Consider the following 55,639-nt stretch of genomic DNA (forward strand, 5'->3'; position numbering starts at 1 on the left):
CCGCGGTCGCGGTGACCGTCGCGCTGAGCAGGCCGGCCAGGACGAGCGCCGCCGTGAGCCGGCGAGTGGCAGAGCCGGCGGTGGAGGTCGGGGCACCGGCGCGCGGTGCCGTACGGGAGTTCCTGCCTGGTGTGTCGAACCCTCGATTTCCCATGCCTCGACGCTAGGCATTCGGCGAGCGGGCGAACATCCGGACAGCGGGGAGGGCGGGATCCGGGCACGCCCGGGCCGAACCCGGGGGCATACCCGATGGACGCGCGGGTCGAAGTGTGCTCGGGCCGGGCCCGGCCGCCCGCGACGACACACGCCGGTGTCGGAAACGTCCCCCCGCGCCCGGTCCGGCGCTGCTGGAATGGAAGCGGACACCGCGCTGCGCGGTGGCGGAGCCCGAGCACCGCCGTCCGGCACACGAGGGAGCGACCCATGACGACCCGACACCCGCCCCGGCGGACCACGTCCACCGCGCGCACCGGCCGGGCGCCCGGGGCCTGGCCCGTACTCGGGCACCTCCCGCACCTGCTGCACGCCCCGCTGCGCTTCCTGGGCTCGCTGCCCGCGCACGGTGAACTGGTCGAGATCCGGCTCGGCCCACGCCCCGCGTTCGTGTTGTGCCATCCCGAACTCGCCCGGCAGGTAATGAGCGACGGCCGCACCTTCGACCGGGTCGGGCCGCTGTACGAGGGTTCGCGCGCGGCCCTGGGCAACGGTCTGGCCACCTGCCCGCACGCCGACCACCGGCGGCAACGCATGCTGATGCAACCCGCGTTCCGGTCCGAACACCTGCCCGGCTACGCCGACGCGATGCGGCGGGAGATCGGCGTGGCGCTGGAGCACTGGCGACCGGGCCGGGTGCTCGACATGGTCGACGAGATGTTCGCGCTCACCACGACCGTGGCGGTCCGCACCCTGTTCGGCGGCGGCATCACCGATCGCGACATCGCCGAACTGCGGGACAGCCTGGACACCTTCCTCAAGGGCGTCTACCTGCGCGCGCTGCTGCCCGCCGTCGACATCCTGCCCACCCCGGGCGCCCGGCGCTACACCCGGGGCCTGGCCACATGGCGGACCCACGTAACGCGGATCGTCGGCGAGCGCCGTGCGGACGACGCCGACGGCGGGGATCTGCTGGGTCGTCTGATCGCCGCCCGGGACGAGGCGGGCGGAGCGCTCACCGAGCGGGAACTGCACGATCAGGTCGCGGTGTTGATCCTGGCCGGCGCCGAGACCACGTCGTCCGCACTGTCCTGGGCGCTGCATCTGGTCGCCGCGCATCCCGAGGCGGAGGCGGCGCTGCACGCCGAGGTCGACGCCGTCCTCGACGGGCGCGTGGCCGGTCCCGACGACCTGCCCCGACTGGAGTGGACCGGCCGGGTGATCCGCGAAGTGCTGCGGCTGTACCCACCGGCCTGGGTGCTCCCGCGCACCAGCACGCGCGAGATCGAGGTGGCCGGCCGCCGGCTGCGCGCCGGCAGCACGCTCGTGTTCAGCCCGTACATCCTGCATCGTCTCCGGGAGTTCCACCCCGAGCCGGAGCGCTTTTGCCCGGAACGCGACCAGGCCGACGGCTTCGCCTCGGGGGCCTGGTCGCGCGCTTCCTTCGTGCCCTTCGGTACGGGTCCGCACAAGTGCATCGGCGACACGTTCGCGTTGACCGAGGCCACGCTCGCGCTGGCCTCCATCGCGGGCCGCTGGCGCCTGCGCCCGGCCTCGGGTACCCCGGTCCGGGCCACCCCGCGCAGCGTGTTGACCCCCAGCGCCCTCCCGATGCATCTGATCCGCCGCTGAGCCGCACCGCCCGACTCCCGTAGCCGGCAGGGTCGTTCGTTCAACCGTGGGCGGCCACGCACTCCCCCACGGCATCGAACAGCAGCGTCCAGTTGGCCGGCACGCGCCGTACCGCGAAGGTCAACTGGAAGCGGACCACCGCCCACTCGTCGGGGTGCGCGCCGGCGCCGTGGGCACGCACCACCTCGAGGGCGTGGTCGAGGCACTCGACCGGGTCGTCCTCGTCGAACCCCAGTCGCGCGTAGGCCCGACGCACGTGGTCCGGCATGGACAGCGACTCGTCCCACCCGGCCACCGCGTCGAGCAGGTAGAGCAGGTGACTTCCCGGAGCGGGGAGTTCGCCACGCAGTCGAGCCGTGTCGAATTCCCGGTCCGCGTCCTGCGCCACCAGGTCCGAACCCTGAACGGCCCAGGCGACCAGGTCCATCCAGTAGGCCGGTTCGTGCAGGCCGTCGGTCTGCCGGATGTGTTCGCTCGCGAACACCGCCATCGCGTCCGGGTCGTCGATCAACGGCGAGACGACCATGTCGCTCGTGCCGTCGAAGCCGAAGTAGTGGCGCCGCCCGTCGAGGACGAGCGACTCGATGCCGGCCACATGGCCGGTTCGTCCGGGCAGCGGGTCGAAGCGCCTGGCGGGATCGGGGTTCATGTCGACGACGGTAGCGACGATCACCGACGCCGCCGCCCCCGACCCGCGCCACCGCGGCCCCGCGACCCGGCGTGCGCGGCCGGTCGACGCACGCGGCTCGGCCGCCGGCCGCCTCGCTCACGCCTCGCGTCGGTGCAGGTCCCCCAGTACCGCCAAGTCGGCCTCGGTCAGCCGCAGCGCGCCGGCGGCCACGTTGGCGACCAGGTGGTCCGGGTTGCCGGTGCCGGGTATGGCCAGCATGTGCGGCCCCTGGTGCAGCGTCCAGGCGATCCGGACCTGCGCCGCGCTCACCCCGTGCGCTCGCGCCACCTCCAGCACCTCGGCCGCCTCGGTGTTGACTGCTCCGACCTGGCGCCCGGTACCGGCGATGGCGTAGAACGGTACGAACGCGATGCCCTGTTCACCGCAGGTGCGGACGAACTCGCCCTGGTCGGCCCGCATTCCGATGCCGTACGGGTTCTGTACACACACCACCGGCGCGATCGCGCGTGCCTCGGCCAGTTGCTCGGGGTGGATGTTGGAAACGCCCAGGTGTCGGATCAGACCGGCCGCACGCAGGTCGGCCAGTGCGCCGAAGCGCTCCGCGATCGAGTCGGTGCCCAGGACACGCAGGTTCACCACGTCGAGGTGATCACGGCCGAGTTGGCGCAGGTTCTCCTCGACCTGGCCGCGCAGTTGCGCCGGCGTCCTCGCGTGCGGCGCCCAGTGACCCGCCGCGTCCCGGCCGGGTCCGACCTTGGTGGTGATCACCAGGTCGTCCGGGTAGGGGGCGAGCGCCCGGTTGATCAGTTCGTTGGCGGAGCGCAGCGGCGAGAAGTAGAAGGCGGCGGTGTCGATGTGGTTCACCCCGAGTTCGACGGCGCGGCGGAGCACGCCGATCGCCCGCTCCCGATCGCTGGGCACCGCGTCGGCCGCGAGCGCCTCGCCGTCCTGCGTCAGGCGCATCGCGCCGAATCCGATCCGGTTGATCGTCAGGTCGCCGAGCGTCCAGGTGCCCGATTCCGTCGCGGTGATCGTCTGTGTGGTCATGGCGGCATGATCCTCGGGGGCTAGGCTGATCACCATCGATTAAGGTATATCCGAATCCTCAGGGGTGGAGATGTCGGCGAAGCTGGCGTTCTCGGCGGGTGATCTGGCCCGGATGCGGTTCGCCGTCTCGCCGATGTGGGAGGTCGGCCCCAGCTTCCGGCTGCTGTGCTCCGGCGCCGCCCACGCGATCCACCGGCCCTGGATCGAGCAGGTCCGCCCTCGCGTGGCGGCCGCCGGGCTGGACCGGGGCCGACTCGCCGAGCTGATCCCGCCGTCGGGCTACGTGCCCGACTTCCTCAACCCGGCGCCCACCGGGCCGACCTCCACCCTGGCGGCGGAACTGGCCGAGATCGTGGCCACTCCCGTCGCCTCGGTACGCCGCGACCTGGATCGGCTGCGCCACGAGCGCGGCGGGCTGGGCCCCAGGACCGAGGCCCTGTACGCCGATCCGCGTGCCCGGCTGGCCCGGGTCGCGGAGGAGATCGAGACCTATTGGGAGTTGGCGCTCGCGCCCTACTGGGCGCGGATCCGGGCGGTACTCGACGCCGATGTCTTCCACCGGGCCCGGCAGGTCGCCGAACGCGGGGCCGGTCGGCTCCTCAACGAGCTGCACCCGTCGGTCAGTTGGGACGACGACACGTTGCGGCTGGGTCGGCGGGAGCGGGCGCTGTCCCGGCGCACGGCGGGCGCGGGACTGCTGCTGATCCCGTCGGTGTTCACCGGACCGGACCCGTTCACCCGGGTCACCCCGCCCGAGCCACCGCAACTGGCCTATCCGGCCCGGGGCATCGGCGGGTTGTGGACCCCGCGTCCGGTCACCGGCACCGAGGCCCTGGCCGCCGTCCTGGGCCGCTCGCGCACCCTGTTGCTGAGCGAACTGGACACTCCGGCCTCGACCACCGAACTGGCCCGGCGAACCGGGCTCTCCGCGGCGGCGGTGTCCCAGCAGTTGACCGCGCTGCGCGACGCGGGCCTGGTCACCGCGCACCGGGCCGGCCGCGTGGTCCTGTACGCCCGCACGACGATCGCCGAATCCTTCCTGACCGCCACGTCCCGGTGACCGACCGGGGCGGGCGTCCACTCGGGCGCCCTCGGTCAGCGTTCGGCTTCGTCGTCCGCGTCGCCGCGCGGCCAGACCGCGATCGCGATCAGGACCGCGGCCCACACGCCCAGCGGCACGATCGGCCAGTAGCCGATCAGCTCCCCCTTGAGCACGCAGCGTGTTCCCCACACACCGGTGAGGATCACCGCGCCGCCCAGCCAGTAGCGCCACTCCTGAAGCCACTCGCGCAGGTCCCGGCGATCCCGCTCGGCCCGCGTGGTCGCGACCGTGGCCGCGCGTGGCCGCGCGGCGGGCAGGTCCGCGGTGAGTTCCGCGAGTTCACCGAGCACGGAGGCGGCCGCGGCGCGCGTCGCGCGCTCGTCGTACTCGCTCCGGTCCAGTCGACCCTCGGCGTAGCCGGCGGCGAGCCGGGCCAGTGTGGTGTCGCGATCGTGATCGGACGCGCGCATGGCGTGATCGAGTCGAGCATCCACGACAATCTCCTTCCGGGCGGACACCGAGTCTTTAGAATACAGTCGTATCCAAAACTTGTCAGGGGGGATCGATGCCCAAGATCGTGGACCGCGACGCGCAACGGCGGGCGATCGGGGCCGCGCTGCTGGAATTGGTGTCCCGCAACGGCCTCGACGAGGTCAGTGTGCGCACGGTGGCCGCCGCCGCCGGGCGCTCCGCCGGCGCGGTCCAGAAGTACTTCCGCACCAAGGACGAAATGCTGGGCTTCGCCGCCGAGTTGGCCGGCGAGGCGGTGGAGCGGCGGTGGGCCGAGGTGGATCCCACCGGGCCGCCGCATGAGGTGTTGCGCCGCCTGGTGCTGACCACCCTCCCGCTGGACGCCGCCCGGCGCGCCGAGGCGACCGTGCGCTTCGCCTTCGTCACCCGCGCCGTCCACCACCCCGGTCTGGCCGCGACCCAGCGTGAGATCGACACCGACATCCGCGCGGCGCTGGCCGACTGGCTCGGTTCCGCCGCGCTGCCCGCGCACGGCCGGGACGCGTGCGAACGCATCGCCGACGCGATCATCGCGTTGTCCGACGGCCTGGCCATGCGCATGCTCTACACGCCGGACGCGGAGGCCGAATTGCTCCCCGCCCTGGACAACGCCCTGCGCGCCCTGCTCGGCGACCACTGATCGCCGACCCCGCCCGCAGGGTGACCGGCACCACCGGAATCGTGCGCCCGAAGGGTGGCCGAATCCCGGATTTTGTGCGCCGAGTGCCGCGTGCGAGAGTGGTTCACGGAGCCCGAACCGGCTCCCGGACGAGGCACGCCGTACCCGGTTGAGACAAGACGGTGTCAGGGAGCGTGCCTGTCATGGCTTGGATCGTCCTGATCATCTCCGGTGTCCTGGAAGCCGTCTGGGCGACGGCACTCGGCAAGTCCGCCGGATTCAGCAAACTCTTCCCGACCATGGTGTTCGGCATCGGCCTGACCGCGAGCATGGCGGGCCTGGCGTACGCCCTGCGCGAGCTGCCGGTCGGCACCGGCTACGCGGTGTGGGTGGGCATCGGCGCGGTGTTGACCGTCACCTACGCGATGCTCTTCGACGGCGAGGCGTTCTCCGTCGTCAAGGTCCTGCTGCTGGCCGGCATCGTCGGCTGCGTGATCGGCCTGAAGGTCCTGCACTAGGCCCTGTCCGGCATCGGTGGGTCGGGCCTCGCCCACGCGAGGCCCCACCCACCGGCCCGGTGTCCCGGTCAGTCGATCCGCAACTCACCCATCGCGCTCCACCCGTTCGCGTCCGGGATCACCGTGCTCACGATCTCCGGCGTGTGCCGGATCAGCGGACGGATCTGCTCCAGGGCCGCCTTGAAGTGGTCGGAGTTCACGTGCGCCGCGGCAGCGTCGTCACGGAACGCCTCGACCAACACGTACGTGTTGGGGTCCTCGACGCTGCGCGACCACTCGAACCACAGGTTGCCCGGCTCGCCCCGGGTGGCCCGGGTGAACGCCTCGACGTGCTGCGGCCACTCGTCGGCGTGTTCGGGCTTCACCGGAAACTTCACCACGATGAAAATCATTGGGTAACTCTAGGTCATCGCGCCTGCGCACAGGGGCGTACACCACCACCCCGGCGGCGACCCGCGGAACGCGTCGCGAACGGCCGACCCATTCGGCCGCACCGACCCGCGCGGGCGTACCGGCGCTCACCGGTCGACCGCCGGCACCGACACCGGGACCGCGACGAGCCGGCCGGTGCGCGGACCCTCCGTCGCGTCGGCCATGCCGTGCCATTCGGTGGCGACGACGAACAGCGTCCTCCCGTCGGGACCGCCGAGAGCGCACGAGAAGCAACCCCGGTCCAGTTCGACCGTCCGCAGCACCTCGCCCCCTTCCCGAACCCGCACACACCGCTCGTTGGGCACGTCCGCGTACCAGACCGCGCCCTCGGCATCGACGCAGATCCCGTCCGGAACGCCGTCGCCGAGGTCTGCCCACACCCGGCGATTCGACAACCCGCCGTCGACCGCGATGTCGAACGCGGTGAGGCGGTTGCCGTACGACTCGGCGACGATCAGCGTCGAGCCGTCCGGGGTCACCGCCATGCCGTTGGGAAAGGCGACGTCGTCGGCCACCCGCCGGACCGATCCGTCCGTGGCGATCACCGCGATGAACCCCGGCCGGAACGCCTGCCCCGCCGACAGGTCGAACCCGATCCCGTTGACGTACGCGTTGCCCCGTCCGTCCACCACGATCTCGTTGAAACCGTCCCCGACCGCGCCCAGATCGGCGTACTCCAGCAACGACCCGTCCGCCTCGAGGGTCACCACGCGTGCCTCGCTGGACGAGACGATCAGCAGCCGCCCGTCCGGCAGCCGATCGATGCACATCGGCATCGACGGAAACGGCACCCGCACCACCACCTCGCCCACACCGTCGGGCGCGACCGCGAGCACCTCCTGGGCACCCCAGTCGGAGAACCACAACCGGCCCTCGAACCACCGCGCCGACTCACCGAAAGCAATGTTCTCCCACAGGACGGTCCACTCGGACATGCGTCACGACTCCTAGGTCGACCCGAGGCGGGCCGCCGTCGGTGTCGACGGCGGATACCCGCTCTCCCGGGGTAGACCCCGACACACCCGAGAACTCATCGCCGAGCAAGCGCCCCGCGCGTCGTACCCGAAGCCACCTCCGGGAAGGCCGCCGAGGACCGTCGAAGAGCCTGCCGCCGCGACCGCGCGGGGGCGGATCGGCGAACGCCGCCGCGTACCGACCGCCCGAGGAACCGATTGTCCCGGCATGGAGAGCACGGCGGAAATCCGCCGCTCGCCGACATCGACGAATCCCGGGACCGATGACGCGCGACCGACGTCCCGGCAGTCCCGGCACAATGCCCGGCCGCAGCGCCCTTCCGGGCCGGCCGGGAGGACGAGGTCGTCAGGCCAGGCGCTTGGCGAAGATGTACTCGGTGCTGCCCGGCGGGTAGTCCGGCACCGTGCCGACGAGTTCGTAGCCCTGTTTCCGGTAGAACTCCGGCGCCTGGAACTCCCAGGTCTCCAACCGCACATGCCGGCAGTCGCGCTCGGTCAGCGCGATCTTCTCGGCCCGGGCCAGCAGTTCCCCGCCGAGGCCGGTGCCGCGCCGGGTGGAATCGACCCACAGGAGGTCCACGTGCAGCCAGTAGGCCCACGTGTATCCGGCCAAACCGCCGATGATCGTGCCGTCGTCGTCGAGGGCGAACAGGTGCAATGCCACCTCGTCCTCGGCATCGGTCCCCTGGAGCCTCGCCAAGTGCGGCGACGCCGCGACATTGGTGTCGCCGAGCTGCTGCCCGAGCCAGGCTCGGCGTTCCGCGTCCACATTCGCTTCGAACTGCACCACGCACTCACCTTAGCCGGACGCGCGGCCCACGACGACAGTGCGCCGTCCGACGGCGTCGCGAGTGCGGGTCCGACGGCGTCGCGTGCGCACGACACAGCAACACGCCCACCCCGCCCGGCACATGGCCGCCGGTCGGGGGCCTCGCACGGAACCGCCGACCGAACGCACCCTCAGCGGCCGTCCACCGCGTACCAGACCGCCGTGTCGCCCGGCAGGATCCCGCCCCCGGGCAACGCGCCGCCGGCCGGCAACACCGCGCCGTACTCGGGCAGCCGGACCGGCTCCGCGCCCGAATTCACCGCGCACACCAGCGCGTCGCCGCGCCCGAACACCAACGTGCCCTCGGGCGAATCGAGCCTGCCGAACGGGTGCGGCGGATCCTCGAACAGCTCCCGGTGGTGCGTCCCAGTGGTGTCCGAAAACAGCTCGTTGGACCCGGTCAGCGTCTCGCTCGGATTCAGCGACGCGGGACGGCGGCGTCGAGGGTGGCCGCGTCGTGCGCGCCACCTCGGCGTTGCGGTCCTGCGCCATCCAGGCCGAAGTCGCGCGGGTAGCGGGCAACCACCGAATCGGGTCCGTCGTACAACCGCGCGCGCAGTTCGGCGGACGCGTGGTCGAACCTGGGCAGTGTGTCGACACGGCGGAACGACGCGTATCGGCCCCGGTTCTCGGCGTCGAAGTAGTAGAAGCCCGCCTCGGCGGAGTCCGGTTCGGCCCGGCCCTGGCGGAACCACTCGCTCGGCGTGGTCTCGGCCGCGCGCGAGGCCGGCCGGCGGGTCCCGCACGACGTCTCGGTGGTGGGTTACGACGACTCCTACCTCGCGGCGCACAGCGACCCGCCGCTGACCACCGTGCAACAGCCCATCGAGCAGATGTCCACCGCGATCGCGACCGCGATGTGGCAACGGCTCCAGGGCTACCACACCCCGCACGTCGACCACCGCTTCGCGCCCCGTCCGGTCGCGCGCGACTCCACGGCCGCCGCCCCGCCGCACCGGGACTGACCCCCGAGCGCGAGCACCGACGTACTACACGATCCGCCGCGGCCGGGCTTCCAGGCCCGGCCGCGGCGGATCGCGCGTCAGGAGCCCCGCACCCGGCCCAGCGTGTGGAGCATGTATCGATCCCGGTCGTAGGGATCGGGCCCGGTCCGGGCCCGGATCGGGATCGGATGGCCGGTGAAGGCGCGATATCCCTCGAACTCACTGACCAGGACGCCCTCCCCCCGGCTCGACTCGGGCAGCCGCCGGGTGACCCCGTGCAGCTCGGCGGCCGGGATCGTGCCCCGTACCAGGCAGCGGTCGCCCCGCGTGGACTGCTCCTCGGGCACCGCCCGCGCACCCGCCGGCAGCGCCGAGACCGCCCCGACGCTCGTCACGGGTGCCTCCAGCTCGAACCGGTGCGTCGGTTCGAACACCCGCGTGCCCGCGCGTTTGAGCGCGTCGCCGACGACCAGCGGTGTGACGTTCCGGAAGTCGCCCGCCGCACTGAGCGGGCTCGCGAACCCGGTCCGGGTCAGCGTCACCGCGCAGTCCAACACCTCCCAGCCCCGGATGCCCTGAGTCCCGTCCGCTGCTCCGTTGCAGGTTCCGTCGCGGATTCCGTTGCAGATTTCGTTGTGGATTCCGTTGCGACTCGCGTTGCAGCTCGCGTTGCAGGAGTCGTCCACCGCTCACCCGCGAGGCGGCCTCCGGTCCCCGGAAAAGCCCAGGAGGGTCGCCGAACAGGCCGCCGGCGGGAGCTCGCCACGGCGGCCGTCCCCGAGGTCTGCGCACCGGCCGGCACCGACCACGTCCCGCGCACGCTGTGCGCGCTCGCCACCCTCGACCACGTCGGCTCGCGAACCGGCCCGGCCCGAACGGAATTCACCGCCACGGAGAACATCGACCCGGACGGCCGCCCCGGCCTCCGCTTCACCCAAGGCCCGCACCCCGAACCCGCGCGCGGAACCCGCGCCCGGAACCCGCGCCCGAACCACGATCCGGCCCGGAGGCCGGGCGCTCACCCCGTGGCCCGCTCCCCGATCACGATCCGCGCGATCAACTCGCGGCGACTGGTCACCCCGGCCTTGGTGAACACGGCCTTCAGATGGTCCTGGACGGTGTACGGCGTCATCGCCAGGGCACGGGCGATCTCCTTGGTGTCGCAGCCGCGAACGGCCAGCAGCGCCACCTCCTGCTCGCGACCGGTCAACCCGTAGGCGGCCAGATACAGCGGCATCGTCTCGGCCGGCGAAGCCGGCGAGGCCACGACTCCGACGTGGCCGTCGGCGAGGCCGTCCAGGAGCGAGGCGTGCAGCACGAACCAGCGTCCGTCACGGGTGCGCACCCGGACCTTGGCCGACGAGACGGGCACCCCGGACGCGGCCAACCGAGCGTGCTCGGAGACCACCGCGAACGCGGTCGGCACCGAGAGCGCGCCGACCGCGTCGTCGGCGAGCTCGGCGAGCAGGCACTGCGCCCGCTCGTCGGCGGCCACCAGACCGTTCCCGGGCCCGAGCACGACCATCGCGGGCGCCTGATCGCCCGACGCCGCCGGCGCGGCGACCCGGTGGCACGCGCGCAGCGCGTTGCCGATGTGCCGGGCCGCGACGTCCGCCAGATCCCGCTGCCGGCCCAGGTACGGACCACGATCCGCCGCCCGCATGAACGCCGCACAGCCCCACATGCCGCCCCGCGTGTCGAAGACGGTGCGCATCTCGTCCCCGAAGCCGGCCGGTGCGATCTGTTCCCGGAATCGAAGGCTGCGCTCGGGCCGGCCCCGGGTCGCCCGGTCCAACGTCTCGGCCCGAAGCCCGCTGTGCCGGATCTTGGGAAAGGTGCTCACGTCGTCGTGCCAGACCTCCAACCGCACCGCGGCGTGGAAGCCCTCCAGGCTCAGATCGTCACTCAGCACCGAGGTGACCAATCCGGTCGCCGGGTCCGCGGTATGCCAACACACCGCGTCGAACTCCAGTACGTCGCGCAGCAGTTCGTCGGACCGGCGAAAGATCGCGTCGGCCTCCAGGCCCGCCCCGGCCAGTTCACGCAGGCCCTCGATCGCCCGCCGCGCACTCACGCCACGTGATGCCATGGCGCGAACGTAACACGCAGGCAACGACCGCGTCCGCAGAGCGACCGTCGGGGCGGACGCCGGGGGTCGACACGCGGTCTCCCGCAAACCTCCCAGGGATCTGGGATATCGCCGTACCGATGACGATCGCGAGGATGTCCACACGTGTTCCGCGACACCGTGTCCGGTTCGGAACGGACCGCGCGCTCCCCCCGGGACGCCGAGCCGCCCTGTGGATCCCCGCCCCGGACCGGGATCCGCAGGGCCTTCGTCGTACGGCGACACCCGGCCGCGCCCGTGTCCCCGACCGCGGCATCGCCCGATCACACTCGCCGCCACCCGCGACCCCCTGAGGCGATCCTCGAGCGCCACGCGACCCGCGCGGCGGCCTGGCCCACCCATGCCCGGTCGGTCGGTCGACCCCGGCCACCGGAACGAGGAGTCGGAGGTCCCCCATCACTCGCGAGCACACCACCCCCCGCGTCGGGTGCGCATCCGCACGGTCGACACGACCGCGCTGCCGATCTTCCTCACCATGCTCGACCGCGCGGCGGCCTGGCCGGCCGCCTCCGGTCGCGAGGGCCAATGGGGCACCGAACCGTGGTCCACCCGTCCCGAGGCCGTGCGACGCGTGGACAAGGTCCTGCGCCACGGCCACGCCCGACTGGCCGAGATCGACGGTGAACCGGCCGGCGGCTGCGTCGCCTCCGACACACCCTCCGAGTACATCCCGGCGGCCGACGAACCCGAGTGGTTCGTCAACCTCCCGGTCACCGACCGGCGCTTCTCCGGAGCGGGCGTCGGCGCCGCGCTGATCGAGGACGTACGCCGTGAGGCGACCCGTCGCGCCGTCGACCTGATCCGGGTCGACTGCTACGCAGGCGGCGACGCTGCGCTCGTCGAGCAGTACAAGGCGCTCGGCTTCACTCCTCTCTCGCAGTTCGAGGTCGACCGCCCCGGATAGCCCCCCTGGTCCGGCCGGTTGCTCGGGCTGTGCCTGAACTCCCGGCAGCCGTAACGCTCCACGATCGCGACTCGCGATCCGCGACCGCGACCGCGAACACACCCTGAGCGCGGGGGACGACCTCCGGCCGGACTCCCCCGCGCCCGACTCGACCGTCCGCCCGACCGCGTGCCCGCCACTCGCGCAACCGGGCGCCCCGCCGCTCGCACGGCCGCCCGTGCGGCCGCTTGCGTAACCACCGATCGACGCTGCGCGACCCGTGGGCAAGTACCGGTAACCACGCGGAAGTTACTCACGAGTATGCCGTGACTTGTCACGCGATCACGCCTAGAACTTGTTCCCACTCCGTCCCAGAGTGAGGAACGTCACATGAGCGATTCCGCCATGCGCAGCAACAGTTCCAAGGGTTTCTCGCGCCGCACTTTCGTCACTGGAACCGGTTCCATCCTCGGCGTCGCGGCCCTCGCCGGCCGCGCCGGCGCGGCCCAGTCGACGGCGGCTGCCTCCGCCGCCTCGATCCCCTCCGGGGCACGCGTCCCGGCCCTGGTGATCGGCACCGGGTACGGCGGCTGTGTCGCCGCACTGCGTCTGGCCCAGGCAGGCGTCGACGTGCACATGATCGAGATGGGAATGTCCTGGGACACCCCCGGCCCGGACGGCAAGATCTTCGCCAACACCACCTCCCCCGACGCCCGTTCCTTCTGGCTCCGCACCAAGACCAAGCAACCGCTGAGCAACTTCCTCGGCTTCCCGATCGACCGGGACATCCCCAGGTACACCGGCATCCTGGACGCCGAGGAGTTCGCCGGCATCACCGTCTACCAGGGCCGAGGCGTCGGCGGCGGTTCGCTGGTCAACGGCGGCATGGCGGTGACCCCCAAGCGGGAGAACTTCGGCGCCATCCTGCCCTCGGTGAACGCCGACGAGATGTACAACACCTACTACCCGCGCGCCAACGCCGGTCTGGGCGTGGCCACCATCGACCCGGCCTGGTTCGACACCACCGCCTGCTACCAGTACGCCCGGGTCGGCCGCAAACACGCCCAGCGCTCCGGCTTCCCGTTCGTGTTCGTGCCCACCGTGTACGACTGGGACTACATGAAGCAGGAGGCCGCCGGCGTCGTCCCCAAGTCCGCGCTGGCCGGTGAGATCCTCTACGGCAACAACTACGGCAAGAAGTCCCTGCAGAAGACCTACCTCGCCCGGATCCGGGACACCGGCCGGGTCACCATCTCCTCACTGCACAAGGTCACTTCGGTCTCCCCGGCGGCCGGCGGCGGCTACACCGTGGTGATCGACCGGATCGACACCGGCGGTGCCACCACGGTCACCAAGACCGTCGTCGCCGACAAGGTCTTCTTCGCCGCGGGCAGCGTCGGCACCAGCAAGCTGCTGGTCCGGCTCAAGGCCACCGGAGCACTGCCCGCCCTGAACGGCGAGATCGGCCAGGGTTGGGGCGACAACGGCAACGTCATGTGCGGCCGGGCCAACCACCTGTGGGATCCCACCGGTTCCCTCCAGTCCTCCATCCCCACCGGCGGCATCGACAACTGGAACGCCGGCGGCGCGTTCGCCGAGGTGGCCCCGCTGCCCACCGGCATCGAGACCTACGCCTCGTTCTACCTGTCGATCACCAAGAACCCGAACCGCGCCCGGTTCTCCTGGAACGCGGCGACGGGCAAGGTCGACCTGAACTGGCAGTCCTCCTGGAAACAGCCGTCCATCGACATGGCCAAGACCATCTTCGACAAGATCAACGCGAAGGAGGGGACGATCTACCGGACCGACCTCTTCGGCACGTACAAGATCTGGGGCGACCACCTCACCTACCACCCACTCGGCGGCGCGGTGTTGACCAAGGCCACCGACAACTACGGTCGCCTGCACGGCTATTCCGGGCTGTACGTGATCGACGGCGCGCTGATCCCCGGCAACACCAGCGTCAACCCGTTCGTCACCATCACCGCCCTCGCCGAACGCAACATCGAGAAGATCATCGCCACCGACCTGTGACGCCGGCCTGACCGCGCGCCCCGGTGAGCCCTCACCCCCCGGTGCGAGCACACTCCCGGGGCCGTCCGGAGCACTCCGGCCGGCCCCGGACCACACACCGCGCGGCCGACGTCGCGGCGCCCCGCGGCACGCGGCATCATGTGCGCGTGATCACCATTCATCTGAAGTACGAGATCGACGCCGACAAACTGGCGGACTTCGAGGAGTACGGCCGGCGCTGGGTCGGCCTGGTCAACCGCTTCGGCGGCACCCACCACGGCTACTTCCTGCCGAGCGAAGGCGACAGCGACATCGCCTACGCGCTCTTCTCCTTCCCCGGCTTCGCCGCCTACGAGCGGTACCGCGTCGACAGCGCGACCGACCCCGAGTGCCAGGACGCGATCCGACTCGCCCGCGAGACCGGTTGCATCAAGCGCTACGAACGCCGCTTCCTGCGCCCGCTCGACGCCGGCTCCTGACCCGGCGATCGCGGCGTCGACCGACCACCGTCGGGAAGCTCCCGTGCCACACCGGGCCGGCCCCGCGACGAGATGCGGCGTCACGCCGGGGACCGACGGCGCCCGATCTCAGCACCGGTGGGACATCGCCTCTCAGTGCCGGTGGGACATCGTCGACTCGGAGACCAGCAACCGCAGCAACTCGTCCCGTCCCCCGCGCCGGAAGGCCTCCCGCTGCCGATCGGCCGCGGTCCCCTCCCGCATCAGCCGGTGCACCAGCGCGTCGACCTGACGGGCGTCCCCGGTATCCGCCAAAGCCGGGGTGACGTACTCGATCAACCGACCGACCAGCTCACCGGCCTTGAGGCGGTGCGGCGTGTACGGGTCGACCAGCACGTCGGTCAGACCGTGCCGCGCGGCGTACCACTGCGCCGCCGCGACGAGCTCGGGGGCGGGTCGAGGCGACGGCTGCCCGGCCGTCGCCTCCCGCAGCACGGTGGTCACCAGAGCCCGGACGATGCCGGCGAGCATCACCGCGTCGTCCACCCTGAGCTGCACGTCCATCGCCCGGACCTCGACCGTGGGATAGCGGTCGGAGAGCCGGATCTGCCAGTAGACCCGGGCCCGGTCGCGCAGCACGCCCGCGTTCAGCAGGTCGTCGATCCTGGCGTCGTAGTCGTTCGCGTCGACGAAGGCGGGCGGGACCCCACTGACCGACCAGCGGCCGAAGACGATCGTGCGCCAACTCGCGAAGCCGGTGTCGCCCCCCTCCCACAGCGGAGAGTTCGCGGACATCGCCACCAGCAGCGGCAGCCACGGGCGCAGCCGATTGAGCACGGTCACGCCGGCGTCCCGATCGGGGACCGCGACATGGACGTGCATCCCGTTGATGAACATCTCGTCGACCAGGCGCGGGGCGTCCGAATGCAGCGACCGGTAGCGGATCCGGTCGGTGACCTCGGCCGGGGGGCCGGGGCCGAAGGGCGAGGACCCGGACGCGACCAGGACGCATCCCGCCTGTTCGGCCGCGGCGGCCACCGAGTGACGCAGCCGCAGCAGGTGGCCGCCGACCTCGTCGAGCGTCTCGCACACCGGTGTGGCGACCTCGACCTGCATCTGCAACAACTCGGGCTGGATCTCGCCGCCGGCCACCGCCGGTTGCAGGTCCGCCGCCGCCCGAACCGTCTCGGCCATCGGCACCGGCAGGCCGTCGACGGGATCCACGAGCAGGTACTCCTCCTCGACGCCGAGCGTGATCACGGCCGCCCCCCGACCACGACGGGCACGGCTCCGCGAGCGAGCGCGCGGCGTACGGGGGCCACCCGTTGCCCCGAGGTCGAGCACACCATCGTGGACTCCTTCCAACCGTGACCACCGACGACGCCCCGCCGCCCCCGTCGGCCGAGCGGCGTCCACCCGACGCCCATCCGCCGCGTCCCCGCCTCGACGCGTGGATCCGCGACTCGCACGCCAAGGGCGCCGCAGGCGCGGCGCCCTTGGTCGGACTCGTGACTCAGACCGGCGTCCCCTCGTCGGCACAGTCGTCGGAGAGTTTCGCGACGGGGTTTATGGTCCGCTCGACCTCGCTCATGCACGGGCCGCAGAACGTCTCCCGTCGCCGGGCGCCGTCCACATCCCGGCTGGGGGGCAACGTCACCCCGCACATCGCGACGTCCTCGCTCTCCATCGCGTGCCACACCACGCTTTGTGCGTCCTGGACCGCTCTCATCACGTGCATGTCCGCTCCCGTGTCGTGAGATCCATCGACCTCACCATGTAATCCGCTGTGGGCTCGGCCCGCACGCCCAGCGCTTCCCGGACGGCGGGTGATCCGGGGCTCCGGGCACCCGATCAGGCACAATCCCGGTCGACGGCTTGGGCCGCGCGGGTGAACGCCACCCCCGGTCTCACGCCCGGCTCACCCTCGGTGACGCGCGACACGTATCGACGCGGCACGGCGTGGCCGAGAGCGAGGACCTGCGGCTGATCTCGGTGGGTGACCCGGCGGCGTACCGGGAGGCGATCGAGGTGGGGTCGACTCTCGGGCCAGACACACCCCGGCCGGGCGCGGCGCCTCCGCGTCCCGGCCGGAGCTCCCACTCCCCGCCGGGTCCCGGTTCGCGCGCTCGAAGCGGACCGGTCGGGCTGCGTCGGGGGCGTCGGTGTCGGGGCCCACGCGATCGTTGAGCGTGGGTCAACGAAGGCGCGGCGGATCGACGTTGATCGGGAGGGTGCGCCGGTGGAGAGTTGAGGACGTCGGCGGCGCGGCCCGGTCGGGATCGGTGACTGGCCCGCCCCCACCCCATTCGAGCATCGGAGCAGCATGCCCTCCCCCACCCACCGTCGCGACGGCCTCGAAGTACGCCTGGCGAGTCGTCCCGTGGGCGAACCCCGGGCGGAGGACTTCGAGTTCGCCCGGATCGAGGTTCGCGAGCGGGAAGCCGGCGAGGTCCTCGTGCGCAACACCTGGATGTCGGTGGATCCGTTCACCCGCGAATGGATGCACGCCGACGCGTACGTGCCGCCGTTCGTCATCGGCGAGCCGCTCGCCGGCGGCGCCGTCGGCGAAGTGGTCGCCTCGCGCGCGGAGGGCCTCCCGGTCGGCACGACCGTGTCGCACTTCGCCGGATGGCGCGAGTACGCCGTGCTGGGCGCCGACGCGGTCGCCGCGGTGGACACCGCGCTCGCCCCGGTCGAGACGCACCTGGGTGCGCTGGGCAGTACCGGCCTGACCGCCTACGCGACGCTGACCCGGGTACTGCCCGTGCAACCCGGCGACGTGGTCTACGTTTCGGCCGCCGCCGGCGCCACCGGCAGCGTCGCGGGACAACCGGCCCGCCGACTGGGCGCGGCCACGGTGACCGGCTCGACCGAGGGGGCGGAGAAGACCCGACTCCTCACCGAGGAGTTCGGCTTCGACGTCGGCATCGACCACACCCGGGGCCGACTGCGCGAGGACCTCGCCCGGGCCGCCCCCGACGGCGTCGACCTGACCGTGGAACTCGTCGGCGGCGCGCACCTGGAGGCCGCCATCGACGCCGCCCGGGTCGGCGGCCGGATCGCCGTGGTCGGAGCGATCTCCGGGTACAACGCCACCGGACCACTGCCCGGACCCACCAACATCTTCGCCACCGCCACCAAGGAGCTCACCCTGCGCGGCATGGCCGTCACCTCGTACTTCGGGCTCGCCGAGGAATGGACGAAGTTGGCCGCGCCCCTCCTGGCCGACGGTACCCTGCGCACCCGGCACACCGTGCTCCCCGGCCTGCGGCGGGCCCCGGAGGCGCTGATCGCACTGCTGCGCGGCGAGAACATCGGCAAGATGCTGGTACGGCTGGAGCACTGACGCCGGCACGGTCGCGCGCCGACCCGCGACGGCCCGGAGCGTGCCCGCGATCCCCGCCGGGCGATCGCGGACACGCCCTGACGACCGCCCGCCGAGCCCACCTGAGATCATGCTCGGGCCCTGCACGACGATCTGGACGAGGATCCGTGGAACGCTACGAAATCGAGGCCTTTCTCACCCTCGTCGAGGAATTGCACTTCGGCCGTGCCGCCGAGCGGCTGCGCATCTCCACCGGCCGGATGAGTCAGACCATCGCGAAGCTGGAACGCGGAATCGGCGCCCGGCTGTTCGAGCGCACCAGCCGCCGGGTCGCGCTCACCCCGATCGGCTGCCGGTTCCACGACGACCTGCGGCCCGGCCACGAGCAGATCGAGCGGGCCGTGGGGAAGGCGATCATGGCCGCCCGGGGCTTCGACGGCCCGCTGCACGTCGGCTTCCTGGGCGCCGCCGGGGGCCAATTCCTGTTGGAGGTGATCCGTGCCTTCCGCGCCGAGCACCCGACCTCCGAGGTGGACCTCCAGGAGTTCCAGATGAACACCTCGATCGCCGGGCTGCGCGCGCACAACTCCGATCTGGTGCTGGTCACCCGCCCGTTCGCCGATCCCGATCTGGTGATCGGACCCACCCTGTGGGCCGAGACCCGCTACCTGGCGCTCCCGTGCGAGCATCCGTTGGCCTCCCGCGCCGAGATCGGGCAGGAGGATCTGGCCGATGTCACGCTGCTGCGCATGCCGGCCAACTGCCCGTCCTCGGTCGCCGAGGACCGGGTCCCCTCCCGCACCCCCGCCGGCCGGCCGATCGCCCACGGCCGGCCCGCCACCACCTTCCTGGAGGCACTCGCCCTGGTGGGTGCCGGCGAGGGCGCGTTCACCGTGGGCGACCAGGTGAACCGCTTCTACGTCCGTCCCGACGTCAGCTACGTCCGGATCGCCGACGCCCCGCCGATCGAATGGGGGCTGATCTGGCGCAAGGCCCACGAGACGGAACGGGTGCGCGCGTTCAACGACCGGGCCGTCGCGCTGAGCCGCACCCGTACCGCGTCATGACCCGGCGTCCCGCACTCCCCGCTGCTGCGCCGCCCACTGCCCGGTGATCGGGACGTCCAGCACCGCTTTGCCCCGGACTTGGCGGGACAACAGCGCGTCGGCGGCGAGTTCGGCCTGCTGCCACGGGCCCCGCCAGCCGATCTGCGGCCTCAGTCGACCCGATTCCAGCAACCCGAGCAGCACCGCGAGGTCGTCCGCGAAGGGGGTCGCGACGTTGAAGTTCTCCAGTCGGCCGCGCGCGGAGTTGGTACCGGCCACCTCGAAGTCGATGGTGGTCGGCTGCCGGGCCGCCCGGCCGATCGCCTGCACCACCCCGTCCGCCTCCAGCCGGTAGAACGCCTCGGCCAGTTGCGGCCCGCCGACGTTGTCGAGCACGCCGTACACGGGAGTCGACAACGCGCCGGGTCCGGGCACGATCTCGGCGGCGCCCAACTCCCGCAGTCCTTCGGCCCGTTCGGGCGAACCGACCGAGGCGATCACGTGCGCGCCGGCGAGCGCGGCCAATTGTACGGCGAACCGGCCGACGCCGCCGGAGGCGCCGGTGACCAGGACTCGGCGGCCGAGCACGGAGCCCAGTCGGCGGACGGCCTGGAGAGCGGTGACGCCGGCGACCGGAAGGGCGGCGGCGACGCCCAGGTCGACCGCCTCGGGGACGACGGCCAGGTTCGTGGTGTCGGCGGCGCGCAGTTCGGCCCACGCGCCGTCCCAGCCGAAGGTGACCACGCGGGTGCCCACCTCGGGTCCCGAGCCGTCGGCCGCGGCGCGCGCGACGATCCCGGCGGCGTCCCAGCCGGGGACGTGTCCGGTCGGTTCGCCGCTCGGCCGATAGGCGATCTCACCGAAGTTGAGCGAGAAGGCGGCGACCGCGACCAGTACCTGGTGCTCTCGCGGGCGCGGGTCCGGCGCGTCGGCCGCGTGCAGGCCCTGCGGGCCGTGGATGAGTGCTCGCATGTGTGCTTCCCGTGTGCTTCCCGGTCGGTCCCCGGCGCGCGGGGAGCGCGCGCCGGGGACGGGGTGGACGCCGATCACCGGTGGGTGTCGGCGAGGTGCGGTCGGTTGCCCGCGGCGACGGCCGGGGAGATCACCCCCGCGTCATTCGCGCGGTTGCGCGTCATCGGTGCCATCACCAGTCGATGGGGCAGTTCCAGTTTGCCGACGGTGAGGGGTTCGAAGAATCCGGGCATGAGGACGCTCCTGTGCGGAAAGACACCCCCGTCGCGGTCGTGACGGAGGCACCCCTCAACCCTCGTCGGCCGGCGCGAACCGAACAACGCCGGATCCGACAAGGAACGGCGCGTCGCGCTAAACGATCCGCGCCCGGTCAGGGGCGCGCACGCGCTCCGGGCATCGGGCCCTCGCGTTTGAGCGTCTCGACGATCGGCGTGGTCTCCACGCTCGTGATGCCCTCGACCGAGCCCAGCGATTCCGCGATGAAGTCGTACAGGTCCGCCGTGTCGCGACACAGCACGCTCGCCAGGAAGTTCGCGCGTCCGGTCGCGGCGGCCCCGAACACCACCCGGGGGTCGGCCGCGACGACCTCGGCGACGGCGTCGAGGGCGGACGGGCGCACATTCATCCACAGGAACGCGCACAGGCCGTAGCCCAGGTTCGCCGCGTCCGTCTCCACCTCGAAGAACAGCACGCCCGTGCCGCGCAGCAGTTCCACCCGCCGGCGCACCGCCGACTCCGAGGTTCCGCAGGCTCGGGCGAGTTCCGCGTACGAGGTGCGGCCGTCCCGGGCCAGTGCCGCGAACAGTTCGCGGTCGCCGTCCACCCACGCGGGCACCGGCGTGTCCCACGACGGCTGCGGAGCGGCCCGGGTCAACGCGTCGACCTGGGCCGGGGTGAGGCCGATGTTCTGCCCCTGCCACGTCGTCGGCCCACCGACGACCACGCGCAGCAGGCAGTACATCTCCAACCCGATCACCCCGGCCGCGCGGCCCAGTTGCCGGGACAGTTCGCCCCCCGGGGCCTCGGGCCCCTTCGCTCGGGTCACGCACATCACCTCGGTGCCGGCCGCCAGCACTTGCAACCAGGACACGTCCGGTCGCCGGCCCAGACCCTGGGCCACCGCGTCCACCGCGTCCGGCACGCACCGCACCCGCAGGACCCACGACGTCTGACCGGTGCGTCGGGTATCGGTGATCGGTACCACCCGGATCGCGCCGCTCGCGCGCATGCGGCGATAGTGCCGCAGCACGGTCGCGTCGGAGACGCCCAGCACTTCGGCGATCCGCGCGAAGGGTGCACGACCGTCGATGTCGAGCGCGTGCAGGATGGCCAGGTCGACGGCGTCGAATTCGATGGATCCCATCACCCGAAGCCTAGCAATGATGGGAATCCGCCGTATCGAAGCTTCACACTCGACCGGGTCACGCGAATACGCGACTGTTTCCGTCAGCGGCGCCGAGCGGACGACGGCCCGCGCCGCCCGCGTCTCGCCCGACCCCGTCCGGTCGGGATCCGACGCGACCCTCAGCAAAGCCATGCAGCCCATCCGACCCATCGGGTCGCCTCGGCTCGTTCCGCCAAGGAGTCATCGTGCGCAAATGGGGACCGCTCGTCGCGGTCTGTCTCGGATCGTTCATGCTGCTCGTCGACGTCACCATCGTCATCGTCGCCCTGCCGGACATGGGCGCCGACCTGGGTTCCTCGTACACCGACCTGCAGTGGGTGTTGGACGCCTACTCCCTCGCCCTGGCCGCGCTCATGCTCGGCGCCGGGTCGCTCGCCGACCGGGTCGGCCGACGGCGGGTCTTCGTCCTCGGCACGATGTTGTTCACCGCCGCGTCGCTGCTGTGCGCGCTGTCCTTGGACACGGCGACGCTGATCGCGGCGCGGGCACTGCAGGGCGTCGGCGGCGCGGCGATGTTCGCCACCACGATCGCCCTGCTCGGGCACGCCTACCAGGGCCGCGACCGAGGCGTCGCGTTCGGCGTGTGGGGATCGATCAGCGGGGCCGCCGCCGCGATGGGGCCCATTCTGGGCGGCCTGCTGACGCAACATCTCGGCTGGGAGGCGATCTTCCTGATCAACGTGCCCATCGGGGTGGCGACCGCGCTGATGGCCTGGCGGGTGCTCGGCGAGTCGCACGGGAACCGCTCGGCGCGACTGGACCCGATCGGCATGCTCACCTTCACCCTCGGCGCGGCACTGCTCACCTACGGGTTCGTCCGCGCGGGCGGAGCCGGCTGGACCGAGGGCGGGACCCTCGCCGTGTTCGCCGGCGCCGCGCTCGCGTTCGTGGTCTTCGTGGTGACCGAGGTCCGGGTCGCCGAGCCGATGATCGACCTGGCGCTGTTCCGCCGCGCGTCGTTCGGCGCGATCATGGCCGCCGGCCTGCTGATCCAGTTCGCCGCGTTCTCCGGTTTCCCGCAGATGTCGGTGTGGCTCCAGTCGGTGCTCGGGTACGGCCCGGTGGAGGCCGGACTGGCACTGTTGCCGCTGGCCGCGACCTCGTTCGTGGTGTCCGCGCTGGCGGGCCGGTTCCTGCTCGGGGTGGCGCCCACATGGTCGATCGGGATCGGCGCGGTGTTCATCGGCGTCGGCAGCCTCGCGCTGACCCTGGTCGACGCCGGATCGGGCTGGGCGGCTCTGACTCCCGGCCTGGTGCTGGGCGGGGTCGGAGTGGGCCTGGTCATGCCGCAGTTGGCCGGCGCGGCGCTGGCCGCCGTCCCGCCCGCGCGCGCCGGGATGGCCGGCGGCGCGCTGAACACCTTCCGACAGTTGGGCTTCGCGCTCGGCATCGCCGTGGTGGGTGTGCTCTTCCGCGACGGCGCGGCCCACACGCTGCGCGAGGCCGGGTCGGTCGACGGCGACCCGCACGCCACCGCCGAGGCGCTCGGCGGCGGCCGGGCCCAGGAGATCGCGGCGGCGGCGCCCGCGGACTCCCGGGATGTCGTACTGGGCACCCTGCGCGAGGCGTTCGCGGCGGGAATGGACCGCACGTTCGTGCTCTGCGGGGTACTCGGGATCGCGGCGGGCGCACTGGTCCTGCTGACCGGTCGGGCCGCACCCGCCACCGCGGCCGCGCCCCCGGACCGGCGGCCGGCACCCGACTCCGAGACCGCACCCGCATCCGCGTCGCGGTGACGTCACACCGGCACGCGCCGCCCGGGAAGTGCCCCGGGCGGCGCGTGTTCGCGGCCGTCCGCGGGCGTCAGGCGTGGGCCATTTCGACCACCTTGGCGGTGGGCGCGTTGCGCTTGACCGAGTCGATCCCGTTCATGCACGCCGCGCGGGTCTCGTAAGCCTCACCGACGGCGATGATCTGCCCGTTCCCGGCCTTCAGCCTGAACCGGAACTTGCCTGCCTTGTCGGTGTACATCTCGAACTTGGCGGCCATCACACACACCTCCGTGATCGCGTCGCCCCTATCATGGTCTCGCTCCGCGCGCCCGCCGGCATCCGCACCAGCCCGTCGAGGCCCCGGGTCGTGGCAGCCGCCTCGGGCGGTCGCGGGTCCTCGATCGGGAGTGTCATCTCGGGGTCACGGTGCGTTGCCCAGCGCCTGGCGCAGCGGCAGCGCGCCGGTGGCGATGTGGATTCCGCGCGAGACGATCCGCGCGTTGGTCGAGTCGAGCATGGACAGTCGGGACAGCGGCGCGGGCCCGTCGTCGTGCAGCGAACAGCACAGGAGCAGCATCGTGCGCAACGCCCCCGGCGGGAACTGCGCGTCGGAGGCGGTGACCACCTCGCGCAGCGTCCGCCAGCGCACCGCCGCGTAGCGGCCGTCGTCGGACCAGTCCAGGCATACCGCGTACAACTCGGGGCGGCGCACGAACGAGCCTTCCTCGGTGAGGATGTACGTGGTCGCCTGGTCCGCGTGGCTGCCCTCGGCCGCGCGGTAGAGCGCGGCCTCGATCACTTCCGAGGACATCGCCGGGACGGAGGCCCCGTCGGTGTGGCGGGTGGGGCGCGCCGTGACCCGGTCGCCGCGGTGCTTGGCGTCGTTCCGGTTGCGCCGGCTGCTCGGGCGACGATCGGTGCTCATGAGACAACCCTTCGGGCCGGGTCCGGTGCCCACGTGTGGGCGGGGGCGAGCAGGTGCGCGGGTTCCACCTTGAACAGTTGGGCCAAACGCTCCACATCGTTGAGGTCGAAGGGGAGTTCACCGGTGAAGCGACGCCACGCCCAGGACCGGCCGTGTCCCAGTGCCTCGCCGATCGCACCGTCCGTGTAGCCGTCGCGCCGTGCGAGCATCCGCACGTTGCGCACCACGATCATCCGGATCGGTTCGTTCGAATCCGAGTCCCGGGTGGATATCGGCTCCGCCGTTCTCGTCCCACGCACCCCAGGCGCAACATCTCTCATCTCCGCAGAGTAGATCGCCACTTGCGGGAGCGGTAGAGCACAAGGAGGACAATCATCCCTCTGTGCGGGAAAGTTGCCGCGTCACACGAACGCGTCGAACCTCGGAACCGGGTCCGGTACGGGCTTGCGGATCTTCAGGGGTGGGTCCGGTACGGGCTTGCGGATCTTCAGGGGTGGGTCCGGAACGGGCTTGCGGGTCTTCGGGAGCCGGTGGGGAGCCCGCCTGCGGGTCTTCGGAACCGGGTGCGGACCCGGTCGAAGGGTCGTCGGGGCCCGGCGCGGAACCGGCCTGCGGGTCTATGGCCGCACCTCCGTGTCCGCCAGCGGGTCGGACCAGATGTCCAGGGGCACGAAACCGGTGGCGTGCCCGTTCGGGCCGACCACGCGGCCCATCTGCTTGATCACCTGGATGGTGACCGCGCTGTCCACCACCTCGACCCGGGGGAAACGCCCGGACCACTCGGCCTCCAGGGTCGGTACGTCCGCCGCCCGGCGCAACCACACCACGACGACCAGGTTGGCGGTGCCGGTGACCACGGCGCACATGCGCACGTCGGCCGACGCGGTCAACCGGGCGGCGGTCTCGTCCAGTTCGGCTGCCGGCACCCGCAGCCACCAGGTCGCGCAGACCGGCCAGCCGGTGAGCGAGCGGGCCACCTCACCCCGGAATCCGGCCTGCCCGCCGGCGGTCAGCCGGGCCAGCCGGCGGGCCACCGTGACGCCGCTGGTGCCCAGTCGGCGGGCCAGTTCCGCGGTACCCAGTCGCCCGTCGGGGCCCAGTTCGAGCAGCAACGCCCGGTCCGCGTCGTCCAGTGCCCGGGTGGGCCGGCTCGACATGCGCGGCGGGCCGCTCAGCAGGTCGCGCTGCTCGCGGTCCAGAGCGCGCAGCCGCCACGCGCCCGAGTCCTTGTACAGGCGCAGCGGGAGCTGGACCCGGATGCCGGTGATGCCCGGGACGGACGGCAGCCGGATCCGCAGGTATTGCGCCAGCGCGTCGGCGTCGGCCGCGGCGGCGGTGATCAACAGGTCGCGGTTGCCGGTGAGGTACTCGACGTTGAGGGCGTGTCGATGCCGGGCCAGGCGCGCGGAGACCTCCGGGATCCGGCCCGGAGCCACCCGGATCTCGACCAGCGCGACGCTCGTGCCGCCGAGTACCCCGGGACCGCCGCCCGGGTGGCAGGTGATCCACGCGGCGCCGCTGCGCTCCAGGCGGCGCCAACGGCGGGCCAGGGTAACCGGGTCGACGCCGAGCACCGGTCCCAGCTCGGTCCAGGTCGCGCGCGGCGACAGTTGCAGCGCGTGGACGAGCGCGAGGTCGAGTTCGTCCAGCGCTTCCGGGCCGAGCGCCGCTTTCGATTCCTGCATCAGCCGGGCCTCTCGGGATCACTTTCGGCATCCACGATGCCGGCACGCGTACGGCGGCAACCCTGGTGGGGGTCCGTGGCGGTGCCATGGACGGCCCACGACTGCAGCGAGGACGTACGGTGAAACCGCTCCGACGGCACGACGGCACCCTGTTCCGGGACCTGAACCACAACGGCACGATGGAGCCGTACGAGAACCCGGGCCTGCCGATCGAGGAGCGGGTCGCCGACCTGCTGGCCCGGATGACGTTGGCCGAGAAGGCCGCGCTGATGTGCCACGGGCGGATCGCCGGCAGGCGGGCGGACGCCTTCCCGACCGACTGCGAGGCACTCACCGGGCTCGGCGTCAGCCACTTCCTGGTGATGTCCGCCCCGACCGCCCCGGTGATGGCGCGGTGGAACAACCACCTCCAGGATCTGGCCGCCGGCACCCGGTTGGGCATCCCGGTCACGTTGTCCTCGGACCCCCGGCACGGGTTCGGCGACAACCCGGCGGCGGCGCACACCGGTGGCGGGTTCTCGCGCGGGCCGGAGCCGATCGGTCTGGCCGCCACGAACGATCCCGGGCTGGTTCGCGAGTTCGCCGCCGCCGCGGCGCGCGAGCTGCGCGCGGTGGGCATCCGGGTCGCGGTGCATCCGATGGCCGACCTGGCCACCGAGCCGCGCTGGGCGCGGATCGCGGGCACCTTCGGCGAGGACGCGGAGAGGGTGTCACGGATGCTGGCCGCGTACATCGGCGGCATGCAGGGCGCGGCCCTGGGCGCCGAGAGCGTGGCGTGCATGGTCAAGCACTTTCCCGGCGGCGGCCCGGTGGCCGGCGGCGAGGACCCGCACTTCGCGTACGGCCGGCTCCAGGTCTATCCGGGTGGCCGATTCGAGCACCACCTGCGGCCGTTCGAGGCCGCGCTCGCGGCGGGCGTCGCCCAGGTGATGCCGGCGTACGGGATCCCGGTCGGCGTCGGGCTCGCCGAGGTCGGCTCGGGCTTCAACCGGGACGTGATCGCCGGGCTGCTGCGCGGCCGGTACGGCTTCGACGGCGTGGTGTGCACCGACTTCAATCTGTTGCGGGGTATGCCGATTCCCGGTGTCGGCGACTTGCCCGCGCGCAACTGGGGGGTGGAGCACCTGCCGCTCGCCGAGCAGGTGCGGCTGCTCCTGGACGCGGACGTGGACCAGTTCGGCGGCGAGATCCGGCCCGGGTTGATCGTCGACGCGGTGCGCTCCGGTGCGGTCGCCGAGGCCCGGATCGACGCGTCGGCCCGGCGGATCCTGCGCGACAAGTTCCGCCTGGGCCTGTTCGAGGACCCCTACGTCGACCCGGACGCGGCGGAGGAACTGGTCGGCCGGCCGCGGACCCGTGCGCTGGGTCGTCGCGCGCAGCGGCGCTCCCTGGTCCGGTTGCACGGCGAGGTGCCGGCGCACGGCCCGGACCGCAAGGTGTACGTGGAGAACATCGATCCGGAGTCGGCATCGCGCTACGGCACGGTCGTGGACCGGCCGGCGGACGCGGACCTCGCGGTGCTGCGCCTGAACGCCCCGTACGAGCCGCGCGAGGGACTGCTGGAGCGGTACTTCCACGCCGGTTCGCTGGAGTTCCCGGCGCCGGAGTCGGCCCGCCTGCGCGAGTTGGCCGCGCTCGTCCCGCTCGCCGTCTGCGTGTTCCTGGACCGGCCCGCCGTGCTCACCGAACTCGCGGACGTGGCATCCGTGTTGCTCGCCGATTTCGGCGCGGACGACGACCTGGTGTTGGATGCGGTGTTCGGCCGCGCCCCGGTCGACGGGCGGTTGCCGTTCGACCTGCCGTCGTCGATGCGCGCGGTCGAGGAGTCCCGCGAGGACGTGCCCTTCGACACCCGCGACCCCCTGTTCCGCTGCGGCCACCCGGGGCCGCCGCCGGCCGGGACGAGCGAGCCGAGCACGGGCCCGGTGCGCTGACCCTGCCGCATGCCGCTCCGGCTGTCGCTTCGGTGTTCACGACCGGGCCGATTCCGCCCACGCCGAGGTCAGTCGGTCCACGATGCGGTGCAGCACGTCGTCCGCGAAGCCGAACGGGACGCGCAGGCACCGTGCTGCGCCGTTCGACGGAGGTGCCCGAGGAGGGTCGCGGGCCCGCGCGGTCGTTGCGGCGGGTCTTCCTGGACGGCGTGCTCGTGAACGTGCCGAATCCCAAGGTCGTGCTCTTCTTCCTCGCGTTCCTTCCGCAGTTCGTGCCCTCGGGGGCGTCGCCGACCCGGGCCAGGGTGTGGATGGTGGGCCTGGGTGCGAGCGTGTCCGCGATCGGCCTGCTCGTCGGGCTCGGCTACACGTTCGCCGCGGACGCCGCCCGGCACCTGGTGGGCGGCGGGCGTCCCGGGCGGGACCGGGCCAGGTACCTGGTGGGCGGCGTCTACCTCGCGCTGGGACTGTTGGTCGCGCGGTGACCGGGGCGCCGTTCAGCGCGGGCGCCGACCCTCGCCGGTCGCGGGTGGCGGTGCGTTGCTCGGTGGTTGGTTGTCCACGGGCGAACCCCGGCGCCCGCCCGGCGCGATGCCGGGCGGGGTATCGGGCGAGGTATCGGGCGGCGCGGTGCGGGGCGGGACACTGGGCGGCGCGGTGCCGCCGTGCGGGACACTGGGCGGCACGGTCGAGACGGCACTCGGGTTCGGCGCGGGCACGCCCGCCGGGGACTCCGGCGTCGAGGCGGGCGCGGTCGTGGTCGGCCCGCCGGTCTCCGGCGCGGGCCCGGCCGGCGGTACGGTCACCGGGCGCGGGGCGTCCGGGGCGGAGATCGCGCCGGTCACCGCCCACCCGGCCGCGGCCAGCGCGAACACCGCCACCGGCACCGCCAGTCGGAGCGGGACGCGCCGCGTCCGCGCCGGTGCGATCGGCAATGGCACCTCGCGCGGGCGCACCGTCGCGGGGGTCACCGCGTCGGCGCGTCGGCCCAGCCAGTCGCGCAGTTCGGCCTCCAGGGCCGTGTGCTCGGGCGTCCCCGACCGCAGGGGTTCACCGCCGTGTCGAGTCACGCCTCGTCCTCCATCAGCAGCCGGTGCAGTGCGGTCAGCCCGCGACTCGCGGTGGATTTCACGGTGCCGGACGGTATGCCCAGCGTGCCGGCGATCTCGCTTTCGCTGAGGTTCTCCCAGTAGCGCAGCACCAGCACCTCGCGTTGCCGTCGGGTCAGCCGTCCCAGCGCGTGGCGCAGTCGCCGGTCGCGTTCGGCGCGCAGCGCGTCGTCCTCGGGCGAGGCCACCGGCGGCGGCACCGGCGGTATCCAGGCCCGCGCGGTCCGCCGTCGACGCAGCACCGACCGGGCGCCGTTGACCACGCAGCGCCGCAGGTAGGCGGGTGGGTCGTCGAGTTCGCCCAGGCGCGCGCCGTGCCGACGGAAGGCCGCCGTGAAGGCCTCCTGTACGACGTCCTCCGCGGTCTCCTGGTCGTCCACCAGCAGCGTGGCCAGGCGCACCAGGCGCATCCGGTGCGCGTGGTAGAGCTGCGTCATGGTCGGCGGCGGCTCGCCGGCCTCCCGGGTCCGCCGGCGGAACAGGCCGAAGGCACGCCGGCGGGGCGCCGCGTCCGGGTTGGGCGGCGTCCGGGGGGCCGGGATCGGGTCGCGGTGGACCCGGACGTGGGATTCCTGGATGGCCGTGAACTCCTCGGATGCGTACCGATGGACTGCCGATGCCGTGGGTCGGCGCCGCGGCCGGCCGGTGGCCCGGGGGCGTCGACGTCCCAGGGCCACCGGCCGGTTCCACGCACCGATCAGCTCGCGGTACCGCCGCGACGCCGGCCGAGCACGACGGCACCGCCGCCGAGCAGGAGTAGTCCCGCGGCGCCGCCGATGTACAGCGCGGTCTTGTCGTCACCGCCGGTCTCGGCGAGGCGGCGTTCCGCCGGCGCCGGGGTGGCCGCCGGGTTGCCGGCCCGCCCGGGCGCCTCGGCGGGCGGCGGCGTGGTGGCGACACCGGGGCGCGCGGCCGGGGGCACGGTGCCGACGCCGGGACGCGCGGTCGGGGGCACGCTGGGGGTGCGGGCCTCGGGCGCCGCGTCCCGAGGCGGCTGCGTGGCCGGGACCGCCCGGGAGTCCGAAACGCGCGCCGGGCTCGCCGGCGAGGTGTCGTCGGCCATCGCCGGGCTCTGCGTCAGCAGCACGGCCGAGGCCGCCAGAACGAAACCGGCGCCGAGCACGCGACCGGCGCGAACCCGGGCCCGGCCGGCGGGCGGCGACGCGGTCGTGCGGGGAGGGACACGCGGGGAGGGAATGAACACCGTTCTCCTTGTCGAGCATCGAACGGACCGCCGTGCGCACACGCCGGCCGCCACCACTCGGTGACGGACATCCAGACGCGCGGACCCTCGCCGGGTTCCCGATTGCGCCGAACTTTTTTCACCCGCCGCCGAGCCGCCCGTCGCGGTTCGCCCTCCTCGGCACGTATCCGTTCGGTGGATCGAGGCGTGGACCATCGACGACTGCGCGAACAGACGGGCGCCACATACCCGAACGGATATGGCTGACCTCGGATTCGGCATTTGTATGTCATGTCCGCCGGGGTCAGGATCCATGTGACGCACTGTGAACATCGGCCGCCGCAGCGGCTTTGCGGAGTCAACGCCCGCCCCCGAGTGGATAGGTCACCCATGAGTAATTCGGCTCCGAAAGAGGGCATCGACGGCGGTGGAAAGACGGCGGGAAGAACCGCCGTCGCGACTTTGGCCGGAACCACCCTGGAGTGGTACGACTTCTTTCTCTACGGCACCGCCGCCGCACTCATCTTCGACAAGCAGTTCTTCCCGTCGCTGAGCCCCGCGGCGGGTACTCTCGCCTCGTTCGCCACCCTGGCCGTCGGATTCGTCGCCCGACCGCTGGGCGGACTGGTCTTCGGTCATTTCGGCGACCGTATCGGCCGCAAGGCGACCCTGGTGGTGTCGCTGGTGATGATGGGAATCGGCTCGACCCTCATCGGCGCCATTCCCAACTACGACGCGATCGGCTACTGGGCGCCCGTGCTGCTCGTCGTGCTGCGCGTGGTGCAAGGCATCGGTCTGGGCGGCGAGGGCGCGGGCGCGACACTGATGTCGATGGAGCACGCCCCGGCCGGCAAGCGGAACCTGTACGCGGGATTCCCCCAGATGGGAACACCCGCCGGCCTGGTCCTGGCGAACATGATCTTCCTCGCCACCAGCACGGTGATGAGCGATCACGCATTCACCTCGTGGGGCTGGCGCGTCCCGTTCCTGATGAGTTTCGTCCTGGTCGCGGTGGGCCTGGTGATCCGGCTACGGGTCACCGAATCCCCATCCTTCGATCATGCTCTGGAACAGGGCGAGGTGGTCCGCTTTCCGCTCGCCGAGGCATTCAAGGTCGGCTTCCCACGCCTGGGCCTCACGCTGCTCGCCGTGGTCGCCAATTCCGCCGTCGCGTACGTATTCATGGTTTTCACGCTGTCGTACGGAACCAAGCATCTCGGCTATGAGAAGAGATTCCTGATCCTGAGCATCTCGGCCGCCGCCGTGTTGTGGTTCGCGAGTATTCCGCTGTGGACACGAATCGCCGACCGATACGGCAGACGCACCATGTTCATCGGCGGTTCGGCCGCGATCCTGGCGTGGTGTCTCGCCTTCTTCCCTTTGCTGAACACCGGGAATTCGGCGCTCGCCGTGTTGGCCCTCGCCGGAATGGGCCTCATCATTCCGATCACGCACTGTGTCCAGGGCGGGATCATCGCCGACACCTTCCCCGTCCACGTCCGGTACTCGGGGTCCTCGTTGATCCTGCAACTCGGCGCCGTCCTCGGCGGCGGACTGGCTCCGACGATCTCCACCGCGCTGTTGAACTCCGGCGCCTCCTCGACCGGCGTGACCTGGTATCTGGCGGCGATGTGTCTGGTCAGCCTGGTCGGCGCGATCGCGCTGTTCCGCGTGGTCCCGGAGAGCTCGCAGGAACCGGTCGTACGTCCCGGCGCGGTCGCCGCGGAGGCGTGAGGCACGCTACGAGGCGTGAGGCACGCTACGAAGCCCACGCGCTCGGGACCGATCGCGCCGCGGACCGCGGCGGCCGGTCGGGAGGTCAGGAGCGGCGGCGGGGCTTGCCGCGCTTGGCGCCCTTGCCGGCGCCGGGGCCGCCGCGGGCACCCTTGCCGGTCGACCCACCGGCGGCGCCGGGCTTGCGCTTGGCGCCGCTCGCGTCGGGGCGCTGGGACTTCGCCTTCGGTTGGGCCGGCGTCTGGGCCCGGCCGCGCGAGCTGTTGACGGTGCGTCCGCGGACGATCCCGATGAACTCCTCCACCAGGTCGGTGGTGTGCGCCTCGGGCCAGGACAGCGCCACCCGCGACTCGGGAGCGTCGGACACCGGCCGGTAGGTCAGGTCCTTGCGGTGATGCAGACGGGCCAGGGACTGCGGGACGACCAACAGGCCCACCCCGGCCGCCACCAGTTCGACCGCGTCCGCCGTGGTCGCCGGCCGCTCCTTGGCGGGCACCCCCGGCCGGCGCTCCCACTCCAGGGTGTCGTCGAGCGGATGCAGCACGAGCGCGTCGGCCAGATCCTCCGCGAGCACCTCGTCGACCCCCGCGACGTCGTGGTCCTTGGGCACCACGACCACCGTGGTCTCGGTGTAGAGCGGAATCGCGCTCAACTCGGTCCGGTCGATCGGCAGCCGCACCAGCCCGGCGTCGGCGTCGCCGGCGCGCAGCACGTCGGCCGCGTCGGCCGCGGACACCGGGATCAACGTCAGCGGCACCTCCGGCAGCCGCTCGTTCCAGACCCGCACCCATTTCGTGGGGGTCACCCCCGGAACGTACGCGAGCCGGAACGGGGTGGGTACTTGCGAGCCTGTCACCACGTCAGGTTAGCGGCCATGATCGGAGGCACCGCACACGGTCGCTACTCTTGACACCATGACGTCGCACAAGACCACCCAGACGATGAAGCCCGCGACCGCGGCGAAGAAGCTGGGCGTGTACCTCCAGGCCACCCCCGCAGAGTTCCAAGAGGGTGTCGTCTCCCGCGACGAGTTGAACGCGCTGCTGAGCGACCCGCCCGAGTGGCTCCAGGAGCTGCGCCGCAACGGCCCGCACCCCCGGCCCGTCGTGGCGAACAAGCTCGGCGTCTCGATCGCCGGCCTCGCCCGCGGCGGCATCACCGAGGCGCTCACCACCGCGGAGATCGACGCGCTGAAGGAGGACGGCCCGGAGTGGCTGCGGCAGGAGCGCGCCACCCAGGCCGAGGTCCGGAAGGAAACGATCCGGATCAAGGAGAAGAACAAGGAGAAGAGCGCGGAGCGGCCCGTGGAGCGCCCCGCGAAGCCGCGCCGAGCGCGTTCCTGACCCACCGGCACCGCGGCCGGGAGCCGAACACCGGTTCCCGGCCGTCGCGGTGGCCCGCCCGGCCCTATCGCGTGTCGTGGTCCAGGCCCGCGGTCGCGAGCAGGTAGGCGGTCATCGGCTCGTAGTCGCGGGCGTCCACGACGTGGTCGTCGAGCGGGACGGTGACCGTGACGGTGCCCTCGACCTCGCCGAGGAACAGCGCCGGGTCGTTGCAGTCGGCGAACGCGACCGTGGGGATGCCGTATTGCCCGGCACGGCCGGCCCAGCCGTGGTCGGCGACGACCAGGTCCGGCCAGGGTCGCCCGGCCGCCGCGAGCGCGTCCAGGATCGCGCTCATCGGCTGCGGCGCGTGGGTGTGCCACAGCGTGGCCCCGCGCTCCAGCACCGCCACACCGCCGAACTGCCGCACGCTGCCGCTGGTGTCGTCGTCGCCCTCGGTGGTGTGCAGTCCGCGGGGGATGTCGAGGATCTCGGCGCCGGCCGCCCGCAACGCGCGACCGATGGCCCGATGTACGTCCAACAGTCCGCCGGGGTGTCCGGTGGCGATCAGTACGCGCAGCCGGCGCGCGGCGGCGTCGCGCAGGACGGCGGCCATACGATCGAGCCCGTCCAGGGTCAGTCGCGCGTCGATGGTGTCCTGACCGGTGCGGTGCTCGGGGTCCGCCCGCACGCCCACCCGCTCGACCATCACGTCGAGCACGTCGTCCTCGGTCTTCCAGCGGTCGCCCAGGTCCAGGCCCAGCCAGAACCGCCGGTTGCCCTTCACCAGTTCCGCGTAGTGCCGGAGATTGACCTCTCGCGGTGTGGCCACCCGGCCCGCGATGCGGGTCGTCTCCAGGTGCCGAATCAGCTCGTCGCGGGACGGAGGGGTGTTCGGCGTCGTCATGCCGCCATTGTGCCCACCCGACAACCGCCCGGTGGTGGGCGGGGTCCCCCTCACCACCGGTGCCCCGCGCGCCCAGCGATTCAGCACCTCGAGGTTCGGAAGCGGGACAACTCGCCGCGGGAGCCGATGCCGAGCTTGGGATAGGCCTTGTAGAGGTGGTATTCGACCGTGCGCGGGCTCAGGAACAGGCGACTTGCGATGTCCCGGTTGCTCACACCCTCGGCGGCGAGTCGAACGATGTGCAGTTCCTGCGGTGTCAGCCGGGCGAGTACGTCCGCGTCGCCGGTGTCGGCCGGTGCCGCGTCGCCGGTGGCGCGCAGCTCGCTCCGGGCCCGATCGGCCCACGGGTTCGCCGCCGACCGCTCGAAGCCGGCCAGCGCGGAGCGCAGCGGGGCGCGCGCGTCCACGCGCCGCCGGGCCCGGCGCAGCCATTCACCGTGCAGCAGTTCCGTGCGCGCCCGCTCGAACGGCCGCCCGCCCCGCTCGTGTTCACCGATCGCCGCGACGTAGAGCGCGTCGGCGGCGTCCGGTTCGGCAAGCAGCGCACCACAGCGCAGCGCGACCGCCATCGCCCACGGGGTCCCGCTCGCCCGGGCCCAGCGCTCGAACCGCGCCGCCGCTTCCCGGGCCCGCTCCGGGGTGCCGGCCCGGACGGCCGCCTCGACCAGATCGGCGTTCGCGGCCACGACGGCGGCGGTGTGTCGGGCCGGCCCGCGCGTGCACTCGGTCAGCCGACGCACCGCCGATTCGTAGCGCCCCAGGGTGAGATCGAGCAGTGCGTGTACGCAGTCCGCGGCGGCCGTCGTCTCGGCGACCCCGGCGAACGCGGGCGCTCCGGCGAGGTCGGCGTCGGCCGCGAGCGCCGCGCGGCACCCGTCCTCGTCGCCGCGTTCGGCGGCGATCCGGGCGGTGATCACACGAAGTCGCGCCATCCGGTAGACCTGACCGGTGTCGCGCGCGAAGGTGAGCGCCTCGGCGATGGTGGCCGCCGCGTCGTGCGGCAGGCCGGCCATCGCCTGGGCGTGCGCCTGGACCTGGAGCGCGCCGGGCAGCGCGCCGACCTGTCCGCGCGCCCGGGTGCGTGCCGCGTCGGTGGTGGACAGGTCCAGGGCCGCGTCGTCGTCGCCGAGCAGTACCGCGAGGTTGCCGGCGAGGATCCGGGTGAGCAGCAGGCCGGGCGGGTTCACCCGCACACCGGTGACGAAGGACCGCAGGATCGGCAGGGCACGCTCGGGATCGTCGTCGACCAGGTACGCGAGCGCGGTGATCGCGGCGGCCGGCGACGCGTGCTTCGCCGAGGCGTGCTTCGCCGAGGCGCCGGCGGTCGGCCGCAATGCGGCCGCGGCCGACTCCGACTCGGCCGCGAGGGCGGCCAGTTCGCGCAGTTCGACGTCCTCCGCCGCGGACCACGCGCTGCCGGCGGCCATGATCAGCAGTCTCAGCGTGAGTTCCGGGTGGGTGGGCGCGATCGGCCGGGCGTGCTCGATGAGCAGTCGGGCCGCCCCGCGCGGGGTGCCGCGTTCGCTCGCCGCGGTCGCCCGCACCATGGCCAATCCGGCCTGCGGCAACGGGTCCTCGATCCCGGCCAGGGCCCGCTCGGCCAACTCCGCCGCGTGCTCGGTACGCCCCGCGACCACGGCCATCTGGGCCGCCAGGACGCTGCGCCGGGCCCGGTCGGCGGGCTCCGGGCTGAGCCGGGCGGCCCGTTCGTGGATCGGCGCGGCGGCCCCGGTCGCGCCGCGCTCGTGCGCGTCCACGCCCGCCCGCTCCAACGCGGCCGCGACGCTCTCGTCGGGCCCGGCCGCGGCCTCGGCCAGGTGCCACAGTCGGCGCTCGCCGTCGGTGGCCGCGGCCAACGCCCGGTGTACCGCCAGGCGGCCGGCCACCCCGGCCCGCTGGTAGGCGGTCGAGCGCACCAGCGGGTGTCGGAAGGCGATCGTCGCGCCGGTGCCGCGCAGCAGGCCGGCCGCCACGCACGCGTCGAGGTCCTCGGCGCCGGCGCCCAGCGCCCGCGCGGCCCGGAGCACTGTGCCCAGGTCACCGGTGCCCTCGGCGGCGGCGACGGTCAACACCACGCGGGCGGGTTCGGGCAGCCGGGCGATCCGGTCCCCGAAGGCGGCCGACACCCGGTCGGTGACGGGCAGGGCGGTGGGCGGGTCGACCCGGCCGGTGCGCACGTCGGCGTCGAGTCCGGCGGCGAACTCGAGCAGGGCCAACGGGTTTCCGGCGGACTCGGCGATGATCCGCTCGCGCACCGCCGGGGTCAGATCCGGGACCCGCTCGGCCAACAGCGCCCCGGCCGGGTCGTGGTCCAACGCGGAGAGCGTCAGTTCGGGCAGCGCGCGGGACGGGAAGCCCTCCGCGGCGTCCCGTGCGGTGAAGAGCATCCCGACGCCCTCGGCGTCCAGCCGCCGGGCGGTGAACAGCAGCACCTCGGCGGAGGCGACGTCCAACCAGTGCGCGTCGTCGATCAGGCACAACAGCGGCCGCTCGCGGGAGAGGTCGGAGAGCAGGCCAAGCACGGCCGAGCCGACCAGGTACCGGTCCGGACCCGCCTGGGCCAGACCCAACGCGCCGCGCAGCGCCGCCGCCTGGACATCGGGCAGCGTGTCCAGTCGGTGCAGCACCGGCCGCAGCAGGCCGTGCAGCGCGGCGAACGGCAGGCCGGCCTCGGCCGCGACTCCGGCGGTGCGCAGCACCCGCAGACCGTCGGCGTCGCGCGCGGCCCCGTCCAGCAGCGTCGACTTGCCGATGCCGGCCGGCCCGCGCAACACCAGCACCGCGCTGCGGCCCAGGCGGGCACGTGCGATCACCGCCGCGATCTCGGCCCGCTCGACCTCTCGCCCCCACAATCGCACCCGCGACGCGTCGGTGATCCGGGAGCGGGGTGTGCTGGTCATCGGCGGAACTCTCCGGGGGCAGGTGCGGGTCGCCCACGCACCGGCTCTCGCCGCGGGTGGGGCGGCCGGGACCGGCCCGGGCACGGGTTCACCGTAGACGGTCGGCGCCCACCCCCTCGCGCGCCACCACCGGGCCGCCATCGAGCGCCCTCGCGGTCCCGCCACCCGGCCCCGACCGAGCGCCGCTCCGCGTCCTGTGCCGATCCCGTTCACGCGTGCGAAATCCCGCCACAAGCCGGCCGATTCGGCACGTTCTCCTTTCGTTGTCCAACGAGGAGACTATTGGCGCGGTACGACGGCCCACCCGCCCCATCCGCACCGGGGGGCACAGGTGGGCGCGGCGGCCCCGAACAACAGAAAGTCGCTCGGTTCGTGTAATGATCTGCCCGCCTTTTTGCAGGAAGGATCGATATGAGCCCCGTGAAGGTAGAGATCCGCGACGCCGGACCGCTCGACGTCGAGGTGGAAGAGGAAGCGGTCGAGTTCGAGGACGAGTCGAACCCGGACCGGCGGATCGAGGCGTGTCTGCCCGAGCCCTGGCCCACCGCGACGACGCGCGTCGGATGTGACTGGAAGGTCTGACCCGGACCCGACCGACCCGGTGCGCACGGCCCGATCGGCACCCATCGGCCCGATCGGGCTCGCGCCGGGGCACCCACGCGCGGCACCCCCTGCCCGCGGCGGATCCAAGCACGGCGAGAACCACAGAACGGCAGGAATCGCGGGAACGGCAGGAGCCGGCAGGAGGGGTGGCATTGGTGCGGTCGATCCCCCACGGATCCGCGCAGGATCTGCGCACGCGACTCGAGGCGCTCGTGGCCGGCCACGCCCGGCGGTGCAGCGCGGACGACGTCTGGCTGCACCTGTTCGACCCGAACATGCCCGTGCCCGACCACGGATGGAAACTGCACGTCTCGGCCCGGCCCGAGGACTTCCCCGAGACCCTGGACCTGGTGGTCCCGGTGCTGCTGCGCTATCGCTGCCTGGCCAAGTTCGCGGTGAGCGCCACCGTGTTGGAGGAACTGAACTCCGGGGTGCGCGATCCGGCCGTGGTCGGCAAGGCGGCCACCGTCTATCCGCGCGAACAGGACGTACCGGTCCTGGGCCGGGAACTGGCCGACGTGTTGGTCGGTCGCGCCGGCCCGCGCGTGCTCGGCGACCGCCGGGTTCGGCCGGACGCGCCGGTGTACTACCGCTACGGCCCCTTCCGGGCCACCGGATCCGGCGCCGCCGACTTGGTGATGACCGGCCCCGACGGGCAGCGCTTCCCCGGCCGGGCGAGCATTCGATACCGCCAACCCCCGTGGGCCGCAGACCCGTTCGGTGCCGCCGTGCCCGCCCCCGGGCGGGCCGCACGGCTGGTCGGCGGCCGATACCGACTCACCTCCGGCATCGCCCGCTCCCCGCACGGAAACGTCTACCGCGCCCTCGACACCACCACCGGCGAACGCGTGGTGGTCAAGCAGGCCAGGGCCTACGCGGGCGAGGACGGCGACGGCGTGGACGCCCGGGGCCGGCTGCGCCACGAGCGCGCCGTGCTGGCCGCGCTGGCCGATCTCGACGGGGTGCCCCGGGTCGTCGACCACGTGCGCCACGGCGAGGACGAATACCTGGTCACCACCGACTGCGGCCCCGCGGACCTGCGCCGCGACGTCCTGACACACGGCCCCTATCCGGGCGACGCGCGGCCCGGACGCCGGGTGTCCGCGCTGGCCCGCCGGTTGTTGACCGTACTGGACGCGATGCACGCCCGGGGCGTGGTGATGTGCGATCTGAAACCGGGCAACGTGGTCCTCGACACGGACGGCACCTGCCGACTGGTCGACTTCGGCATCAGCGCACTGCGCGCGCACCGCCCGGCCGGCGGCACGCCGGGCTACACCCTCGCGGTGGACCCCGCCGACGGCCCGGCCGATCCGGCGGACGACCTGTACGCGCTGGGCGCGACACTGCACTACGCGCTGACCGGGATGGATCCGGTGATCGTCGACCCCGACCGCGCGGTGGACCGCGATCGTACGCTGGCCTGCCTGGCCGCCGCGCTTCCCGGCGCCGCCCACCGACCGGTCCGGGCCCTGGTCGCCGGGCTGCTCAGCCTCGATCGCGAGGAGCGGCTGGCCTGCGCCCGGCGCCTGCGGGCCGGTCTGCCGGAGCCGGCGCACGGCCGCCGTTCGCCGACGCCGCCTCGCGTCGACGCCGACCTGCTGGACGACGTGATCGCGCACACGGTGGCCGGCTGCGTACCCGCCGCCGCCGCGCTGCCCGCCGCGTCGGGCGCGCGTCCGGGATCGACGCTGACGGTCTACGCGGGCGCGGCCGGAGTGGGCCTGGAACTGCTGCACCACCTCGACCACCCGGGCGTCGCGGAGGCGGTCACCGAACTCGCCCGCCGCACCGCGACACACCCCGAACTCGACGCGCTCTCCGGCGCGTTGTACACCGGCCGCACCGGGGTCGAGCTGTTCCTGCGCGCCGCCGCCGCACAGCCGGGCGGCGTTGTTCCCCTGCCGGTCTTCCCGCCCGATCCCCTGCCGTACGACGACACCGGCGACCAGATAGGTGGTGCGGCGGGCACCGGTACGGGCCACCTGCTGCTGGCGCGCCAGGCACACGCGGCGGGACGGATCGAGCAGGCCGCCCGGCACCTGGCCGCGGCGGATTCCTGCGCCAAGGCCCTCCTGGAGCGACCACGCGACGCGTGGCCCGGGACCGACGACCTGCCCCCGGCCTCGTCACGGGCGGCCTACGCGCACGGCTACGCCCACGGCGAGGCCGGCATCGTGCACTTCCTCCACGCCTGCCACGACACTCGTACCCGTGCGGGCGCAAACCCGGTCCCGGACCCGGAGGTCGGGCTCGCCGCACGCGAGGGTCTGGATCGACTCGCCGCGCACACACCCGAGTTGCTCGCGGAGGCGGCTCGTCCGGGCGCCGCCCGGCACTTCGCGTCCTGGTGTCGGGGAATGGCCGGGATCGGCACCGTCCTGCTCGCGGCGGGCGCGCGCGAACAGGAGCCCGAGCTGGTCGAACTCGGGCTGCGCTGCGCCCGGTTGTGTCATTCGCTCGCACCCCGGATGAGCCTGGTATCGCAATGTTGCGGTCTTTCCGGGGTCGGCGAGCTGCTCGTGGACGCCGCGCTCGTCACCGGCGACGACGAGCACTGGCGGGCCGCCGAGGATGTGGTGTCGCTGATCCTGGCACGCAGCGGCGGCACCACGCGGCGCCCGTTGTTCCCCGACAACACGCTCGCCGGTACCGACCCCGGCTGGGCCGGCGGCGGCACGGGCGTGCTGTCGCTGCTGCGCCGGCTGCGCGACCGGGGCGGCGAGCGCCTGTGCGCACCGCCGCCGAGAGCCGCCTCCGGGTCCTGACCACCGCGACGGGTCTCGGCTCCAGAGCGTGTCTTCAATCCCCCGTCGGGCTCCGCGGCGTGAGCGCGGCGAGGAGCCCGAAGGGCGGATGCGGTGCCGGGCGTCGTGGAGGTCGGCGGGGGATTGAAGACACGCCCTAGGCGCCCGGGACCCAGTAGCCGTGAACCTCGGTGACCTGCGGCGGAGCCGGGCTCGGCGGGAAGCCCAACTCCTCGGCCACCGGCATCAGCCGAGTGTTGAACGCGTCCATCGCCGCCCGCGACTCCCACAGGTCGATGATCCGTACGCCGTCGTCCGTCGGGATCGCCACATGGGCCAGACATCCCTCCGCCGGGATCTCGCCGGACCGCACGCGCGCGGAGAGTTGCTCGTACTGTTCCTTCTCGACCCCAGGCAGATCGATCTGCATGAGAATGGCCATCACGGTCCTCCAGTCGTGCCGACGCCTTCGGTGGGAGGGCATCACCTCCCATCCTTGCCGTTCACGCACGACCCGCAACCGGGACGGCCGCCGGTACCGGCGGCGTTCCGGCCGCGCTCGGCACGACCGGTGACGCGCGCGGCGTCAACCTCGCGCCGAGTTACCCGGTACCGGGCCGGAACTCCGCGCGACCCCTTGCCACCGCCCCGACGTCTTCCAAGACGACCAAGTCGCCCGAGTGCTGAGCCTGTTCGACGGCCGGCACACCGAACCGCAGATCCCGGCCGAGTTGCCCGACCGGCTCGAGGCGCTGTTCAGCCCGGAGTTCGCGACCGGCCGCGGCGCGCCGGCCGGCCGCTTCCTCGCCGCCATGCGGGAGAACGGCACGACCTGCGGATGGGCTCCGCGAGTACCCGTCGCGCTGTTCGGCGCCCGAGACGACCGGGAGGTGCCCTTCGCCGACTCCCTCGCCTGCGCCGCCGAACTCACCGAACGCGGCGCCGACCCGACCCTGATCGACCTCGGCGACCTCCCCCACCGCCCCCTCCGGAATCCAGGCGGCTCCGCGCATCCCGCGCCGGTTCGCCGACCGGCCCCGACCGCCGGGCCGGTGCCGCACGGCGGTGCGTCCACCCGCCCGCCGGATCGGCATCGGCCGCGCGGATTGCCTCCACCACCCCGACGGCACGTGGTGTACGGCTGCGGAACAGGGCATACAAGGGGAATCCGCCGGAGCGCGGGACCGAGGAGGAAGGAGCCGAATGCCGTCGGAAGTCGATCTCGCCGCGGCGCTGTCCAGGGTCAAGGAGAGCGAGACCTCGCTGGTCGCGCAGGTGCTGCGGACCACCGTGGCGGCGGTGACGTCCTACGTCGCCGCCCTGTTCCTGGCCGGCGCCCATCCGCAGCCGATCCTGGCCCCGCTCACCGCGCTCCTGGTCGTCCAGGTCACCTCGTACGCGACGTTCACCACCGGCGTGCAGCGGGTAGCCAGCGTGGTCTCGGGTGTGCTCATCGCGGTGCTCTTCAGCGAGGCGGTGGGGCTGAACTGGTGGAGTCTGACCCTGCTGCTGCTGGCCTCGCTCGGTCTGGGGCACCTGATCCGGCTGGGCGACTCGATCAACGAGGTGGCGATCAGCGCGATGATCGTGCTCGGCGTCAGCCAGGTCGGGGACACCGCGTGGGACCGGGTCGCGGAGACCTTGATCGGGGCCGCCGTCGGCATGGTGTTCTCGCTCGTCCTGGCCCCGCCCGTGCACGTGCGGCCCGCGAACGAGGCGGTGATGTCCGCCTTCGACGCGCTGACCCGGCTCCTGGACACCATGGCCCGGGAGATCGGCGACGACGTCACCCACGACCGGGCGCACGGCTGGCTGGAGGAGGCGCGCCGGATCGACCGGGACATCGTGCGGGTGGACGCGACGTTGTCCACGGCCGAGGAGGGCACCCGATTCAACCCGCGTGGCCGACGCGCCACGGTGCGCGTGCTCGCGCTGCGCAGCGGCCTGGACACCGCCGAGATCAGCGCGGTGGCGCTGCGCATGGTGTGCCGGTCGCTGAGCGGGCTGTACGCGCCGGGCGAGCACGGCGAACCGGCGTACACCGAGATCCCGTTGGCCACCGCACAGTCGCTGCGCAGCCTGTTCCACTCGCTGGCGGCGCTGTTCGCGGCGTACGGCCACCTGCTGGTGCTGCACGGCCAGGACCGTCCGGAGGACTCCGCGCAGGCCGAGGTCACCCTGCGCGAACGGCTGGCCGAGGCGGAGGAGGACCGATTGCGTACCGAGGCGATCCTGCTCGCCGACTCGATCACCAACCCGGACCGCTGGGAGCTGTACGGGACGCTGCTGACCGCGGTGGACAAGCTGGTCGACGAGACCCGGCCGGCGGGCACTCCGGGCGACCTGGCGCAGCGGATCGAGGAGCGTCGCCGGCGTCTGGCCCAGGAGCGCCGGCTCCGGGCCGCGGTGGCCAGACCCGGTCCGGTGTTGCGGGAGGGCATCCGGTGGGTGGTGACGCCGACCGATCGCCTGCTGCGGGTCCCGCGCCGGCTGCACCGACACACACTGCGACGGCGCGGGTGACCGGTCGCCGCCCGGGCCCGCCCGCGACCCGTGCTCGCCGCGCCCCCCGATCCGCCCCGAGCCCGGCCCGGGTGGCCGGTGCGCAAGCCGCGCCCCGGCCACCCCTGGATCCGAAATGAGCCCACCCCCGTGCACGAGCTCATGTCGAAACGGCCGCTTGCCGGGTGTTCGGGGCAACCCCCGACAAGCGGCCATGGGTGAAGCCAAGCAGCCGAGGTCCGCCACGACATCCCGTCCCGGGTGGAAGAGTCGGTCGAACCGACGTGGTAGTTCGCCGCGGTGGGGTCAACCCTCGGAGTAGCCCAGCCGACGCCGTGACCGCGCCGGTCGGCACGTACCCTGATGAGCCCCGACGCCAAGGACCGGACATCGTGCGACACAACCCCGAAGCACCACCGACGATCGATATCGTCGCGGCGGCCGGCGAGCCCTTCGGGGTCGCCCTGGCCGGCGCTCGCGGTCTTCGTCTGCGCGGTCTGTCGGACCGGGAGAGCGACGGCGTCGACTTCGCCCTGGCCGCGCGCGACGCCGGGAGGCTCTCCGCCGCCCGCGGCGCGATCGTCGCGGCGCTGACCGACGCGGGCTGCCGGGTCGGCGTCGACGGCAGGGCCGGCACCAAGACCTTCGTCCGGATGACCGTGCGGCCGGCCGGGGGCGGGAAGGGCACACCGCTGACCCTGCACGTCGCGTCCCGTACGCACGAGCCCACCGTCGTGGACGGTGTCCCGGTGCTGCACCCCGACGATCTGGTCGCGGCCAAGGTGGTCACCCTGGGTCTGCGCTCGGAGGTGCGGGACGCCTTCGACGTCTTCGCGCTCGCCGACCGCTACGACACCGGCCGGCTGCTCGAACTGGCCCTGGCGCACGATCCCGAGCTGCGCGCGGAGGACTTCCTGACCGCGTTCAAGCACGTCACCGAGCGCGAGGACGCCGAATTCGGCCCGCCCGCCGCGCGGGCCGCCGCCGTCCGCGCCTGGTTCCAGGACTGGTTCACCGAACTCTCCGCCCGACACAGCCGCCCGATCGCCGCCGCGCTCGACCCCGAGGTACTGGCCAAACTGGCCGCGCTGGCCGAGCCGGACGAGCACGCTCCCGGCGGCGGACCGGTGTGAATCGCGCCGCCCGCCCCGCCGCACGGTCGCTCAGCCGCGTCGGCCGCCGGGTGTGACCAGCCCGGTCTCGTACGCCAGCACCACCGCCTGCGCCCGGCTGGACAGGTTCAACTTGGCCAGCGCGCGGTTGAAGTGGGTCTTGACCGTCGACTCGGTGACCACCAGGGTGCCGGCGATCTCGTTGTTGGCCATCCCGGTCCCGACCAGGCGCAGCACCTCCAACTCCCGCCCGGTGAGCGTCTCCAGGTCCGGCGGCACGTCGCCGGTCGGCGCGCTCGCGAACGCGACGTAGGTCTCGATCAGCCGCCGGGTGACGCTGGGCGCGAACAGCATGTCGCCCGCCATCACCGCGTCGATCGCCGCCAACAGCCGCTGAGGGCCGATCTCCTTGAGCAGGAAACCGGACGCCCCGGCACGCAGCGCGGCGTAGACGTACTCGTCCAGGTCGAACGTGGTCAGCACCACGATCCGGGGCGGTGTGCCCTCGGCGGCGGCCAGAATGCGCTCGGTGGCCTCCACGCCGCTCACTTCGGGCATCCGGATGTCCATCAGGATCAGCTCCGGGCGCAGCTTCGCGGCCAGGTCGATCGCCTCGGCCCCGTCGGACGCCTCGCCGACCACGTCGATCCCCGGGGCCGCGCGTAATAACGCGGCCAGGCCCGCCCTGATCAGGATCTGATCGTCGACCACCAACACCTTGGTCACCCCGTCGGTCCCTTCGTCACGTCGGTACGAGGCGGCCTAGACATCCCCGCTCTCGGCCGACGCGGTGGGCTCGGCCGGGATCGGCAGGACGAGACCGACCTCGAATCCCCCGGTGGGCCGCCGTCCCGCAACAAGCGTCCCGCCGTAGAGCTTGGCGCGCTCGGACATGCCGATCAACCCGTGCGCCGCCACCCCACCGATTGTGCCCGGATCGAACCCCTGCGGGGCGGTACTCGCGGTCCCGTCTCCCCCGTCGTCGGTCACGGTTATCCGCAAGTGGTGTGGACCGAAGTCCACCACCAGGTCGACCCGGGCGGTACGGGCGTGTTTGAGGACATTGGTCAGGGCCTCTTGGACGATCCGGTACGCGCACAGCTCGATGCCCGGGGACAGCGGGCGCGCGACGCCCAGCGTCGTGGAGCGCACGTCCACTCCCGCGGCCCTGATCCGGCGCACCACCTCGCCGAGTCGGGCCAGCCCCGGCGCCGGATCCAGCCGGTCGTCGGCGGTCCGCCCGCGCGCGGCGTCCGGCGGTTCCTCGTCGACGTCGGACGTGTCCTCCTCGTCCGCGCGCAGCAGCATCAACATCCGGCGCATCTCGTCCAGGGTCTCGCGCGTGGTTTCGCCTATGGTGCGCAACGCCGCCTCGGCGGTGGGCGGATCCGAGGTCAGCACGTACTCGGCGAGGCCGGCCTGCACGGAGATCACCGACACGTGGTGGGCGACCACGTCGTGCAGTTCGCGCGCGATCCGCACCCGCTCGTCGGTCACCGCCCGGCGGGCCCGGGCCTCCTGCTCACGGGCCAGTCGGGCGGTCAAGATCGCGTACTGCGCGTTGCGTTCGCTCAGTCGCCGGGCCGCGACGCCGAACCAGCAGATGCCCGGCGGGATGACCAGGATCTGGGCGACGACGGTGGTCATCGAACCCCCGTCCGCGGCCAGTCCGGCGTACAGCCAGGTGGCGCCCACCGCCACCACGCAGCCGACCATGGTCCGGATCGATCGGTGCGCGGCGACCGTGTAGATCCCCATCAGCGTGCCGAGCGAGTTCACCACCGGCCAGTAGCCCAGCGCGATGTAGACCACTTGGAGGGCGAGCATGACCAGCAGGACCGGGACCGGGGCGCGGCGGCGCAGGATCAGCGGCAGGTTGATCACCACGATCAGCGCGAAACCGAGCGTGTCGGTCTCGCGCCAGTCCCCGGTGGGATCCTCGTGGGCCAACAGCAGACTGACCACGATGTAGGACAGCGCGAGGATCGCGTCCACCACCGTCGTGGGGAGGTTGACGGACAGCCTGCTCCGCACCGTTCGGGCCCGCATCGGCGCAGCGTAGCCCGTGATCGACGGGCCGTCGTCAAACCGACGGTCCACACCCGTCTACCACGCTGGTTGTAGACCGCTACGGCGAGCGCCGCGCGGGTGGACGGCCGACCGCGGGCGGAGGCGGTGGTGCGAGACTGGTTCGTGTGCCCGCCGATACCGACCCCGCGATCGTCCTCGACGGGACCGGCGACGACCGACTCGTGCGCTGAAGGCACGACGGGCGGGTGGTCGAGGTGGCCTTGGATCGGCCGCCGCGCTCGGTGGTGGTGTGGGCGGACCGGGTCCTGGTGGTCGAGGCCCTGGATCCGGAACCGGGCACACCCACGGACAACGCCGTCGTGTTCGCCGCGCACGGCGCCGCGTCGGTGCGGTTGCGCCCACCGCGGGACCTGGTCGCGGAGCCGTCGTGGGTGATCGGCTTCCATCTCGCCCACCTCGACGCCGAGGGGCAGCCGATCCTGGTGGTCGCGACCCGCTCCGGCGACTTTTGGGGCAGACCGGACCTGGCGACGGGCGGTCTCGCCGACGTCCGCACCTGGCGCTGATCGCCGCGACCCGCGCGCCGCGCGCCGGGCGGTCACGGATACGCAGCGATCGGCCGGCGGTTTGGCAAATGTTGCCGTCGAGGGCTCGGCCGGTACAGCGTGTACTGAACACGATCACCGGTGCCGCGGCGGGTGCATGTCGCCGGTCACGGCCCCGGGTCGAGGCGAGCCGGGCAGTACGGGTGTCGAGGGGTGTGTGCCGTGTCGCAGGCGTGGTGGGACGACGAGGGCGTCGACGCGGGCGGCCTGGGTGGGCCCGAGGATGTGGTCGCCCGGCTCGACGGCGTGGACTACCTGGCCGGCGCCGGCATCGGCACCGCCGCCTACCTCGCGCTGCGGATGGGTCGGCCGCTGCTGCTGGAGGGCGAGCCCGGGGTGGGCAAGACCGCGCTCGCCCAGGCGTTGTCGGCCGCGTTTCGCGTGCCGCTGTTCCGGCTCCAGTGCTACGAGGGTTTGGACGCCTCGCAGGCGCTCTACGACTGGGACTTCCCGCGCCAGATGTTGCACCTGCGGGCGGCCGGCGCGGCGGGCGAGACCGATGCCGCGGCCCTGGAGGCGGGGCTGTACGACCGGCGCTACCTGATCGCCCGGCCGGTGTTGCAGGCGATCGAGGCGGCGCCGGCGGTGCTGCTCGTGGACGAGGTGGATCGGGCCGACGACGAGTTCGACGCGTTCCTGCTCGAGGTGCTCTCCGACTTCGCGGTGACCGTGCCCGAGCTGGGCCGGATCGCCGCGAAGGTGCCGCCGCTGGTGGTGCTGACCTCCAACCGCACCCGCGAGCTGCACGACGCGCTCAAGCGACGCTGCCTCTACCACTGGCTCGACCACCCCGACCACGCGCAGGAGGTGGCGATCGTGCGCCGCCGACTGCCGGAGGTGAGCTCCCGGCTGGCCGAGGACGTGGTCCGTGCCGTCGGGCGGCTGCGCGCGGCCGACCTGGTCAAACCGCCCGGCGTGTCCGAGACCCTGGACTGGGCCGGCGCGCTGCTCGTGCTCGGCGTGCGCGAGCTCGACCCCGACAGTGCCGCACGCACGCTCGGCGCGGTGCTCAAGCACCGGGAGGACCTGGACGGCGTACGGGCGGCCGGGCTGGTTCGGCTGCTCGCGGCGGGCGGCTGAGATGGCCGGGCGCGGTCCGCTGGACGCGGATACGGTGCGCGCCGCGGCCGCGGCGCCGACCCGGCGTGACGGGGTGGAGACGCTGGTCGCCTTCGCGCGCACCGTCCGGGCCGCCGGTGTGCCCGCCGACCCGGGGCGCGTGCAGGCGTTCCTGACCGCCGCGGCCGAGCTGGGCGCCGACGCGCGGCCGGCCACCTACTGGGCGGGCCGGCTCACGCTGTGCTCCACGCCCGGGGAACTGGCCCGCTACGACGCCGCGTTCACCGCGTACTTCGACTGCGAACAACCGCCGCCCGGGCGCCGCCGACCCGACGTCGACGTCGAACGCGCCGTGGGCCTGCCGGGCCCCGACGAAGTGCCGCCCCGCCGGGAGGAGTCGGACGACGAACCCCGGATCGCCGCCGCCGACCGCACCGAGATCCTGCGCCGGCGCGACATCGCCGCGCTGGATCCGGCCGCGCGTGCCGAGTTGCGCCGACTGCTCGCGCTGCTGCGCCCGGCCGCGCCGACCCGGCGCACCCGGCGCCGGCGGCCGGCCCGACACGGGCGGATCGACCGCACCCGCACGGTGCGCGCCGCGCTGCGGACCGGAGAGTTCGACCGGCTGCGCTACACCGACCGGGTCGTCCGGCCGCGCCGGCTGGTGCTGCTGCTCGACGTCAGCGGCTCGATGGCGCCGTACGCGGACGCGCTGCTGCGCTTCGGCCACGCCGCGGTTCGGCGCCGCCGCGGCGCCGAGGTGTTCACCATCGGTACCCGGCTGACCCGGATCAGCCGGGAGCTGGCCCACACCGACCCGAACCGGGCGCTGGCCGCGGCGTCCGCCGCCGTACCCGACTTCAGCGGCGGCACCCGGCTCGGCGATCAGCTCCACGCCTTCCTGGAGGGCTGGGGCCGGCGCGGCGTGGCCCGGGGCGCCGTGGTGGTGATCGCCTCGGACGGCTGGGAGCGCGGCGACCCGGACCGGCTCGCGGTGGGCATGGCCCGGCTGCACCGGCTCGCGCATCGGGTGATCTGGGTCAATCCGCACCGTGCCCGAGAGGGGTATCAACCCCTGGCGGCGGGTATGGCCGCGGCTCTTCCATACGTTGACGACTTTGTCGCCGGGCACAGCCTGGCGGCCCTGGAGGAACTGTGTGCACTGCTGGTGGACGAGCGAGGGACCGGGTGAACGGCCATGCGTGAACTGCTCGACCACCTGGAGGCGTGGTACGGGGACGGGCGCACCTTCGCGCTCGCGACCGTGGTGTCCACACTGCGCAGTGCCCCGCGCGACGCGGGTGCGGTGATGGCGGTGTCCGCCGACGGCGTGGCGCTGGGCAGCGTCTCGGGCGGGTGCGTCGAGGGCGACGTGTACGAACTCGCGCGGGAGGTCATCGCCGAGGGCCGGCCGCGTACCGCCGCGTACGGGATCAGCGACGACGACGCGCTGATGGTGGGCCTGACCTGCGGCGGCACCCTGGAGGTGTACGTCGAGCCGATCGACCCGGCGCGCTATCCGGAATTTCCCGAGCTGATCGCCGCGCTGCGCGAGGGCCGGCCGATCGCGGTCGCCACCGTGGTCGCGGCCCCGGACCCGGATCGGCTCGGCACCCGGGTGGTGGTCGGCGCGGACGAGGGCGGCGCGGGCGAGGCCGGGAGCGGTCCGTTCGTGCCCGCGCTGCGCGCGTTGCTCGCGGACGATCGCACCACGCTGGCCCGGCCGGACGGCGACGCGCTGGTTCCGGTCGAGGCGCTCGGCGTACGACAGGACGAGATCGTCTTCGTGCGCTCGTACCTGCCGCGCCCGCGGTTGCTGGTGTTCGGCTCGAACGACTACGCGGTGGCGGTGGCCCGCGCGGGCGCGTTCGCCGGGTTCCGGGTGACGGTGTGCGACGCGCGCCCGGTGTTCGCGACCGCGGAGCGTTTTCCCGACGTCGACGAGTTGGTGGTGGACTGGCCCGACCGCTACCTCGCGGACACCCGGGTGGACGGGCGCACGGCGGTGTGCGTGCTCACCCACGATCCCAAGTTCGACGTTCCGGTCCTGGTCCGGGCGTTGCGCATGCCGGTCGCCTACGTCGGCGCGATGGGCAGTCGCCGGGCGCACGAGGACCGGTTGTCGCGGCTGCGCGAGGCGGGCGTGACCGAGGCCGAGTTGGCGCTGCTGCACTCCCCGATCGGCCTGGACCTGGGTGCGCGCACTCCGCAGGAGACCGCGATCGCGGTACTCGCCGAGATCGTCCGGGCCCGTCACGGCGGCTCCGCCCGCCCGCTGTCGCTGACCGACGGCCGCATCCACCGCTGAGCACCACGCGGCCGCCGCGACCGAGCCGCACACGTGCCGCACGTGCGGCACCACCCGGCACCGCAAGGAGCCCGCCGCGCGATTCGCGTGGCGGGCTCCTTGCGGTGCCGGGTGGTGCCGAAGGTCAGCCGATCGGCGGTATCGCCTCCGCCAGCGCCCGGACCGCCGCGACGAAGCAGTCCGCCGGCGGGGTGACCAGGCCCGCGCCGACCTGACCGGTGCCCGCGACCTTGCCCGCGATGCCGGTGTTGATCTGCGGCAGGATGCCGGTGCGCACCACCTTGGTCACGTCGATCCCGGTCGGCGTGCCGCGGAAGTCCAGCACCGGGATCTGGTAGGCCGGGTTCTCCGCGAGGGTGATCTCGTACATCCGCCGGGTCGCGGCCAGCGCGTCGTCCACCTCGCCGCCGATGAACCGCACGATCGCCGGTGCCGCCGCCATCGCGAAGCCGCCGATGCCGGCGGTCTCGGTGATCGCCGAGTCGCCGATGTCCGGGTTGGCGTCGTCCGGGCCGTACGCGCCCAGGTACAGACCGTCCGGGACCTCGGCGGGGCCGGTGTACCAGCGGTCGCCGGTGCCGGAGACCTGGATGCCGAAGTCGGTGCCGTTGCGCGCCATCGCCACCACGAGCGAGGAGCCGGGCACGTCGCGGCCCGCGTCCATCGCCAGCTTGCAGGCGGGCATGTCCAGGTTCAGGAAGAAGTGGTCGTTGCCGCCGACGAAGCGGGCCGCCTCGGCGATGTCCGAGGTCGGCGCGCCGCTGTCGATCATGTTCGGCAGCAGTTCGCGCAGCAGCATCAGGGTGCCGGCGCGGTTGCGGTTGTGGCCCTCGTCGCCCATCTGCAACATCTGCGCGATGATCGCCCGGATGTCGATCGCCTCGCCCGCGCGCACCGCGGTGCGCAGCAGCGGACCGAGCACCGCGGACATCCAGCGCAGCCGCTCGATCACCTCGGGCCCGTACGCGCCGTAGCGCAGCACCTTGCCCAGGCCCTCGTTCAGCGAGCACCACGCGCGGGTGCCGTGCGTGGTGTCCTCGAGTTCGAACATCCACATCGACGGGCTGACCACGCCCGCCATCGGCCCCACCGCGTGGTGGTGATGGCACGAGTCCAGTTCGGCGTGACCCTCGGCGAGGAACTTCTCCGCCGCCTCGGGGGTGTCGGCCAGGCCCTCGAAGAGCACCGCGCCGATCAGCGCGCCGCGCATCGGCCCGGACGCCCGCGCCCAGTCGATCGGCGGTCCGGCGTGCCGGAACTGGCCGGCCTTCAGACCCAGCGCCTCGCTCGCGGGCTTGACGTCCACCAGGTGCGGCGTGGATGCCAGCACCCGTTCGATCGCGACCTTGTTGGCCGCCTCGCGGCGCGCGTCGGCGAGCACCGCGGCCAGCGCGTCGGCGGTGCCGGGCAGCGGCGGGCGCCAGTCGACGGCGGTCACCGGTACGGCCTGCGCGGCCAGCGCGTCGGCGAGCAGATCGGCGCCGACCGTCACCACGGACGGGTCCCGGGTCAGCAGCGTGCCGCCTCGGGGGTTGGGAGCACTCACGCGTCGAGCCCTTCTACGATCGCCACGGCGCGCCGGGCGGCCTCGGCATTGGACAGGTGGACCTCGGCGCCGGCGGCGGTCAGGGTGCGGGCCTGGGCGTCCAGGTCCTGCGGGTCCAGGTCGGTGCCGCACAGCGAGATCAGGACGGCGGGGGCGTCCGGTCCGGCGGCGCGCAGCACCTCGGCCAGGTCGGCGGCCGGGTCCGGGTGCGCGCCGTGTCCCAGGACGACGTCCAGGAGCAGGACCGCGGTGGCCGGGTCGGCCAGTTCCTCGGCGAGCCGCTCCAGGCGCAGGCTCGGGTCGATCATCGGGTGCGGGCGGCCCGCGGTCAGGCCGTCGTCGCCGAAGTCGATCATCAGGTGCCCGGCCGTGCGCAGGTCGGCGGGCAGCGCCCAGTCGGCCCGCAACGGGATGTTGGAGGCGATCGGGCCGAGCCGGTCGGCGGCGATGATCATCGCCTCGTCGCACAGCGTGCCGCCGCAGAACAGCCCGCGCAGCGCGCCGGTACGGGTGGGCACGGTCCGCTCGGGACGCCAGGTCCGGTCCTGGACGCCGGCGTGTCCGATGGCGGCCAGCGCCTTGGTCGCGGCGGCGGTGAGGTCCTCGCGGCCCTGCCCGAGGAAGGCCAAATGCACCGGTGTGGACAGCGTCGAGGCGTAGCGCTCGACCTCGGCCGCGACCGAGTCGGCGGGCGGCTTGGAGACCACCACGATCAGTTCGGTGGCCGGGTCGGCGTCCAGCATCGCCAGCGCCTGGAGCGTCGAGCGGGCGCCGACCGCCTCGCTCAGGTCCCGTCCGCCCACGCCCAGGCAGTGGCTGACGCCGCTGCCGGCCGCGTGCAGCAGGCACATCAGTTCCTGCGATCCGGTGCCGGAGGCGGCCACGATGCCGATCGGTCCCGGGCGCACGGAGTTGGCGAAGCCGAGGCCGACGCCGCCGACCAGCGCGGTGCCGCAGTCCGGGCCCATCACCAGGAGGCCGCGTTCGCGGCCCACGTCCTTGAGTCGGATCTCCTGCTCGACGGGCACGTTGTCGCTGAAGATCAGCACGTCCAGGCCCGCTTCGAGGGCGTCCATCGCCTCGGCGAAGGCGTGCGGTCCGGGTACCGAGACCAGCGCGAGGCTCGCGTCGGGCGTGGCACCGGCGGCGGTACGGATCGTGCGCGGCGGGACGCCGGCGGCGGAGCCGATCCCGGTGCCGCCGCCGGTGGACAGGACCAGGGCCTGTTCGAGCACCTCGACGGCGCGCCGCAGCGCGTCGTCGTCGTCGGCCCGGATCGCCACGATCAGGTCGTTGGGTCCGGCGCCGTCCGGGGTCTCGAAGCCCATGCCCGCCAACAGGCCGACGTTGAGTTCCGTCGCCATGGCGACGAGCGCCTTGGTGACCCCGTCCACCGCGGATACCGATCGGCTCACCTGCATCAGGCTGACCGAGTCTCGGTATGTTCCGCGGCGCAGCTCAAGCGCGCTGCTCACGGGCGCTCCTTCCTTCGGGGTACGGGAGTTCGGTGGGACCGCCGCAGCCGCGAGGGGCTCCGGCGATCGCTGGTGCGAGATCTGCGTCGGCCGCCTCGGCCCCGGCCAGGACGCCGTGGGCCAGGTCCGCGCCGGAGGTGTGACCCACCGTCAACAGGCGGCGCAGGCAAGGGATGACGTCGGTGTCCCGGCCCACCGCACCGATCAGGTCGATCAGTTGCCCGCAGCCGTCGCCGCGGACGGCGTGGCCGAGCAGCGCGGCGGACAGGTCGGTGGTGCGGCCCGGGGCGTGTGCCGTGACGCGCGCGCCGAGGGCGCTCGCGTGCCGGCCGCCGGCCCGGTCGGGGGCGAGCAGGCGCAGCGCGAGCAGGAAGCCGCACAGCGCGTCGTCGCCGCTGGGGGTCAGTCCCGGGCCCAGGCCGATCAGTCGCAGCGCGGCGGCGTACGCGCGATCGGGGTCGGTCGCGACGTGTCGGCCCAGTTCGGCCAAGTGGGCGCGCGCGTCGGCGGACAGGCCGGTGCGTACCGGCTCCAGTGCGGTGCGCAGCGTGGCGCGCCCGGCCCGGCGGGTGTCGGTGTCGCCCGGCGCGGGCGGGCGCGGCGGGGTCCACCAGCGGGCCGCCGGCACCCGCAGCGGGCCGATGCGCACGCGGCCGTCGCCGATGTGGGCGTGCCGGTGGCCGGCGAGTGCGGGGAAGGGGGACGCGCTGCTGCGGCCGGCGACCACGAGGGCGTTGGGCAGTCGGACCGCGTCGTGCGTGCACAGGGCCAGGACCGTGTCGTCCGGGTCGGCGAGGTAGATCGCGGCCGGGAAGACGCCGAGAACCCGCGCGGGCCGGGTCGACGCGCACAGTGCCGCGCGGATCCGCTCGGAGGCCGAGCCCGGCATCGTCACCGTCGCCGGATCGCCATTGTCTCCCGGGTCTACCACGGTGGTGCCTCCCGGGAACGGTGCGGAATCGAGGTGGTGTGGAGCGGACGCGAAGTGGTACGGGGATCGACGTGCTGTCGTGCCGAGTGCTGTCGTGCCAGGTGTTGCCGTGCCGGGTGTTGCCGGGTCGAGCGATGCCGGGTCGAGTGGCGCCGGGTCCACCGGTGCCGGGCCCGACGACGCCCCTGGTCGAAACGGTGCGGAGTCGATGATCGACACGGTGTGGCCGAGGTCTCCGGGGCGGTGGGCCCCGGTGTGACCTGTCATCCGGTGCCACTCAAATCGGACCGGCTCAATGTCTGTTGTGAACGTAATCCAATGGCTATGGTCCTCGAATGGAGCAAGTTGCCAACCTTGGCGGAGATAATTCGCGTAATTTGCCAAGCCCTGGTGGAAGTCCGGGCGGGGTGCGAACCGCGAGTACCGGCACGCTCGTCCGCGGCGTCGCGGTGCGCGACGTGCTGAGCCTGTCCAGCCTGTCCGGCGCCCGGCTGATGGCCGGCGAGCGCGGCTTGGACCGCGTGGTGCAGCGGCTCAACGTGATGGAGGTCCCGGACATCCTGCCCTGGACCAAACCGCACGAACTCCTGCTGACCACCGGCTACCCGCTGCGCGAGACCCCGCAGTCCCTGTGCGATCTGGTGACCGAGTTGGAGTCGCGCCGACTCGCCGCGGTGGGCATCAAGCTGGGCCGCTACCTGGACGAGTTGCCCGCCGACATGCTGGAGGCCGCCGACCGGGTCGGCCTGCCGATCATCCGGCTGCCCGACGACGTCGCCTTCGACGACATTCTCAACCAGGTGCTCACCGATATCCTCAACCGGCAGGCCGCGGTGCTGGCCCGCTCCGAGGAGGCGCACCGCGCGCTGGTCAGTGTGGTGCTCGCGGGCGGCGGCCTGGAGGCGATCACCGACGAACTCAGCCGCCTGCTGGGCGGCACCGTCATGGTCACCACACCCGACGGGCGACTGCTCGCGTCGTCGGCCTCCGAACAGGTCGCGGCCACATCCAGCGGGCGCGGCGTGTTCGACGCCACCGGCCGCTTCCGGGTGGAGCGCTTCAAGCACGGCGCGCGGGCCCTGGAGGACCCGACCACCGGGGTGGCCCTGGTGCCGATCCTGGCCGGTGCCCTCGACCACGGCCGGGTCGTCCTGATCTCCGCCGGGCGCACGCTCGACGAGAGCGACATCCAGGTGTTGGAACGGGCCGCCGCCACAGCGGCACTGGTGATCACCAAGGAACTCGCGGTCGCCGCCGTGGAGAGCAAGTACCAGGGCGACTTCATGCGCGACCTGCTGGCCGGCCGGGCCGGCGACCCGGCGCACACCGTGCGGCACTGCGCGTCGCTGGGCTGGGCGATCGACCGCCCGCTGACCGTGGTGGTCGCGCAGTTGGAACCCGGCGAGGGCCTCGACCCGGAGTCGGACGACCTGCGGCCCGCCCACGAACGCTTCGCCACCGCGTGGGGCATCGTGGTGCGCGAACGCGATCCGCGCGCGGCCGTGGTCGGCTACAGCCAGGAGGTCGTGGTGGTGATGGGCGCCTCGGAGCGCACCCCGCCAGGCGAGTTGGTCCGGCACATGGTCGCCCAGGTCTCCGGCGACGGCGGCGGCGGGCGCCGCTCGTTCTCCACCGGGGTCAGCCGCGTGGTCACCGACCCCGCGCTGCTGCCCGAGGCCTACGAACAGGCGCGCCGCGCGGCCAAGGTCGGCCGGCAGATGCACGGTCCGGGCGGCATCGCCGACTTC

General features: G+C 73.1%; 55 protein-coding genes and 1 riboswitch (2 of these 56 only partly in view). Of the genes, 24 read left to right on the forward strand and 31 right to left on the reverse strand.

What is annotated here, in order from left to right:
- Window positions 1–154, reverse strand: the 5' portion of a protein-coding gene (locus ACIRL2_RS33955) for a lipase (protein WP_395870086.1). The gene continues 1,175 nt to the left of window position 1, outside the view; only the first 154 of its 1,329 coding nucleotides appear in the window; its start codon is at window positions 152–154; the stop codon falls past the left edge of the window.
- A gap of 269 nt (window positions 155–423) precedes the next feature.
- Here ACIRL2_RS33955 and ACIRL2_RS33960 point away from each other — a divergent pair, with 269 nt between their 5' ends.
- Window positions 424–1,785, forward strand: coding sequence for a cytochrome P450 (locus tag ACIRL2_RS33960; protein WP_402237310.1), 1,362 nt, complete (start codon window positions 424–426; stop codon window positions 1,783–1,785).
- A 40-nt stretch (window positions 1,786–1,825) separates the two neighbouring features.
- Here ACIRL2_RS33960 and ACIRL2_RS33965 read toward each other — a convergent pair whose 3' ends face one another.
- Together ACIRL2_RS33965 and ACIRL2_RS33970 are read right to left on the reverse strand one after the other, a co-directional pair.
- Window positions 1,826–2,434, reverse strand: coding sequence for a hypothetical protein (locus ACIRL2_RS33965; RefSeq protein ID WP_395870090.1), 609 nt, complete (start codon window positions 2,432–2,434; stop codon window positions 1,826–1,828).
- Between the two features lie 117 nt (window positions 2,435–2,551).
- Window positions 2,552–3,463 carry an aldo/keto reductase gene (locus ACIRL2_RS33970; protein ID WP_395870092.1) on the reverse strand — a complete coding sequence of 304 codons (912 nt, stop codon included), beginning with the start codon at window positions 3,461–3,463 and terminating at the stop codon, window positions 2,552–2,554.
- Between the two features lie 70 nt (window positions 3,464–3,533).
- Between ACIRL2_RS33970 and ACIRL2_RS33975 the strand changes: the two genes are divergently transcribed.
- Entirely contained in the window at window positions 3,534–4,523 is a 990-nt protein-coding gene (locus ACIRL2_RS33975; protein ID WP_402237312.1) for a DUF5937 family protein, read from the forward strand.
- A gap of 35 nt (window positions 4,524–4,558) precedes the next feature.
- Here ACIRL2_RS33975 and ACIRL2_RS33980 read toward each other — a convergent pair whose 3' ends face one another.
- Complete coding sequence (locus tag ACIRL2_RS33980) at window positions 4,559–4,999, reverse strand: DUF1707 domain-containing protein (RefSeq protein WP_395870095.1); 441 nt, start codon at window positions 4,997–4,999, stop codon at window positions 4,559–4,561.
- Window positions 5,000–5,070: 71 nt separating this feature from the next.
- On the opposite strand from ACIRL2_RS33980, the gene ACIRL2_RS33985 reads away from it, so the two are divergent.
- Window positions 5,071–5,655, forward strand: coding sequence for a TetR/AcrR family transcriptional regulator (locus tag ACIRL2_RS33985; protein ID WP_395870097.1), 585 nt, complete (start codon window positions 5,071–5,073; stop codon window positions 5,653–5,655).
- A 105-nt stretch (window positions 5,656–5,760) separates the two neighbouring features.
- Window positions 5,761–5,823: riboswitch (guanidine-III (ykkC-III) riboswitch) on the forward strand.
- Window positions 5,824–5,837: 14 nt separating this feature from the next.
- The gene (locus ACIRL2_RS33990) at window positions 5,838–6,152 is read left to right on the forward strand and encodes a DMT family transporter (RefSeq protein WP_402237316.1); all 315 of its coding nucleotides are present in this window, start codon (window positions 5,838–5,840) and stop codon (window positions 6,150–6,152) included.
- Between the two features lie 68 nt (window positions 6,153–6,220).
- On the opposite strand, the gene ACIRL2_RS33995 is transcribed toward ACIRL2_RS33990, so the two are convergent.
- The 4 genes from ACIRL2_RS33995 to ACIRL2_RS34010 all read right to left on the reverse strand — a co-directional run bounded on the left by ACIRL2_RS33995 (window position 6,221) and on the right by ACIRL2_RS34010 (window position 8,680).
- Window positions 6,221–6,544, reverse strand: a complete 324-nt coding sequence (locus ACIRL2_RS33995) for a putative quinol monooxygenase (protein WP_395870102.1) — start codon at window positions 6,542–6,544, stop codon at window positions 6,221–6,223.
- Window positions 6,545–6,670: 126 nt separating this feature from the next.
- Window positions 6,671–7,519, reverse strand: coding sequence for an SMP-30/gluconolactonase/LRE family protein (locus ACIRL2_RS34000; RefSeq protein WP_402237319.1), 849 nt, complete (start codon window positions 7,517–7,519; stop codon window positions 6,671–6,673).
- Window positions 7,520–7,904: 385 nt separating this feature from the next.
- Window positions 7,905–8,345 carry a GNAT family N-acetyltransferase gene (locus ACIRL2_RS34005; RefSeq protein WP_395870329.1) on the reverse strand — a complete coding sequence of 147 codons (441 nt, stop codon included), beginning with the start codon at window positions 8,343–8,345 and terminating at the stop codon, window positions 7,905–7,907.
- Window positions 8,346–8,518: 173 nt separating this feature from the next.
- Complete coding sequence (locus tag ACIRL2_RS34010) at window positions 8,519–8,680, reverse strand: hypothetical protein (RefSeq protein ID WP_402237321.1); 162 nt, start codon at window positions 8,678–8,680, stop codon at window positions 8,519–8,521.
- A 411-nt stretch (window positions 8,681–9,091) separates the two neighbouring features.
- Between ACIRL2_RS34010 and ACIRL2_RS34015 the strand changes: the two genes are divergently transcribed.
- On the forward strand, window positions 9,092–9,352 hold the full coding sequence (locus ACIRL2_RS34015; RefSeq protein ID WP_402237324.1) for a substrate-binding domain-containing protein: 261 nt from the start codon (window positions 9,092–9,094) through the stop codon (window positions 9,350–9,352).
- Between the two features lie 77 nt (window positions 9,353–9,429).
- On the opposite strand, the gene ACIRL2_RS34020 is transcribed toward ACIRL2_RS34015, so the two are convergent.
- Both ACIRL2_RS34020 and ACIRL2_RS34025 read right to left on the reverse strand, forming a co-directional pair.
- Complete coding sequence (locus tag ACIRL2_RS34020; RefSeq protein ID WP_402237326.1) at window positions 9,430–10,017, reverse strand: hypothetical protein; 588 nt, start codon at window positions 10,015–10,017, stop codon at window positions 9,430–9,432.
- 332 nt (window positions 10,018–10,349) lie between these two features.
- On the reverse strand, window positions 10,350–11,420 hold the full coding sequence (locus tag ACIRL2_RS34025) for a LuxR C-terminal-related transcriptional regulator (RefSeq protein ID WP_395870114.1): 1,071 nt from the start codon (window positions 11,418–11,420) through the stop codon (window positions 10,350–10,352).
- Between the two features lie 466 nt (window positions 11,421–11,886).
- Between ACIRL2_RS34025 and ACIRL2_RS34030 the strand changes: the two genes are divergently transcribed.
- The 3 genes from ACIRL2_RS34030 to ACIRL2_RS34040 all read left to right on the forward strand — a co-directional run bounded on the left by ACIRL2_RS34030 (window position 11,887) and on the right by ACIRL2_RS34040 (window position 14,834).
- The gene (locus ACIRL2_RS34030) at window positions 11,887–12,363 is read left to right on the forward strand and encodes a GNAT family N-acetyltransferase (RefSeq protein ID WP_402237329.1); all 477 of its coding nucleotides are present in this window, start codon (window positions 11,887–11,889) and stop codon (window positions 12,361–12,363) included.
- A gap of 369 nt (window positions 12,364–12,732) precedes the next feature.
- Entirely contained in the window at window positions 12,733–14,376 is a 1,644-nt protein-coding gene (locus ACIRL2_RS34035) for a GMC oxidoreductase (RefSeq protein ID WP_402237332.1), read from the forward strand.
- Window positions 14,377–14,522: 146 nt separating this feature from the next.
- Window positions 14,523–14,834, forward strand: coding sequence for an NIPSNAP family protein (locus tag ACIRL2_RS34040; protein ID WP_402237334.1), 312 nt, complete (start codon window positions 14,523–14,525; stop codon window positions 14,832–14,834).
- Between the two features lie 132 nt (window positions 14,835–14,966).
- Here the strand turns inward: ACIRL2_RS34040 and ACIRL2_RS34045 are convergent, their stop codons facing one another.
- The gene (locus ACIRL2_RS34045; protein ID WP_395870122.1) at window positions 14,967–16,073 is read right to left on the reverse strand and encodes a glutamate--cysteine ligase; all 1,107 of its coding nucleotides are present in this window, start codon (window positions 16,071–16,073) and stop codon (window positions 14,967–14,969) included.
- Window positions 16,074–16,326: 253 nt separating this feature from the next.
- A complete protein-coding gene (locus tag ACIRL2_RS34050) occupies window positions 16,327–16,551 on the reverse strand; it encodes a hypothetical protein (protein WP_331770523.1) in 225 nt (74 codons plus the stop codon).
- A gap of 585 nt (window positions 16,552–17,136) precedes the next feature.
- On the opposite strand from ACIRL2_RS34050, the gene ACIRL2_RS34055 reads away from it, so the two are divergent.
- Together ACIRL2_RS34055 and ACIRL2_RS34060 are read left to right on the forward strand one after the other, a co-directional pair.
- Window positions 17,137–18,159: an NADP-dependent oxidoreductase gene (locus ACIRL2_RS34055; protein ID WP_402237337.1), complete on the forward strand. Its 1,023-nt coding sequence runs from the start codon at window positions 17,137–17,139 to the stop codon at window positions 18,157–18,159.
- Window positions 18,160–18,305: 146 nt separating this feature from the next.
- Window positions 18,306–19,205, forward strand: a complete 900-nt coding sequence (locus ACIRL2_RS34060) for a LysR family transcriptional regulator (RefSeq protein WP_395870126.1) — start codon at window positions 18,306–18,308, stop codon at window positions 19,203–19,205.
- Here ACIRL2_RS34060 and ACIRL2_RS34065 read toward each other — a convergent pair.
- The 3 genes from ACIRL2_RS34065 to ACIRL2_RS34075 form a co-directional block, all read right to left on the reverse strand.
- On the reverse strand, window positions 19,200–20,156 hold the full coding sequence (locus ACIRL2_RS34065; protein WP_395870128.1) for a zinc-binding dehydrogenase: 957 nt from the start codon (window positions 20,154–20,156) through the stop codon (window positions 19,200–19,202). The genes ACIRL2_RS34060 and ACIRL2_RS34065 overlap by 6 nt on opposite strands.
- Window positions 20,157–20,230: 74 nt before the next feature.
- Window positions 20,231–20,389: a hypothetical protein gene (locus tag ACIRL2_RS34070; protein ID WP_402237341.1), complete on the reverse strand. Its 159-nt coding sequence runs from the start codon at window positions 20,387–20,389 to the stop codon at window positions 20,231–20,233.
- A 137-nt stretch (window positions 20,390–20,526) separates the two neighbouring features.
- Entirely contained in the window at window positions 20,527–21,519 is a 993-nt protein-coding gene (locus ACIRL2_RS34075; protein WP_402237343.1) for an Lrp/AsnC family transcriptional regulator, read from the reverse strand.
- Between the two features lie 227 nt (window positions 21,520–21,746).
- Between ACIRL2_RS34075 and ACIRL2_RS34080 the strand changes: the two genes are divergently transcribed.
- Window positions 21,747–23,297 (forward strand): MFS transporter, encoded by a 1,551-nt coding sequence (locus ACIRL2_RS34080; RefSeq protein ID WP_402237345.1) that lies wholly within the window; start codon window positions 21,747–21,749, stop codon window positions 23,295–23,297.
- Between the two features lie 67 nt (window positions 23,298–23,364).
- On the opposite strand, the gene ACIRL2_RS34085 is transcribed toward ACIRL2_RS34080, so the two are convergent.
- The 4 genes from ACIRL2_RS34085 to ACIRL2_RS34100 all read right to left on the reverse strand — a co-directional run bounded on the left by ACIRL2_RS34085 (window position 23,365) and on the right by ACIRL2_RS34100 (window position 25,883).
- Window positions 23,365–23,550: a YegP family protein gene (locus tag ACIRL2_RS34085; RefSeq protein ID WP_395870136.1), complete on the reverse strand. Its 186-nt coding sequence runs from the start codon at window positions 23,548–23,550 to the stop codon at window positions 23,365–23,367.
- A 144-nt stretch (window positions 23,551–23,694) separates the two neighbouring features.
- Window positions 23,695–24,198, reverse strand: coding sequence for a hypothetical protein (locus ACIRL2_RS34090; protein ID WP_395870137.1), 504 nt, complete (start codon window positions 24,196–24,198; stop codon window positions 23,695–23,697).
- Window positions 24,195–24,431, reverse strand: a complete 237-nt coding sequence (locus tag ACIRL2_RS34095) for a helix-turn-helix domain-containing protein (protein WP_402237348.1) — start codon at window positions 24,429–24,431, stop codon at window positions 24,195–24,197. Before ACIRL2_RS34095 ends, ACIRL2_RS34090 begins: the two co-directional genes overlap by 4 nt.
- 384 nt (window positions 24,432–24,815) lie before the next feature.
- Complete coding sequence (locus ACIRL2_RS34100; RefSeq protein WP_402237351.1) at window positions 24,816–25,883, reverse strand: Lrp/AsnC family transcriptional regulator; 1,068 nt, start codon at window positions 25,881–25,883, stop codon at window positions 24,816–24,818.
- 179 nt (window positions 25,884–26,062) lie between these two features.
- On the opposite strand from ACIRL2_RS34100, the gene ACIRL2_RS34105 reads away from it, so the two are divergent.
- Together ACIRL2_RS34105 and ACIRL2_RS34110 are read left to right on the forward strand one after the other, a co-directional pair.
- Window positions 26,063–27,817, forward strand: coding sequence for a glycoside hydrolase family 3 protein (locus ACIRL2_RS34105; RefSeq protein WP_402237512.1), 1,755 nt, complete (start codon window positions 26,063–26,065; stop codon window positions 27,815–27,817).
- A gap of 131 nt (window positions 27,818–27,948) precedes the next feature.
- A complete protein-coding gene (locus tag ACIRL2_RS34110; protein ID WP_402237353.1) occupies window positions 27,949–28,302 on the forward strand; it encodes a LysE family translocator in 354 nt (117 codons plus the stop codon).
- Window positions 28,303–28,314: 12 nt separating this feature from the next.
- Here the strand turns inward: ACIRL2_RS34110 and ACIRL2_RS34115 are convergent, their stop codons facing one another.
- The 3 genes from ACIRL2_RS34115 to ACIRL2_RS34125 form a co-directional block, all read right to left on the reverse strand.
- Window positions 28,315–28,887, reverse strand: a complete 573-nt coding sequence (locus tag ACIRL2_RS34115) for a hypothetical protein (RefSeq protein WP_402237355.1) — start codon at window positions 28,885–28,887, stop codon at window positions 28,315–28,317.
- A complete protein-coding gene (locus tag ACIRL2_RS34120) occupies window positions 28,884–29,363 on the reverse strand; it encodes an RNA polymerase sigma factor (RefSeq protein WP_395870144.1) in 480 nt (159 codons plus the stop codon). The genes ACIRL2_RS34115 and ACIRL2_RS34120 overlap by 4 nt, the downstream gene beginning before the upstream one ends.
- A gap of 260 nt (window positions 29,364–29,623) precedes the next feature.
- Window positions 29,624–30,130 (reverse strand): LAETG motif-containing sortase-dependent surface protein, encoded by a 507-nt coding sequence (locus ACIRL2_RS34125; RefSeq protein WP_402237359.1) that lies wholly within the window; start codon window positions 30,128–30,130, stop codon window positions 29,624–29,626.
- Between the two features lie 456 nt (window positions 30,131–30,586).
- Between ACIRL2_RS34125 and ACIRL2_RS34130 the strand changes: the two genes are divergently transcribed.
- Complete coding sequence (locus ACIRL2_RS34130; RefSeq protein ID WP_395870334.1) at window positions 30,587–31,843, forward strand: MFS transporter; 1,257 nt, start codon at window positions 30,587–30,589, stop codon at window positions 31,841–31,843.
- An 85-nt stretch (window positions 31,844–31,928) separates the two neighbouring features.
- Here the strand turns inward: ACIRL2_RS34130 and ACIRL2_RS34135 are convergent, their stop codons facing one another.
- Entirely contained in the window at window positions 31,929–32,699 is a 771-nt protein-coding gene (locus tag ACIRL2_RS34135; protein ID WP_395870148.1) for a LysR family substrate-binding domain-containing protein, read from the reverse strand.
- Between the two features lie 58 nt (window positions 32,700–32,757).
- Between ACIRL2_RS34135 and ACIRL2_RS34140 the strand changes: the two genes are divergently transcribed.
- Window positions 32,758–33,186: a DUF5997 family protein gene (locus ACIRL2_RS34140; protein ID WP_395870150.1), complete on the forward strand. Its 429-nt coding sequence runs from the start codon at window positions 32,758–32,760 to the stop codon at window positions 33,184–33,186.
- A 64-nt stretch (window positions 33,187–33,250) separates the two neighbouring features.
- Here the strand turns inward: ACIRL2_RS34140 and ACIRL2_RS34145 are convergent, their stop codons facing one another.
- Both ACIRL2_RS34145 and ACIRL2_RS34150 read right to left on the reverse strand, forming a co-directional pair.
- A complete protein-coding gene (locus ACIRL2_RS34145) occupies window positions 33,251–34,072 on the reverse strand; it encodes a phosphatase (protein WP_402237362.1) in 822 nt (273 codons plus the stop codon).
- A gap of 80 nt (window positions 34,073–34,152) precedes the next feature.
- Entirely contained in the window at window positions 34,153–36,972 is a 2,820-nt protein-coding gene (locus ACIRL2_RS34150; protein ID WP_402237364.1) for an AAA family ATPase, read from the reverse strand.
- A 411-nt stretch (window positions 36,973–37,383) separates the two neighbouring features.
- On the opposite strand from ACIRL2_RS34150, the gene ACIRL2_RS34155 reads away from it, so the two are divergent.
- Window positions 37,384–37,554, forward strand: a complete 171-nt coding sequence (locus tag ACIRL2_RS34155) for an SflA family class IV lanthipeptide (protein ID WP_331770546.1) — start codon at window positions 37,384–37,386, stop codon at window positions 37,552–37,554.
- Window positions 37,555–37,730: 176 nt separating this feature from the next.
- Entirely contained in the window at window positions 37,731–40,343 is a 2,613-nt protein-coding gene (gene lanL / locus ACIRL2_RS34160; protein WP_402237368.1) for a class IV lanthionine synthetase LanL, read from the forward strand.
- Window positions 40,344–40,479: 136 nt separating this feature from the next.
- On the opposite strand, the gene ACIRL2_RS34165 is transcribed toward lanL, so the two are convergent.
- Window positions 40,480–40,764 carry a hypothetical protein gene (locus tag ACIRL2_RS34165; RefSeq protein WP_395870158.1) on the reverse strand — a complete coding sequence of 95 codons (285 nt, stop codon included), beginning with the start codon at window positions 40,762–40,764 and terminating at the stop codon, window positions 40,480–40,482.
- A 761-nt stretch (window positions 40,765–41,525) separates the two neighbouring features.
- Here ACIRL2_RS34165 and ACIRL2_RS34170 point away from each other — a divergent pair.
- A complete protein-coding gene (locus ACIRL2_RS34170) occupies window positions 41,526–42,845 on the forward strand; it encodes an aromatic acid exporter family protein (protein ID WP_395870160.1) in 1,320 nt (439 codons plus the stop codon).
- 371 nt (window positions 42,846–43,216) lie between these two features.
- The gene (locus ACIRL2_RS34175) at window positions 43,217–43,957 is read left to right on the forward strand and encodes a nucleotidyl transferase AbiEii/AbiGii toxin family protein (RefSeq protein ID WP_402237372.1); all 741 of its coding nucleotides are present in this window, start codon (window positions 43,217–43,219) and stop codon (window positions 43,955–43,957) included.
- A 30-nt stretch (window positions 43,958–43,987) separates the two neighbouring features.
- Here ACIRL2_RS34175 and ACIRL2_RS34180 read toward each other — a convergent pair whose 3' ends face one another.
- On the reverse strand, window positions 43,988–44,662 hold the full coding sequence (locus ACIRL2_RS34180; protein WP_331770552.1) for a response regulator transcription factor: 675 nt from the start codon (window positions 44,660–44,662) through the stop codon (window positions 43,988–43,990).
- 36 nt (window positions 44,663–44,698) lie between these two features.
- Window positions 44,699–45,985, reverse strand: a complete 1,287-nt coding sequence (locus tag ACIRL2_RS34185; protein WP_402237375.1) for a sensor histidine kinase — start codon at window positions 45,983–45,985, stop codon at window positions 44,699–44,701.
- 227 nt (window positions 45,986–46,212) lie between these two features.
- Here ACIRL2_RS34185 and ACIRL2_RS34190 point away from each other — a divergent pair, with 227 nt between their 5' ends.
- The 4 genes from ACIRL2_RS34190 to ACIRL2_RS34205 all read left to right on the forward strand — a co-directional run bounded on the left by ACIRL2_RS34190 (window position 46,213) and on the right by ACIRL2_RS34205 (window position 49,939).
- On the forward strand, window positions 46,213–46,533 hold the full coding sequence (locus ACIRL2_RS34190; RefSeq protein WP_395870167.1) for a hypothetical protein: 321 nt from the start codon (window positions 46,213–46,215) through the stop codon (window positions 46,531–46,533).
- A 201-nt stretch (window positions 46,534–46,734) separates the two neighbouring features.
- Window positions 46,735–47,652: an AAA family ATPase gene (locus ACIRL2_RS34195; protein ID WP_402237379.1), complete on the forward strand. Its 918-nt coding sequence runs from the start codon at window positions 46,735–46,737 to the stop codon at window positions 47,650–47,652.
- Window position 47,653: 1 nt separating this feature from the next.
- Complete coding sequence (locus tag ACIRL2_RS34200) at window positions 47,654–48,823, forward strand: VWA domain-containing protein (RefSeq protein WP_395870171.1); 1,170 nt, start codon at window positions 47,654–47,656, stop codon at window positions 48,821–48,823.
- Window positions 48,824–48,829: 6 nt separating this feature from the next.
- On the forward strand, window positions 48,830–49,939 hold the full coding sequence (locus ACIRL2_RS34205) for an XdhC family protein (protein WP_402237381.1): 1,110 nt from the start codon (window positions 48,830–48,832) through the stop codon (window positions 49,937–49,939).
- 124 nt (window positions 49,940–50,063) lie between these two features.
- Here ACIRL2_RS34205 and ACIRL2_RS34210 read toward each other — a convergent pair whose 3' ends face one another.
- The 3 genes from ACIRL2_RS34210 to ACIRL2_RS34220 are packed head-to-tail and all read right to left on the reverse strand — an operon-like array spanning window position 50,064 to window position 53,891.
- Complete coding sequence (locus ACIRL2_RS34210) at window positions 50,064–51,485, reverse strand: DUF1116 domain-containing protein (RefSeq protein WP_395870175.1); 1,422 nt, start codon at window positions 51,483–51,485, stop codon at window positions 50,064–50,066.
- The gene (gene fdrA / locus ACIRL2_RS34215) at window positions 51,482–52,960 is read right to left on the reverse strand and encodes an acyl-CoA synthetase FdrA (protein ID WP_402237384.1); all 1,479 of its coding nucleotides are present in this window, start codon (window positions 52,958–52,960) and stop codon (window positions 51,482–51,484) included. Before fdrA ends, ACIRL2_RS34210 begins: the two co-directional genes overlap by 4 nt.
- On the reverse strand, window positions 52,944–53,891 hold the full coding sequence (locus ACIRL2_RS34220) for a DUF2877 domain-containing protein (RefSeq protein ID WP_395870179.1): 948 nt from the start codon (window positions 53,889–53,891) through the stop codon (window positions 52,944–52,946). The genes fdrA and ACIRL2_RS34220 overlap by 17 nt, the downstream gene beginning before the upstream one ends.
- 407 nt (window positions 53,892–54,298) lie before the next feature.
- On the opposite strand from ACIRL2_RS34220, the gene ACIRL2_RS34225 reads away from it, so the two are divergent.
- Window positions 54,299–55,639, forward strand: partial view of a PucR family transcriptional regulator ligand-binding domain-containing protein gene (locus tag ACIRL2_RS34225; protein ID WP_331770560.1) — the 5' portion only. It continues 315 nt past the right edge of the window; 1,341 of the gene's 1,656 nt are visible here — the first part of the coding sequence; it begins with the start codon at window positions 54,299–54,301; its stop codon lies beyond the right edge, outside the window.

It is taken from the genome of Embleya sp. NPDC127516, assembly GCF_044765325.1.
Lineage (GTDB): Bacteria > Actinomycetota > Actinomycetes > Streptomycetales > Streptomycetaceae > Embleya.

Excerpts from the sequence above, each read along its gene's own strand:
- ACIRL2_RS33960 (WP_402237310.1), top strand. The coding sequence starts at position 424 with ATGACGACCCGACACCCGCCCCGGCGGACCACGTCCACCGCGCGCACC.
- ACIRL2_RS33965 (WP_395870090.1), bottom strand. The coding sequence starts at position 2,434 with ATGAACCCCGATCCCGCCAGGCGCTTCGACCCGCTGCCCGGACGAACC.
- ACIRL2_RS33970 (WP_395870092.1), bottom strand. The coding sequence starts at position 3,463 with ATGACCACACAGACGATCACCGCGACGGAATCGGGCACCTGGACGCTC.
- ACIRL2_RS33975 (WP_402237312.1), top strand. The coding sequence starts at position 3,534 with ATGTCGGCGAAGCTGGCGTTCTCGGCGGGTGATCTGGCCCGGATGCGG.
- ACIRL2_RS33985 (WP_395870097.1), top strand. The coding sequence starts at position 5,071 with ATGCCCAAGATCGTGGACCGCGACGCGCAACGGCGGGCGATCGGGGCC.
- ACIRL2_RS33990 (WP_402237316.1), top strand. The coding sequence starts at position 5,838 with ATGGCTTGGATCGTCCTGATCATCTCCGGTGTCCTGGAAGCCGTCTGG.
- ACIRL2_RS33995 (WP_395870102.1), bottom strand. The coding sequence starts at position 6,544 with ATGATTTTCATCGTGGTGAAGTTTCCGGTGAAGCCCGAACACGCCGAC.
- ACIRL2_RS34000 (WP_402237319.1), bottom strand. The coding sequence starts at position 7,519 with ATGTCCGAGTGGACCGTCCTGTGGGAGAACATTGCTTTCGGTGAGTCG.
- ACIRL2_RS34025 (WP_395870114.1), bottom strand. The coding sequence starts at position 11,420 with ATGGCATCACGTGGCGTGAGTGCGCGGCGGGCGATCGAGGGCCTGCGT.
- ACIRL2_RS34035 (WP_402237332.1), top strand. The coding sequence starts at position 12,733 with ATGAGCGATTCCGCCATGCGCAGCAACAGTTCCAAGGGTTTCTCGCGC.
- ACIRL2_RS34050 (WP_331770523.1), bottom strand. The coding sequence starts at position 16,551 with ATGCACGTGATGAGAGCGGTCCAGGACGCACAAAGCGTGGTGTGGCAC.
- ACIRL2_RS34055 (WP_402237337.1), top strand. The coding sequence starts at position 17,137 with ATGCCCTCCCCCACCCACCGTCGCGACGGCCTCGAAGTACGCCTGGCG.
- ACIRL2_RS34065 (WP_395870128.1), bottom strand. The coding sequence starts at position 20,156 with ATGCGAGCACTCATCCACGGCCCGCAGGGCCTGCACGCGGCCGACGCG.
- ACIRL2_RS34070 (WP_402237341.1), bottom strand. The coding sequence starts at position 20,389 with ATGCCCGGATTCTTCGAACCCCTCACCGTCGGCAAACTGGAACTGCCC.
- ACIRL2_RS34075 (WP_402237343.1), bottom strand. The coding sequence starts at position 21,519 with ATGGGATCCATCGAATTCGACGCCGTCGACCTGGCCATCCTGCACGCG.
- ACIRL2_RS34085 (WP_395870136.1), bottom strand. The coding sequence starts at position 23,550 with ATGGCCGCCAAGTTCGAGATGTACACCGACAAGGCAGGCAAGTTCCGG.
- ACIRL2_RS34090 (WP_395870137.1), bottom strand. The coding sequence starts at position 24,198 with ATGAGCACCGATCGTCGCCCGAGCAGCCGGCGCAACCGGAACGACGCC.
- ACIRL2_RS34095 (WP_402237348.1), bottom strand. The coding sequence starts at position 24,431 with ATGATCGTGGTGCGCAACGTGCGGATGCTCGCACGGCGCGACGGCTAC.
- ACIRL2_RS34100 (WP_402237351.1), bottom strand. The coding sequence starts at position 25,883 with ATGCAGGAATCGAAAGCGGCGCTCGGCCCGGAAGCGCTGGACGAACTC.
- ACIRL2_RS34105 (WP_402237512.1), top strand. The coding sequence starts at position 26,063 with ATGGAGCCGTACGAGAACCCGGGCCTGCCGATCGAGGAGCGGGTCGCC.
- ACIRL2_RS34120 (WP_395870144.1), bottom strand. The coding sequence starts at position 29,363 with ATGACGCAGCTCTACCACGCGCACCGGATGCGCCTGGTGCGCCTGGCC.
- ACIRL2_RS34140 (WP_395870150.1), top strand. The coding sequence starts at position 32,758 with ATGACGTCGCACAAGACCACCCAGACGATGAAGCCCGCGACCGCGGCG.
- ACIRL2_RS34145 (WP_402237362.1), bottom strand. The coding sequence starts at position 34,072 with ATGACGACGCCGAACACCCCTCCGTCCCGCGACGAGCTGATTCGGCAC.
- ACIRL2_RS34150 (WP_402237364.1), bottom strand. The coding sequence starts at position 36,972 with ATGACCAGCACACCCCGCTCCCGGATCACCGACGCGTCGCGGGTGCGA.
- ACIRL2_RS34155 (WP_331770546.1), top strand. The coding sequence starts at position 37,384 with ATGAGCCCCGTGAAGGTAGAGATCCGCGACGCCGGACCGCTCGACGTC.
- ACIRL2_RS34165 (WP_395870158.1), bottom strand. The coding sequence starts at position 40,764 with ATGGCCATTCTCATGCAGATCGATCTGCCTGGGGTCGAGAAGGAACAG.
- ACIRL2_RS34170 (WP_395870160.1), top strand. The coding sequence starts at position 41,526 with ATGCCGTCGGAAGTCGATCTCGCCGCGGCGCTGTCCAGGGTCAAGGAG.
- ACIRL2_RS34185 (WP_402237375.1), bottom strand. The coding sequence starts at position 45,985 with ATGCGGGCCCGAACGGTGCGGAGCAGGCTGTCCGTCAACCTCCCCACG.
- ACIRL2_RS34200 (WP_395870171.1), top strand. The coding sequence starts at position 47,654 with ATGGCCGGGCGCGGTCCGCTGGACGCGGATACGGTGCGCGCCGCGGCC.
- ACIRL2_RS34205 (WP_402237381.1), top strand. The coding sequence starts at position 48,830 with ATGCGTGAACTGCTCGACCACCTGGAGGCGTGGTACGGGGACGGGCGC.